The sequence below is a fragment of the Enterococcus sp. DIV1444a genome (assembly GCF_051712125.1).
GTDB classification, from domain to species: domain Bacteria; phylum Bacillota; class Bacilli; order Lactobacillales; family Enterococcaceae; genus Enterococcus; species Enterococcus faecalis.
This window is the reverse complement of the sequence record NZ_JBIOOG010000001.1, coordinates 1-57,671: the sequence shown is the minus strand read 5'-3', so window position 1 is coordinate 57,671 and position 57,671 is coordinate 1. Positions and strand designations below refer to the sequence as shown.

At 38.4% G+C, this 57,671-nt stretch carries 52 protein-coding genes and 1 other annotated feature; of the genes, 7 read left to right on the top strand and 45 right to left on the bottom strand.

The window, feature by feature from the left end; translation table 11 throughout:
• Positions 1–25: 25 nt before the first annotated feature.
• From purR to IGI87_RS00180, 17 genes are all read right to left on the bottom strand, one after another.
• On the bottom strand, positions 26–847 hold the full coding sequence (gene purR, locus IGI87_RS00260; protein ID WP_002381336.1) for a pur operon repressor: 822 nt from the start codon (positions 845–847) through the stop codon (positions 26–28).
• 143 nt (positions 848–990) lie between these two features.
• The gene (locus IGI87_RS00255) at positions 991–1,830 is read right to left on the bottom strand and encodes a metal ABC transporter permease (protein ID WP_002383493.1); all 840 of its coding nucleotides are present in this window, start codon (positions 1,828–1,830) and stop codon (positions 991–993) included.
• Positions 1,831–1,990: 160 nt separating this feature from the next.
• Positions 1,991–2,683 carry a metal ABC transporter ATP-binding protein gene (locus tag IGI87_RS00250; protein ID WP_002356064.1) on the bottom strand — a complete coding sequence of 231 codons (693 nt, stop codon included), beginning with the start codon at positions 2,681–2,683 and terminating at the stop codon, positions 1,991–1,993.
• 25 nt (positions 2,684–2,708) lie between these two features.
• Positions 2,709–3,662: a metal ABC transporter substrate-binding protein gene (locus IGI87_RS00245; protein ID WP_438735988.1), complete on the bottom strand. Its 954-nt coding sequence runs from the start codon at positions 3,660–3,662 to the stop codon at positions 2,709–2,711.
• 148 nt (positions 3,663–3,810) lie between these two features.
• A complete protein-coding gene (ispE, locus tag IGI87_RS00240) occupies positions 3,811–4,662 on the bottom strand; it encodes a 4-(cytidine 5'-diphospho)-2-C-methyl-D-erythritol kinase (RefSeq protein ID WP_104855081.1) in 852 nt (283 codons plus the stop codon).
• Positions 4,663–4,842: 180 nt separating this feature from the next.
• On the bottom strand, positions 4,843–5,145 hold the full coding sequence (locus IGI87_RS00235; protein WP_438735987.1) for a Veg family protein: 303 nt from the start codon (positions 5,143–5,145) through the stop codon (positions 4,843–4,845).
• Between the two features lie 57 nt (positions 5,146–5,202).
• On the bottom strand, positions 5,203–5,769 hold the full coding sequence (locus tag IGI87_RS00230) for a sigma-70 family RNA polymerase sigma factor (RefSeq protein WP_113795111.1): 567 nt from the start codon (positions 5,767–5,769) through the stop codon (positions 5,203–5,205).
• An 85-nt stretch (positions 5,770–5,854) separates the two neighbouring features.
• Positions 5,855–6,385 (bottom strand): NYN domain-containing protein, encoded by a 531-nt coding sequence (locus tag IGI87_RS00225; RefSeq protein WP_002356058.1) that lies wholly within the window; start codon positions 6,383–6,385, stop codon positions 5,855–5,857.
• A 14-nt stretch (positions 6,386–6,399) separates the two neighbouring features.
• Positions 6,400–7,257 (bottom strand): 23S rRNA (guanosine(2251)-2'-O)-methyltransferase RlmB, encoded by an 858-nt coding sequence (gene rlmB, locus IGI87_RS00220; protein ID WP_002378685.1) that lies wholly within the window; start codon positions 7,255–7,257, stop codon positions 6,400–6,402.
• Positions 7,247–7,645, bottom strand: a complete 399-nt coding sequence (locus IGI87_RS00215; protein WP_002356056.1) for a Mini-ribonuclease 3 — start codon at positions 7,643–7,645, stop codon at positions 7,247–7,249. The genes rlmB and IGI87_RS00215 overlap by 11 nt, the downstream gene beginning before the upstream one ends.
• Positions 7,642–9,054, bottom strand: a complete 1,413-nt coding sequence (gene cysS, locus IGI87_RS00210; protein ID WP_438735986.1) for a cysteine--tRNA ligase — start codon at positions 9,052–9,054, stop codon at positions 7,642–7,644. Before cysS ends, IGI87_RS00215 begins: the two co-directional genes overlap by 4 nt.
• A complete protein-coding gene (epsC, locus tag IGI87_RS00205; RefSeq protein ID WP_002356054.1) occupies positions 9,047–9,586 on the bottom strand; it encodes a serine O-acetyltransferase EpsC in 540 nt (179 codons plus the stop codon). Before epsC ends, cysS begins: the two co-directional genes overlap by 8 nt.
• A gap of 64 nt (positions 9,587–9,650) precedes the next feature.
• Positions 9,651–9,857: a binding site (T-box leader), on the bottom strand.
• Positions 9,857–11,314, bottom strand: coding sequence for a glutamate--tRNA ligase (gltX, locus tag IGI87_RS00200; RefSeq protein WP_113795113.1), 1,458 nt, complete (start codon positions 11,312–11,314; stop codon positions 9,857–9,859). It overlaps the preceding feature by 1 nt.
• Positions 11,315–11,366: 52 nt before the next feature.
• Positions 11,367–11,840 carry a 2-C-methyl-D-erythritol 2,4-cyclodiphosphate synthase gene (gene ispF / locus IGI87_RS00195; protein WP_002367570.1) on the bottom strand — a complete coding sequence of 158 codons (474 nt, stop codon included), beginning with the start codon at positions 11,838–11,840 and terminating at the stop codon, positions 11,367–11,369.
• An 18-nt stretch (positions 11,841–11,858) separates the two neighbouring features.
• Positions 11,859–13,004, bottom strand: coding sequence for a PIN/TRAM domain-containing protein (locus IGI87_RS00190; protein WP_002368622.1), 1,146 nt, complete (start codon positions 13,002–13,004; stop codon positions 11,859–11,861).
• A 100-nt stretch (positions 13,005–13,104) separates the two neighbouring features.
• Positions 13,105–14,475, bottom strand: coding sequence for a DNA repair protein RadA (radA, locus tag IGI87_RS00185; protein WP_104855077.1), 1,371 nt, complete (start codon positions 14,473–14,475; stop codon positions 13,105–13,107).
• Between the two features lie 78 nt (positions 14,476–14,553).
• Positions 14,554–15,039 (bottom strand): dUTP diphosphatase, encoded by a 486-nt coding sequence (locus IGI87_RS00180; protein WP_002361472.1) that lies wholly within the window; start codon positions 15,037–15,039, stop codon positions 14,554–14,556.
• 319 nt (positions 15,040–15,358) lie between these two features.
• On the opposite strand from IGI87_RS00180, the gene proB reads away from it, so the two are divergent.
• Positions 15,359–16,174, top strand: a complete 816-nt coding sequence (gene proB / locus IGI87_RS00175; protein ID WP_104855076.1) for a glutamate 5-kinase — start codon at positions 15,359–15,361, stop codon at positions 16,172–16,174.
• Positions 16,161–17,414, top strand: coding sequence for a glutamate-5-semialdehyde dehydrogenase (locus IGI87_RS00170; RefSeq protein ID WP_438737373.1), 1,254 nt, complete (start codon positions 16,161–16,163; stop codon positions 17,412–17,414). Before proB ends, IGI87_RS00170 begins: the two co-directional genes overlap by 14 nt.
• 91 nt (positions 17,415–17,505) lie before the next feature.
• Here IGI87_RS00170 and IGI87_RS00165 read toward each other — a convergent pair whose 3' ends face one another.
• Positions 17,506–18,453 (bottom strand): helix-turn-helix transcriptional regulator, encoded by a 948-nt coding sequence (locus IGI87_RS00165; protein ID WP_438735985.1) that lies wholly within the window; start codon positions 18,451–18,453, stop codon positions 17,506–17,508.
• A 64-nt stretch (positions 18,454–18,517) separates the two neighbouring features.
• Here IGI87_RS00165 and IGI87_RS00160 point away from each other — a divergent pair, with 64 nt between their 5' ends.
• Both IGI87_RS00160 and IGI87_RS00155 read left to right on the top strand, forming a co-directional pair.
• Positions 18,518–18,985: a VOC family protein gene (locus tag IGI87_RS00160; protein WP_438735983.1), complete on the top strand. Its 468-nt coding sequence runs from the start codon at positions 18,518–18,520 to the stop codon at positions 18,983–18,985.
• A 7-nt stretch (positions 18,986–18,992) separates the two neighbouring features.
• On the top strand, positions 18,993–19,502 hold the full coding sequence (locus tag IGI87_RS00155; protein WP_438735982.1) for a ClbS/DfsB family four-helix bundle protein: 510 nt from the start codon (positions 18,993–18,995) through the stop codon (positions 19,500–19,502).
• 646 nt (positions 19,503–20,148) lie between these two features.
• Here IGI87_RS00155 and IGI87_RS00150 read toward each other — a convergent pair.
• Complete coding sequence (locus tag IGI87_RS00150; protein WP_242365761.1) at positions 20,149–20,259, bottom strand: type I toxin-antitoxin system Fst family toxin; 111 nt, start codon at positions 20,257–20,259, stop codon at positions 20,149–20,151.
• 218 nt (positions 20,260–20,477) lie between these two features.
• Here IGI87_RS00150 and IGI87_RS00145 point away from each other — a divergent pair, with 218 nt between their 5' ends.
• A complete protein-coding gene (locus IGI87_RS00145; RefSeq protein WP_438735981.1) occupies positions 20,478–23,093 on the top strand; it encodes a YfhO family protein in 2,616 nt (871 codons plus the stop codon).
• Between the two features lie 35 nt (positions 23,094–23,128).
• Here IGI87_RS00145 and mprF read toward each other — a convergent pair whose 3' ends face one another.
• The 5 genes from mprF to IGI87_RS00120 all read right to left on the bottom strand — a co-directional run bounded on the left by mprF (position 23,129) and on the right by IGI87_RS00120 (position 30,109).
• Positions 23,129–25,720 (bottom strand): bifunctional lysylphosphatidylglycerol flippase/synthetase MprF, encoded by a 2,592-nt coding sequence (mprF, locus tag IGI87_RS00140; protein WP_242365763.1) that lies wholly within the window; start codon positions 25,718–25,720, stop codon positions 23,129–23,131.
• A 192-nt stretch (positions 25,721–25,912) separates the two neighbouring features.
• On the bottom strand, positions 25,913–26,293 hold the full coding sequence (locus IGI87_RS00135) for a RidA family protein (protein ID WP_438735980.1): 381 nt from the start codon (positions 26,291–26,293) through the stop codon (positions 25,913–25,915).
• Positions 26,294–26,392: 99 nt separating this feature from the next.
• Positions 26,393–27,607, bottom strand: a complete 1,215-nt coding sequence (locus IGI87_RS00130) for a MalY/PatB family protein (protein ID WP_438735979.1) — start codon at positions 27,605–27,607, stop codon at positions 26,393–26,395.
• A 14-nt stretch (positions 27,608–27,621) separates the two neighbouring features.
• On the bottom strand, positions 27,622–29,190 hold the full coding sequence (gene malX, locus IGI87_RS00125) for a maltose/glucose-specific PTS transporter subunit IIBC (RefSeq protein WP_438735977.1): 1,569 nt from the start codon (positions 29,188–29,190) through the stop codon (positions 27,622–27,624).
• A gap of 148 nt (positions 29,191–29,338) precedes the next feature.
• Positions 29,339–30,109 (bottom strand): MurR/RpiR family transcriptional regulator, encoded by a 771-nt coding sequence (locus tag IGI87_RS00120; protein ID WP_113795119.1) that lies wholly within the window; start codon positions 30,107–30,109, stop codon positions 29,339–29,341.
• A 197-nt stretch (positions 30,110–30,306) separates the two neighbouring features.
• Between IGI87_RS00120 and IGI87_RS00115 the strand changes: the two genes are divergently transcribed.
• Positions 30,307–30,510 (top strand): hypothetical protein, encoded by a 204-nt coding sequence (locus tag IGI87_RS00115; protein WP_002383512.1) that lies wholly within the window; start codon positions 30,307–30,309, stop codon positions 30,508–30,510.
• A gap of 46 nt (positions 30,511–30,556) precedes the next feature.
• Here IGI87_RS00115 and IGI87_RS00110 read toward each other — a convergent pair whose 3' ends face one another.
• From IGI87_RS00110 to IGI87_RS00080, 7 genes are all read right to left on the bottom strand, one after another.
• Entirely contained in the window at positions 30,557–31,084 is a 528-nt protein-coding gene (locus IGI87_RS00110) for an HdeD family acid-resistance protein (protein WP_104853912.1), read from the bottom strand.
• Positions 31,085–31,331: 247 nt separating this feature from the next.
• Positions 31,332–31,709: a DUF956 family protein gene (locus IGI87_RS00105; RefSeq protein ID WP_002356033.1), complete on the bottom strand. Its 378-nt coding sequence runs from the start codon at positions 31,707–31,709 to the stop codon at positions 31,332–31,334.
• Positions 31,710–31,870: 161 nt separating this feature from the next.
• A complete protein-coding gene (locus tag IGI87_RS00100) occupies positions 31,871–32,782 on the bottom strand; it encodes a PTS system mannose/fructose/sorbose family transporter subunit IID (RefSeq protein WP_113795122.1) in 912 nt (303 codons plus the stop codon).
• 22 nt (positions 32,783–32,804) lie between these two features.
• A complete protein-coding gene (locus IGI87_RS00095; protein WP_002356031.1) occupies positions 32,805–33,608 on the bottom strand; it encodes a PTS mannose/fructose/sorbose transporter subunit IIC in 804 nt (267 codons plus the stop codon).
• 34 nt (positions 33,609–33,642) lie between these two features.
• Entirely contained in the window at positions 33,643–34,635 is a 993-nt protein-coding gene (locus tag IGI87_RS00090; protein WP_104853923.1) for a mannose/fructose/sorbose PTS transporter subunit IIB, read from the bottom strand.
• A 234-nt stretch (positions 34,636–34,869) separates the two neighbouring features.
• Positions 34,870–35,382 (bottom strand): mannose/fructose/sorbose PTS transporter subunit IIB, encoded by a 513-nt coding sequence (locus IGI87_RS00085; protein WP_002385473.1) that lies wholly within the window; start codon positions 35,380–35,382, stop codon positions 34,870–34,872.
• Positions 35,383–35,584: 202 nt separating this feature from the next.
• Positions 35,585–38,470: a sigma 54-interacting transcriptional regulator gene (locus IGI87_RS00080; RefSeq protein ID WP_438735975.1), complete on the bottom strand. Its 2,886-nt coding sequence runs from the start codon at positions 38,468–38,470 to the stop codon at positions 35,585–35,587.
• A gap of 253 nt (positions 38,471–38,723) precedes the next feature.
• Between IGI87_RS00080 and IGI87_RS00075 the strand changes: the two genes are divergently transcribed.
• The gene (locus tag IGI87_RS00075) at positions 38,724–40,355 is read left to right on the top strand and encodes an ABC-F family ATP-binding cassette domain-containing protein (protein WP_002359215.1); all 1,632 of its coding nucleotides are present in this window, start codon (positions 38,724–38,726) and stop codon (positions 40,353–40,355) included.
• A gap of 39 nt (positions 40,356–40,394) precedes the next feature.
• On the opposite strand, the gene IGI87_RS00070 is transcribed toward IGI87_RS00075, so the two are convergent.
• The 14 genes from IGI87_RS00070 to dnaA all read right to left on the bottom strand — a co-directional run bounded on the left by IGI87_RS00070 (position 40,395) and on the right by dnaA (position 57,671).
• Positions 40,395–41,264 carry a DegV family protein gene (locus tag IGI87_RS00070; protein ID WP_438735974.1) on the bottom strand — a complete coding sequence of 290 codons (870 nt, stop codon included), beginning with the start codon at positions 41,262–41,264 and terminating at the stop codon, positions 40,395–40,397.
• Positions 41,265–41,388: 124 nt separating this feature from the next.
• Positions 41,389–42,681: an adenylosuccinate synthase gene (locus IGI87_RS00065; protein WP_002359213.1), complete on the bottom strand. Its 1,293-nt coding sequence runs from the start codon at positions 42,679–42,681 to the stop codon at positions 41,389–41,391.
• Positions 42,682–42,918: 237 nt separating this feature from the next.
• A complete protein-coding gene (gene dnaB, locus IGI87_RS00060; RefSeq protein ID WP_002381331.1) occupies positions 42,919–44,286 on the bottom strand; it encodes a replicative DNA helicase in 1,368 nt (455 codons plus the stop codon).
• A 274-nt stretch (positions 44,287–44,560) separates the two neighbouring features.
• Complete coding sequence (gene rplI / locus IGI87_RS00055) at positions 44,561–45,013, bottom strand: 50S ribosomal protein L9 (protein ID WP_104853907.1); 453 nt, start codon at positions 45,011–45,013, stop codon at positions 44,561–44,563.
• A 5-nt stretch (positions 45,014–45,018) separates the two neighbouring features.
• Complete coding sequence (locus IGI87_RS00050) at positions 45,019–47,043, bottom strand: DHH family phosphoesterase (protein ID WP_317095773.1); 2,025 nt, start codon at positions 47,041–47,043, stop codon at positions 45,019–45,021.
• A gap of 156 nt (positions 47,044–47,199) precedes the next feature.
• On the bottom strand, positions 47,200–47,439 hold the full coding sequence (rpsR, locus tag IGI87_RS00045; protein WP_002356021.1) for a 30S ribosomal protein S18: 240 nt from the start codon (positions 47,437–47,439) through the stop codon (positions 47,200–47,202).
• A 25-nt stretch (positions 47,440–47,464) separates the two neighbouring features.
• A complete protein-coding gene (gene ssb, locus IGI87_RS00040; protein WP_002364599.1) occupies positions 47,465–48,031 on the bottom strand; it encodes a single-stranded DNA-binding protein in 567 nt (188 codons plus the stop codon).
• 44 nt (positions 48,032–48,075) lie between these two features.
• Positions 48,076–48,378, bottom strand: a complete 303-nt coding sequence (gene rpsF / locus IGI87_RS00035; RefSeq protein ID WP_002356019.1) for a 30S ribosomal protein S6 — start codon at positions 48,376–48,378, stop codon at positions 48,076–48,078.
• Positions 48,379–48,552: 174 nt separating this feature from the next.
• Positions 48,553–51,054: a DNA gyrase subunit A gene (gene gyrA, locus IGI87_RS00030; RefSeq protein ID WP_438735973.1), complete on the bottom strand. Its 2,502-nt coding sequence runs from the start codon at positions 51,052–51,054 to the stop codon at positions 48,553–48,555.
• Positions 51,055–51,109: 55 nt separating this feature from the next.
• Positions 51,110–53,059 (bottom strand): DNA topoisomerase (ATP-hydrolyzing) subunit B, encoded by a 1,950-nt coding sequence (gyrB, locus tag IGI87_RS00025; protein ID WP_438735971.1) that lies wholly within the window; start codon positions 53,057–53,059, stop codon positions 51,110–51,112.
• Positions 53,056–54,183, bottom strand: coding sequence for a DNA replication/repair protein RecF (gene recF / locus IGI87_RS00020; RefSeq protein WP_104853904.1), 1,128 nt, complete (start codon positions 54,181–54,183; stop codon positions 53,056–53,058). The genes gyrB and recF overlap by 4 nt, the downstream gene beginning before the upstream one ends.
• A complete protein-coding gene (yaaA, locus tag IGI87_RS00015; RefSeq protein ID WP_104853903.1) occupies positions 54,170–54,415 on the bottom strand; it encodes a S4 domain-containing protein YaaA in 246 nt (81 codons plus the stop codon). The genes recF and yaaA overlap by 14 nt, the downstream gene beginning before the upstream one ends.
• Before the next feature lie 580 nt (positions 54,416–54,995).
• Positions 54,996–56,126 carry a DNA polymerase III subunit beta gene (gene dnaN / locus IGI87_RS00010; RefSeq protein ID WP_317095899.1) on the bottom strand — a complete coding sequence of 377 codons (1,131 nt, stop codon included), beginning with the start codon at positions 56,124–56,126 and terminating at the stop codon, positions 54,996–54,998.
• A 201-nt stretch (positions 56,127–56,327) separates the two neighbouring features.
• Positions 56,328–57,671, bottom strand: a complete 1,344-nt coding sequence (dnaA, locus tag IGI87_RS00005; protein ID WP_002356013.1) for a chromosomal replication initiator protein DnaA — start codon at positions 57,669–57,671, stop codon at positions 56,328–56,330.

The window sequence follows — 57,671 nt, the reverse complement described above, 5'->3', positions numbered from 1 at the left end:
GACCATTTTCACGCTCTTTTTCAAATTATTTCTCTGTGAAATAATTTCCTGGGACTACGCTAATCGTTTTTGTCTGTGTATCCACATCTTCCACGTACAATAGCGAAGTATAGTCATCGATTGCACGACGGCCATTGAATTTTGACTCAGCAAAAACGGTAATGCCAACAAGTTCTGCTTCAAATTCTTCAATCATACTCTTCATACCATTGACGGTGCCGCCGCCTTTCATGAAGTCATCCACGACTAAAACTTTGGATCCGCGTTTTAAGCTGCGTTTTGAAAGTTCCATTTTTTCGATACGTTCTGAAGACCCTGATACATAGTTCACGCTCACCGTTGAACCTTCAGTAATCTTAGAATCGCGACGAACAATCACAAACGGAACATTTAAGTAATAAGACACAGCTTGCGCAATTGGCACTCCTTTGGTCGCAACGGTCATTACCGCATCAATTTGTTTGCCTAAATATTTAGAAGCAATAATCCGGCCCACTTGTCTTAATAAATTCGGTTCCCCAAGTAAATCTGAAAGATAAACATAGCCCCCAGGTAATAAGCGATCTTGTTCTGACAAACGATCACACAAATCCATAATCAGCTGCTCCGCTTCCTCATAAGGAATTTCAGGGATAAAGCGGACACCGCCTGCAGCGCCTGGAATCGTTTCTAAAATACCTGTTCCACGTTCTTTAAATGTTTTTTTAACAATTGCTAAATCTTCACTAATGGAAGACTTGGCAGATTGGTATCGGTCAGCAAAATATGTCAAAGAAACCAATGTATGGGGATGATCTAAAAGATATTGGGTCATATCGATTAATCGTTCACTTCTCCGAATTTTCAAATTCGTCACTCCTTTTCATTCTATCGTTCCTTATTATAAGGGGTTTATCCGAAAAATTCGAGGATTTTTTTCAAATAACTGAAAATAGTTCGCCATTTCTTTTAAAAAAAAGAAATAAAGGAGAAAAACTTTCGTTTTTCTCCTTAGTTTCTTTGCATTTTTTGTTTTCGTTGGACCATAACAACCACTCGGCGATAAATATTGACTAATAAGAATAAACCAATAAAAATTAGGGTAATGCTTGCACTCGGTGGTGTTTCCAAATAATACGAGCTAGTCAACCCTGTTAGCATGCCAATCAAGCCCATAAACACACTGATGATGATCACCGTGTTGAAGCCTTTACCAATTCGCATACCAATCGCAGCTGGTAAGACCATAATTGCTGAAATTAACAAGGCCCCCGCGATCGGAATCATCACAGCAATCGCCACACCAGTAATTACATTAAAAAGCATCGACATCCAATGAATAGGTAGCCCATCGACATGAGCAGTATCTTCATCAAATGTTAAAACGTACATTGGGCGTTTAAATAACATAAACAATAAAACTAAAACTACGAATAAAATCGCCAACATAACCACTTGATCCCACGTAATCGTGACGATGGAACCAAATAAATACGATTGAATACTAGCAGCTGAATTGCCTCCTGTTAAATTCATTAAAACTAATGCCAAAGCCAAACCGCCTGACATTAAAATAGCAATCGAAATTTCTGAATAGGTGCTATAAATCATTCGTAAATATTCTAGAATGATTGCAGCCACAATTACGACAATTAGGGTCATTAAATTAGGATTCCAATTAAAAAAGAAGCCTAGTGCCACACCGGCTAATGACACATGTGAGAGGGTATCTGCCATTAAAGATTGTCGACGAATAACTAGAAAGACGCCGAGCATTGGGGCAATCACTGAGATAAACAGTGCTGCTAAAAAGGCCTTTTGCATAAATGCATAAGAAAGCATTTCTGCCATACGATTCACTCCTTACCGCTAAAATGAACACTACCATTGTAGCGACGTTTAAGCGAATTAATTTTTTAATTCCTGCTTATTTTTAAATTTTTCCAGCATTTCTTTAAGCCGTTCCTTGGCTTTCGTTATGATCGAGCCAGATAACGTTTTATTGGAAAATTTACGTATACGATTCTTCACTCATATGGAAGCAACGCCATTTCGAATCTTCTTTGCGGACAAGACGAATTTGACGATCTACATAGGTTTTGATATCTTCATGATCATGCGTAATCATCAAAATAGCTTTTCCATGTTCATGCGCACTGTGTTGCAACAATTGATAAAATTCGTTTCGCGATTGTTCATCCATACCTGTTGTTGGCTCATCTAAAATAAATAAATCTGGATCGGTCGCAAATACTCGCGCTAAACTAATCCGTTGCTTTTGCCCGCCAGAAAGCTCGCCAATTCGTTTGTGGCGCATTTCCCACATATCCACTGATTTCAAAGCTTTTTCCACGTGAAGATGATCTTTTTTCGTCAACGGTTTGAACCAACGATTTCTAGGAAAGCGACCTGAACGTACTAATTCAATGACGGTGCTAGGAAAGCCCGCATTGAAAGAAGCGACTTGTTGTGGAATGTAGCCAATGCTGATTTTTTCACCAGCACTATTTTTTTTAGCAACCGTAATTTTGCCACTTGTTGGTTTTAATAACCCTAAGGTACTTTTGATCAGCGTTGACTTGGCAGCGCCATTTTCTCCTGTTAAAATAACGAATTCCCCTGGATCAACATAATAAGAAACATCTTCTAAAACAGGTTCATCATCATAATAGAAGGTTAAATTTTCGACTTCAATATAATGCATAAGTTGGCTCCTTTCTGTTGCCAGATTAATGGATGCTTTTTTGCAAAGCAGCGAGATTTTCTTTCATGACAGACACATAGTTCTCGCCTGCTTCTTGTTCTTTTTGAGTTAAACTCTCTAAAGGATTCAATACGGCTAATTCGACGCCTGTCTCGTCTGCCAATGTTTTGGCTACTTTTGTAGAAGCCGATGCTTCAAAATAGATCACAGAAACATTGTTTGTTTTAATATATTTTTTTAATTCGGCTAAACGACTTGGCGAAGGTTCTTGGTCTGGAGAAATCCCAGCAATCGGTTCTTGGGTCAAGTCATATTGTTTCGCCAAATAGCCAAATGCAGCATGTTGCGTCACAAAGGTCCGATTTTTAGCGCCTGCAAACGCAGCTTGGTATTCCTTATCTAGCGCAGTCAATTTTTCCAAATAAGCAGCAGTATTTTTTTCAAATACGGCTTTTTTCTCAGGATATTTTTTGATAAGCGCATCCCGAATCGCTGTCACTTCTTTTTGCGCTAACACGGGATCTAACCAGACATGCGGATCCAGTTCGTGGGAATGGTTACGGCCTTCATGACCTTCTTCGCCAGATTCTTCCTCTTCTGTTCCTTGCATCAATTGAATGGATTGACTGGCTTCCACGATTGAAACTTTTTTCGTGTCCAAGTTTTCAATAACATTCGGAACCCAAGTTTCTAGCTCTTTACTATTATAAACAAAGACATCCGCATCAGTAATTTTCGCTAAGTCTTTTGCGCTTGGTTCATAATCGTGTGGTTCCGTTCCAGCTGGAATCAACAGCTCAACCTCTCCCTCATCACCAACGACTTGTTTTGCGAAGTCGTACATCGGATAAAAAGTAGTCATTACTGTGAGCTCTTTCTTCTCTTTTGGCGATTGTGTGGTTTGTCCACAACTAGCTAAAAGAAAAACACTAATTGCTAAAGTAACGCCGATTATCAAACGGCGATAGATTTTCGTCATGTTCTGTCCTCTTTTCGATTTACCTATTATAAACCGTAATATTTACGATTTGCCAGGAATAATGTACCAAATGGAACACGGGACGTCAAGGAATAAATTTAAAAAAACAACAAGACAACATTTTGGCTAGCTGTCTTGTTGTTTTTACTTATTTCAATGTCCGAACCAAATAAACTTCTTCGCAAAAGCCTTTAAGTCCATTATAAATCCGTTGTGCTCGTGTTTTCTTTTCACACAAAGCAAAGACTGTCGGTCCACTGCCACTCATCAACGCTGCATCAGCGCCGTACTTTAGCATGCGATCCTTGATTTGCTGCACGATCGGATGTCTGGCAATCGTGACACTTTCCAACGCATTGCCGACCGTCTGGGTCATCCCAGTATAATCACCATTTTCAATGGCTATTCTTAGTCCAGCAATATCTGGATGATGCAATTCATCTACCGCTAAATCATTAAAAACGGTACTGGTGGATACACTAATTCTTGGCTTAACTAACACAATCCAACATTGAGGCATGGTCGGTAATGCTTCAATTTCCTCCCCACGTCCGTTTGCAAAGGCTGTTCCACCCCTCAAACAATAAGGAACATCCATACCAATTTGGCTACCAATTTCACAGAGTTCGTCCATCGTCAACCCCAGATTCCACAGTTTGTTCAAGCCTCGTAATGCTGCGGCACAGTCACTGCTACCACCTGCTAAACCAGCTGCCACGGGGATGCGCTTTTCAATATATATTTTAATTCCTTTATGAATATTATAGGTACGCTTTAATAAATCAACTGCTTGATAGACATGATTCCGTCGATCCACGGGTAAAAAAGAGCTGTCCGTTTCAATACGAATGATGTCTTCTTCTAGATTTTCAAAAGTTAAATGATCAGCTAAATCTACACTTGCAAAAATAGATTCAACTTCATGATAGCCATCCACACGCTTATGGAGAACATCTAACCCAAGATTAATTTTCGCAGGAGCTCGTTCGATTATTTCCATCGGTTCCCTGATTCACCTTCCTTAATCTTTTGTCTACCAACATTTTAATCTTTTAGATTCTATCATATGTCCATGAAGAAGTACACCGAAGATTGCTCTTTCTCAGACGACGGATTGTTGAAATTAAAAAGAGCTTAGGAACGAAGGGCTCTTCCTTCACTCCTAAGCGGACTTTCTAAATTATACGGCTTGACCGATGAATTCGATTTCAACGGTGCGTGTTAAAACATCTGAATAGCTATAAGATACACGTTCAAATGAGTTCTCGTCTGGATCCAAGTCAACAACAAAAACAGATGGATAAGTCTCCGTTAAGATTCCTTTACGTTCTGTTTGGCGCTTTCTTCCAGTCTGAGCAACTAACATAATTTCACTGCCGATACGGCCTTCCAAATCTTTCTTAATTGACGATAACGTTGTTGGCATTGCATTCACCTCGAGAAATATTATACCACTTTTTTTAAAAAATTTCAAGTTTATCATACTAGAAGTCTGTTTGCAACTACTTTTGCTCGACAAATCGACTGTTTTGTCGAATTTTTATTCATTTTCTAATGTATATTTCATTTTTGCTTTGGCACGATCATAGGCACTTCGGACAGCTGAAAAAGTTCCCCCACGTGCTTTAGCGATTTCTTCTAACGTATAGCCTTTTAAGTATGCGTTTAAAATTTGTTGTTCCAACGAGGAAAGACGTGTCGGAAAGGCTGCCAATTTTTCTTGAATCATTAATTGACCTAATGGGTCGGTTGCCGCTGTCCCTAAATAGTCCACTAACTCTTCACCAGCGCTTTCTAAGCGTTGTTCCAGGGAAATAGATAAGGTATCTGTTCGCCGCTTATAGGCGCATTGATGGCGAATTAAGCTATGTACGTGATTTTCAAAATTTCGTTTAAAAAACTTTCCTAATGATGCTTGTTTTTCTGAATCAAATCGTTCTAACGTCCGATAGAAGACAATTCGCCCTTCTTGAAGCCAGTCCTCAGTATCATAATCTTTTAAATAGTATTTTTTCATGCACTTATAAATCACTGGCTGATATTGCCCATATAAGGCTTGAAATTGTTCTTGGTCTCCTGCTAATGCTTGTTGAATCTGTTCTAACATAAAAAGCCCTCCTTTTCGATAAACGTATCGAATGATTTAGGAGAGCATAGCATGTTAGAAATTTATGACTTAAGCGAACATTTGTTTAATCTTTTTTTTGAGACAATTCTTCTAGCTTCTCAGAAAGTTTTGATAACTGCTCCACGTTCCATGGAGAATTTCGACGAAATTGCTGGAAATGGATATCCGTTGCATGAATGGCAATCGTCTTTTCTGTTTTCTGGACAGCTTTGTAAAGTTCATTGGCCGAAGTCCGCAATGCGCCTTGTGAAAAGACCACCCATTGTTCAGCCAAGTCACTCGTTGCGACTGTTACTTGCGTTAAACGATCATTTTTTTCACCAGCTAGACGTTCAATATAACTATCTGCTGTTTCATCTTCTTTGGTGAAAACCACGGTCAAAAGGTACTTTTTGTACGTTTGCTGAATGCCTGGGACTAATTGGGCATCAAAGACCACAATGATTTCCAACCCTTCATATTTGGCATAATTGGACAGACGACTAAGAAGCAGTTCACGCGCATCCTCTAAACGCTCTTGCTTTTTCAACTGGACCAATTCTGGCCAAGCACCAATCATATTATAGCCATCAACAATTAACAATTGTTTTTTCATACAATCGCCTGCTTCTATAATGGGTTGCGGCCACGATAGACTTCATACATTAGCAAGCCTGCAGCCACACCAGCGTTTAAGCTTTGAACGTGTCCAGTCATTGGAATCGTTAATAATTCATCCACTTCTTTATGAAGACCTTGACTCATGCCACGACCTTCATTTCCGATAATTAAGGCAATTGCGCCTTGTGTATTCCAGCGACGATAATCCGTCCCAGACATATCTGTACCAAAAATCCAAAATTGATTCTCTTTTAGCGTTGCAATACTTTGCGCTAGATTCGTTACACGAGCCACTGGAATATGTTCCACGGCCCCTGTTGACGCTTTGGTTACGGTTGGTGTAATTCCCACTGCACGATGTTTCGGAATGATAATACCGTCCACGCCTGTCGCATCAGCAGTTCGCAAAATTGAGCCAAAGTTATGTGGGTCCTCTAGACTGTCTAAAATTAGGAAAAATGGTGTTGCTGTCTTTTCTTTTGTTTGTTCCAATAATTCTTCTAAAGTTAAATATTGATACGCTGTGATTGCTAAAACCATACCTTGATGCACACCGTGATCACTCATCGTATCTAATTTTGCTTTAGGCACCCATTTGACTGGCACCGCCTGTTCTTTCGCTGCTTGTTTTAATTGCTCAATTTTCTCGCCACGAGCATCTTCTTGTAAAAACAATTTATTCCCGCGTCCTTGCTGCAACGCCTCGACAGTGGCATGGAAACCAAAGACAAAGTTATCTGCTAGCTCTTCTGAGGTTCCATCAGCACCTGCTGTCGCTGGTCGTGGGTTCCGTTCTTTTGAACGCTTGTCTGAACGTTCGGGACGTTTCTTACCTTTTTTAAAAGGACGAGATTTTTCATTTTTCATTGGTTTCACCTACTTTCTTGATACACCAGTTAATTAATTCTTCTAAACGTTCTTTTTGTTGTGTTAAATGTAAATAGCCCATCAAGGATTCGAAACCGGTCGCTACCCGATAGGTTGTCACATCAGCATTTTTAGCAAAGGTGTGACTTTTAGCATTTCGACCGCGTTTGTACATCACTTCTTCTTCCTCCGTTAGCATTTCTCCCGCTAACATCGCTTGCATTAAGCTTGCTTGGGCTTTTGCTGACACGTAGTGTGTCGCCATGCGATGCAAAACATTCGGTTTCGTTTGTCCTAAGGAAACTAAATAATCACGAATGTAAATTTCATAAATCGCATCGCCAACATAGGCCAAAGCTAAACCGTTTAATTGTTTGTAATCTCTCATTCACTTCTTCTCCATCTCGTTCCTTGCGGAGTATCTTCTAAAACAATGCCTTGTTCTTTTAATAAATCGCGGATTTCATCACTTCGGGCAAAATCACGGTCTTTCCGTGCTTGGTTCCGTTCTTCAATTAAGGCATCGACTTCTGCATCCACTAATTCTTCGTTTTTAAAGAATAAACCAAAAATAGCTAACCAGCCACTGAAAAGCTTATCCATCGCCACTAGAATTGGTTCCGAAACTGCCGCTTGTTCACTATACTGATTCATCACCTTTGCTAATTCATAAACGACCGTAATCCCGTTAGCTGCATTGAAATCATCGTCCATTTCCGTAATAAAACGTTGTTCTAATTCGTTTAATTGCGCTAAATAGTGTTCATCCTCTGGCAAACTTGCAACAGCATCTGCTTGTCTAAAACGTAAATTTTCAAACGCATTTTTCAATTTTTGATAATTGGCTGCTGCCTCTTTTAGAGTGCTTTCGCTATAACGAATCGGACGACGGTACTGGGTGGTAGACATAAAGAAACGTAAAATTTGCGGATCCACTTTTTGAATCATTTCATGAACAGTTATGAAGTTACCCAAGGATTTACTCATTTTTTCATCGTCTTCACCAATTGTGACATAGCCGTTATGCATCCAGTAATTGGCAAAGGTATGGCCTGTTTTGGCTTCGCTCTGTGCAATTTCATTCTCATGATGTGGAAATTCTAAATCTTGTCCACCGCCGTGAATATCAATAGTCTCTCCCAAGTGTTTTGTCGCCATGACAGAGCATTCAATATGCCAGCCGGGACGTCCTTTCCCCCAAGGAGAATCCCAAGAAATTTCATCTTCTTTGGCACTTTTCCAAAGAGCAAAATCCAATGGGTCTTCTTTTAATTGTTGTTCAACGCCAGTTCGTTGACTTGCCCCCACTTCTAATTCATCAATCGATTGATGGCTTAATTTACCATAATTAGGGAATTTACGGGTGCGATAATACACATCACCTGCGACCTCATAAGCAAAGCCTTTTTCAATTAAAACTTCGATAAAAGCTAAGATATCAGGCATGTGGTCCATCACCCGAGGATGTAACGTTGCTGGTTGGACATTCAATGCTTGCGTATCTTCTTCAAAAGCTTTGATAAAACGCTCCGCCACTTCCGGCGCAGTAATTTTCAATTCTTTGGCTGCCTTGATAATTTTATCATCGACATCTGTAAAGTTCGAGACATAATTCACTTCATACCCACGATATTCAAAATAACGACGAATCGTATCAAAGGCGATTGCACTGCGCGCATTACCAATATGGATATAGTTATAAACGGTTGGTCCGCAAACATACATCCGAACTTTATGCGCCTCAATTGGCGTAAATACTTCTTTTTCTCTGGTCAATGTATTATAAATTTTAATCATGCCCTTTTTCCACCTTTCTTCCATTTAGACGAACGACTTTCGCAGGAACACCCACAGCTGTGGCATCTGCTGGGATGTCTGAAATAACAACAGCACCCGCACCAATTTTTGAACGTTCACCAATCACAACTGGCCCTAAAATTTGAGCTCGTGCCGAAATCATCGCTCCTTTTTTCACTGTTGGATGGCGTTTACCCGTATCACGGCCGGTCCCACCTAACGTCACTCCGTGAAACAAGACGACATCTTCTTCTATTTCCGCGGTTTCCCCAATCACAATGCCCATGCCGTGATCGATAAAAACTCCCGCCCCAATTGTGGCGCCGGGGTGTATTTCTACGCCCGTTATGAAACGCCAAAATTGTGCATGAATTTTCGCCAATAAAAACAACTGATGCCTATATAAGAAATGAGACAAGCGATGCCAAAACAGGGCGTGCAAGCCAGGATACGTTAAAAGAACTTCTAGTGTGGTCCGCGCTGCAGGATCGTTTCTTTTAACAGCTGCGACGCTACGTTTCAACCAACTCATATAGTGAACTCCTTTCTATTATACAAAAATAAAAAACGTCTTTTAAGCAACAAAAAAACGTTGCTTAAAAGACGCCCATGCGTGGTTCCACTTTTCTTCACAAGAACTAGCTCTTGCCTCGATACAGTTAACGCCTGCCGACGTCTTCGGTTACTTTTTTCACCAAAGCCACTCATAGATGCATTTCGACAAAAGATGCTCGCTGTTCTCACCACCCACAGCGTCTCTGAAATCCATCTGACTGTCTACTTCTTCTATTCTTTGTGTTTTTTACAACACTTTATTTAAATGATCTAATGCTTTTTCTTTACCTAATAATTCGATGGTTTCGCCTAATTCAGGACCATGCATTTGTCCAGAAACAGCAATTCGAATTGGCATAAACAAGTTTTTGCCTTTAACGCCGGTTTCTTTTTGGACGGCTTTAATCGCTGCTTTAATACTTGGGACATCGAAAACGTCCAAGGCTTCTAATTGTTCTTTAAACGCATGTAACACAGTTGGCACTGTTTCTCCTTGCAAGAATTCTTTCGCGGCATCATCTAAAACTGGATGTTCATTAAAGAACAAGTTTGATAGTTCCACAATTTCAGCTGCATAACTCATTTGTGGTTGATACAAGCTAACTAATTGTTTTAACCATTCAATTTTTTCAGGAGATGGATTTTCTTCAACACGACCGTCAGCGACTAAATAAGGAAGACACATATCTGTTAGTTCACCTAAGTCCATTTGTTTCATGTATTGATTGTTAATCCATTCTAATTTTTTCGCATCAAAGGCCGCTGGTGACTTGCTTAAGCGTTGTTCATCAAACAATTTAATCAAGTCTTCTTGTGAGAAGATTTCTTCTTCGCCAACAGGAGACCATCCTAGTAAAGCAATAAAGTTGAACATGGCTTCTGGTAAGTAACCTAATTCACGGTATTGTTCAATAAATTGTAAAATTGTTTCATCACGTTTGCTCAATTTTTTGCCAGTTTCTGAATTAATGATTAAAGTCATATGGCCAAAGACAGGTGGTGTCCATTCAAACGCTTCGTAAATCATTAATTGTTTTGGTGTGTTCGCAATGTGATCATCGCCACGTAAAACGTGAGAAATTTTCATTAAGTGATCATCTACTGCAACGGCAAAGTTATACGTTGGCATCCCATCGCGTTTTTGGATGACAAAATCGCCACCAATGTTATCTGACTCAAAAGTAATTTCACCTTTCACGATGTCATCAAATTTGTATTCTGTGTTACGTGGCACACGGAAACGAATCACTGGTTCTAGACCAGCCGCTTCTTTGGCTGCTTGTTCAGAAGGTGTTAAATTCGCACAAGTGCCTGCGTAGTGAGGCATTTCACCACGAGCTTGTTGTGCTTCACGTTCTGCTTCTAATTCTTCTGGCGTACAATAACACTTATACGCGCGATTACTACTTAATAATTGATCAATCAATGGTTGATAAATTTCTTTACGTTCTGATTGACGATATGGACCATATTCTCCCGGATGAGCAGGTGATTCATCCCATTCTATCCCTAACCATGCTAAGTTTTCCAACTGACTTTTCTCGCCGTCTTCGATGTTCCGTTTTTGGTCGGTATCCTCGATACGAATGATAAATTCTCCGTCATTGTGGCGGGCAAATAAGTAGTTAAATAATGCGGTTCTTGCATTCCCAATGTGCAAGTGTCCAGTTGGACTTGGTGCGTAACGCACACGAACTTTCGTCATGTTCATTCCTCTTTCCATTTTTTAAAAACAGACGGTTTAACGTCGTTTTCAGTTATTTTTCCAATAAAGCAACGGCAATTGCGCCGATTCCTTCTTTTTTACCAACAAAGCCCATCGTTTCCATGGTCGTTGCCTTAATGTTCACTTGTGTGACTGCTAAGTGGCAACTCGCGGCTAGATTCTTTTTCATCTCTGCCAAGTATGGGCTCATCTTTGGCTCTTCCGCTAAAATTGTACAATCAATATTGCCAATAGTAAAGCCCGACCGCCCAACTTTTTCATTTACTTTTTTTAATAAGTTTACAGAATTCGCATTTTTGAACTGCGGATCGGTTTCGGGAAACAGTTGTCCAATATCACCCAGACCAGCGGCACCAAGGATTGCATCAATAATTGCATGTGTTAAAACATCGGCATCTGAGTGACCTAACAGACCTTTTTCATAAGGAAGAGTAACCCCACCAATAATTAAAGGTCGTTGCGGAACTAATTGATGAACATCAAAACCTTGACCAATTCGAATCATACTAAGTCCTCGCTTTGCTTAATTTTTATCGTTTTTAGGATGGTTATCCTTGCGATCATTAATCCCGCGACCCGCATGCGCCGGTTTGGCAAAAATCATACGTCCAGCTGCGGTTTGTAAAGCACTTGTAACGACCACTTCGATTTGCTCATTCATGTAATGCTGGCCATCTTCTACCACAACCATTGTGCCATCATCTAAGTAAGCGACCCCTTGTTGACGCTCTGTTCCGGCTTTTACAACCATCACATTCATCGTTTCACCTGGAATCACCACTGGTTTCACAGCATTAGCTAAGGCATTAATGTTTAAAACAGGCACATTTTGAAATTCAGAGACTTTGTTTAAGTTGTAGTCATTGGTCACAACCACGCCATCTAATAATTTTGCTAATTTGATTAATTTACTGTCTACTTCAGAGATATCCTCGAAATCTCCGTCATACATCTCAACGGAGATACCTTCTTCTTTTTGTAAAGCATTTAAAATATCTAAGCCACGACGACCTCTCACCCGTTTTAAACTGTCTCCAGAATCAGCAATGTATTGTAATTCATATAAAACAAAGTTAGGGATGAGCAAAACACCTTCTAAAAAGCCCGTTTTAGCGATATCGTAGATTCTGCCATCAATGATGACACTGGTGTCTAAAATTTTGTATTTATGGAAGTTGTCTTCCACTTTACGTTCCAACATTTGTCCTTCGGTGTCTTCCGTATTTGCTTTCTTTTGGCGAGGTGTAAAAACTTTTTTCCACTCCTCAATCCGTGTTGTTCCCATTCGGAAACCTAAGTAACCCAGAATAATCATAACTAGAATTGGCAGTAAACTATTCACGACAGGGATTTGTAAGTTGTACATGGGAATGGAGATAATGACGCCAATTGTTAAACCAATGATGGCACCAATACTTCCAAATAATAAATAGGTTAAACTCATTTCATTTAAAGCTGCTTCGATTTTTTTGACAGCGGAAACAATATACTTTGCTAACCCTAAAGATAAAATAAAGAAAATAATTGCACCGATTAATCCGTTCGTAAAGTTATTGTTTAACCAACTGTTATTGCCTTGCTTAGCCATTTCCCAAGCCATTGGGAAAAGAGAAATTCCTAAACTTGCACCAGCAATGATCATCAGCAACGTGATGATTCGTTTTTGCATATAGCCATCCTCCTCGTTTATTTAATAAAGACGTCTAGTGTTGTGGGGCGTATAAAAATCATACGCCACCAACAAACTAAACGGATTATTTCTACTTTCATTATTTAAAAACTTTTCTTAACGTTTCACCAATTGTTGAAACGCCAATAATTTCAATACCTTCAGGCGCTTCCCAGCCACCCAGGTTATTTTTAGGGACATAGACCTTTGTAAAGCCTAGTTTTTGCGCTTCACGCACTCGTTGTTCAATACTATTCACGCGGCGGATTTCACCAGTTAAACCAATCTCACCAATGAAACATTCCGAAGATGAGGTTCCTTTTTCTTTATAGCTAGAAGCAATACTGATTGCTAACGCTAAATCAATGGCTGGTTCATTAATTTTGACTCCACCAGCAGCTTTTAGGTACGCATCTTGGTTTTGTAACAAAAGACCTGCCCGTTTTTCTAAAACCGCCATGATTAAAGAAACGCGATTAAAGTCCAACCCGGTGGTCGTTCGCTTGGCATTGCCAAACATCGTTGGGGTAACTAACGCTTGGATTTCCACCAAAATAGGGCGTGAACCTTCCATTGCTACCACAATTGAAGACCCGGTGGCTCCTTCTAAACGTTCTTCTAAAAAGACCTGAGAAGGATTCATAACTTCAACCAATCCATGTGTCTGCATTTCAAAAATACCAATCTCATTCGTTGAGCCAAACCGATTTTTGACAGCCCGTAAGATTCTAAAGGTGTGATGCTTATCTCCTTCAAAATAAAGAACCGTGTCTACCATATGTTCCAACATCCGTGGCCCTGCGATAGACCCTTCCTTCGTTACGTGTCCGACAATAAAAATGGCAATTCCATTCGTTTTTGCCAGTTTCAATAATTCGGCAGTTGTTTCTCGGACCTGACTGACACTACCAGCAACGCTGGTAACATCTGGCTGCGTCATTGTTTGAATCGAGTCAATAATGACATAATCTGGTTCTAATTTTTCAATGGCTCGTGAAATTTCGTGCATATCTGTTTCTGCGTATAAGTAAAATGTCTCGTTGACGGTGCCTAAACGCTCCGCTCGCAATTTAATTTGCTCAGCACTTTCTTCACCAGAAACATATAAAACCGTGCCACCTGTGGCTGCTAATTGTTGCGATACTTGTAAGAGCAATGTTGACTTACCAATTCCGGGATCGCCACCGATTAAAACTAATGAACCTGGAACAACGCCACCACCTAAAACACGATTCAGCTCCGCTAACTCGGTTTTTACACGAGGCTCTTTTTTAGGTACGACTTCAGATAGCCGTTGTGGTTGTGTCTTTTTACCAGTCAAACTTACTCTAGCACGACGATCAGAAGTATCTTGAATAACCTCTTCCACCATCGAATTCCATTGCCCGCAATTAGGACAGCGGCCGAGATATTTTGGAGACACATACCCACAGCTTTGACATTCAAATTGAACTTTTGCTTTTTTTGCCATGTAGAATCTCCTTATCTGTTGTTTATTTTAACATTTATTAAATGGTTTGAATAACGTTGCCTACTGAAAAAATGGTCTTTATTTTTGTCCAGACGAACCAAAACCGCCCGTTCTTTCTGCCTCGACTTGGTCATCATCTGCTAATAGAAACGGCTTAAAAATCCCTTGGCCAATTCGTTCACCTTTTTCAATGACAACATCTTCATATCCAAAGTTTAAAAATTGGAACATGATATGCCCCTCGTTATTCTCGTTATTATAATAATCACTGTCAATGACTCCAACACCATTCGCTAAAAGTAGGAACCGTTTTAGCGGGTTCGAAGAACGACTCACCAATTCTAAATATTCAGAATCAGGCATATACGCCTTAATTCCTGTTTTAACTAAAATTGGTTTGGGATTTTCTCCAGCTTGTTGTAACTTCCAAAGACTTGGTACAACAACCGTTTCGGCTGCTTGAAAATCATACCCAGCGGCACCTTTTGTTGCTCGTTGTGGGACACTCAAGCCCTCTTCTTGATACTTAGAAATAATCTCAAAACCACGTTGTTTCATATTCATTCTCCCCTACTGTCTAAACTACTCCTATTTTACCATAATCTCTGATACTCTGGTTGTTTTTAGTAAGTTTCTCATTTCTAAAAGCCCAGTTAATCTAGACTACGCAAAAAAGAGGAGAATTTTTGTTTATTTTCCTTCTTTTAGTCTATCATCTTCTCTTAAAATAAACAGACCAAATCCCAAAAAGTCCCAAGATTCCCTCAAAAAGTTCACACTTTCATTAAACTTTCTTTACTATTCATTATTTAGCACTTTCTAGTAGCCGCTGATTTTGTTATAATGAGTGTCAAATTTTACTGTAAAAAGAAACGAGGCACTTATGAGAAACAAACTCCAACAGGCCAAACGAATTGTGATCAAAGTCGGAACCAGTTCTCTGATTTATCCCAATGGCAATATTAACTTAAAAGCAATTGATCAATTAGCCTTTACTTTGAGTGATTTAAGCAACCAAGGCAAAGAGATTATTTTAGTTTCTTCTGGCGCAATTGGTGTCGGACTGAATAAATTAAATCTATCTGTGCGCCCAACGACAATTCCAGAACAACAGGCAGTCGCTGCAGTCGGCCAAGCAGAATTAATGAACATTTATAATCAGCGGTTTTCAACCTATAGCCAACAAATGGCACAAGTTTTATTAACTCGTGATGTTATTGAATACCCTGAAAGTCGCAATAATGTTACCAATACTTTTGAACAACTGCTAAAAATGAATATTATTCCTATCGTTAATGAAAATGATACTGTCGCAATTGAAGAACTAGACCACTTAACCAAGTTTGGGGATAACGATCAATTGTCAGCCATTGTCTGCCAAATTGTTCAAGCTGACTTGTTAGTTATGTTATCAGATATTGATGGTTTCTTTTCAGACAACCCTACTGTCAATAAAGAAGCCACGTTATTTTCTGAAATCAATGAAATTAATGAAGACTTGTTCCAAATAGCTGGCGGAAAAGGGAGCCGCTTTGGCACTGGTGGAATGTCTAGTAAATTAAAAGCTGCCGAACGTGTGTTAGCTAATCAACAGGCGATGATTTTAGCAAACGGAAAACAGCCAAAAATCATCTTTGAAATTTTAGAAGGAAAAGATATCGGTACGTTATTTATTAAAGGAGGGCCTGAAAGTGACTGATTTAAAACAACTGGGGCAACAAGCCAAAGAAGCCTCTTATACGCTAGGCTTGATGGATACTCGTCAAAAAAATTCATTGTTAAACAAAATGGCCGCAGCCATTGAAGCCAATGCGCCCCGCATTTTACAAGCAAACGCATTAGATTTAGAGCAAGCCGCTACCCACGGAATTTCTGAAACAATGCAAGACCGCTTACGTTTAACAGAAGAACGAATCACAGCGATGGCCGAGGGTATACGCCAAGTTGCTACTTTACCAGATCCAATTGGGGAAGTAGATAAAATGTGGCGCAATGAAGCGGGGCTGTTAATTGGGCAACAACGTGTGCCTTTAGGTGTTATTGGTATCATTTATGAATCGCGGCCAAACGTGACAACAGATGCCGCTAGCCTTTGTTTTAAATCGGGAAATGCTGTTATTCTTCGGGGCGGAAAAGAAGCGTTTCACTCCAATCAGATATTGGTGACAATTTTACAAGAAGCGCTAATACAAGAAGCCATTTCTCCCCATCTCATTCAATTTGTTGATGATACTTCTAGAGAAACAGCCCAGCAACTTATGCGCTTAAATGACTACTTGGATGTCCTCATTCCACGTGGCGGCGCCAACTTAATCAAAACTGTTTTGACGACGGCAACTGTTCCTGTTATTGAAACAGGAACAGGCAATTGTCATATTTACGTGGACAAAGACGCCCAGTTAACAATGGCAACTGAAATTATTGTCAATGCTAAATGCCAACGTCCTTCTGTCTGTAACGCCGCCGAAACGTTATTAATTCATCAAGAAGTGGCTGAAGCCTTTTTACCAACAATTGAAAAAGCCTTGAAGGAGTTTCACGTGGAACTTCGGGCAGATGAACGTGCGTTAGCAATTTTTGAAGAAGCCATTCCAGCGACTGAACAAGATTGGGAAACGGAATTTCTCGACTTTATCTTAGCAGTGAAAGTCGTTGATTCTTTAGACGAAGCCATCTATCATATTAATCGCTACAATACAAAACATTCTGAAAGTATTATTAGTGATAATTACTTTGCCACACAACAATTTTTACAACAAGTCGATGCGGCCGCTGTTTATGCGAATGCTTCTACTCGCTTCACGGACGGTTTTGAATTTGGTTTTGGCGCCGAAATCGGCATTAGTACGCAAAAACTACATGCCCGTGGACCTATGGGCTTAGCAGAGCTAACTTCGACAAAATATGTTATTTATGGAAATGGGCAAGCACGTTCTTAGAAAGAAAAACCCTTGATTTAAAAATCAAGGGTTTTTCTTTCTCCTCTCCAATGTACATTTTTACACATGGAATTGTTCACAGTTCCACAATCTATTCTTGATATTTTTTTTGAATCCTCATTATACTTTCTACATACGCTTGTTTCACTTGAACTGGCTCTAAAATTGTTACTTCTTCACCAAAGCCCATAAAATAGTTGGCTAAAAATTGTGTTTCTGTTGGATGAATCTGTCCAACTAAAAAACACTGCGTGGGCGTTTCTTCCAACTGAATATTGTCAAAGCGATGTTTATAAAAAAATTCTTTGCCTTTTTCTGTAATGATTGCTTTAAATGGAATCGTACGTGCCGTCGTTTGTTGCTGGCGATACGATTCTTTCAGTTCTTCAGTCGTAAAATCCAGTGTTTGGTTTAACTGCTGAATAGCCTCCATAAAATCACAGCGGTAAGTACGCCAAACCTTTTTAGTCACATCATAGCCTGAACAATACCAATACCCTTCTAAAATAGTTAACCGGGTTGGTAAGATTTTTTTCGTTGTTGCTTCATATCTGGTATAGTTAAACTGAATTACTTGTTGCGCCAAAATACAATGAAACAGCCGCTCTAAATTGCCTGGTGCTTCTACTTGTTCAATTCCTTCGTAATAGACAACCTTACTCATTTGACTGATTTTAAATTGGGTTGGTTCATCTAAAGAATGCAATAATTTTTGCTGAATTTGCTGATAGGAATGACCAAACGGTGACTCTGCGACTAATTTCAGTAATTGTAACGAAAAAAAGAGCGCTAACACTTCATTTTCATTAAAATAAATCGGTGGCAACAACGGTTTGTTTAAAACTCGATAGCCACCATAACGACCATTCTCCACATATAGCGGTACGCCTAAGTTTTCCAAAGCCTCAATATCCCGCAAAGCTGTGCTTTTAGAAATCCCAAAAGTTTTCATTAACTGATTTAAATTAAACTGAGGATGGGTTCTCAAGAAAAAAAGTTCCTGATTTAAACGTTCTGATTTTTTCATTTTTCCCTCCATCGGTGTCACTTTTTGACACCTTTTATTGTTATGCTTATCTTATCAATCTTAGGAGGTTCAAACAATGAAAAACACACAATTTGCCCTTTTTATGGTCTTAAATGGACGAGCAACGGAAGCCTTGACGTTTTACCAAGAAGCCTTTGCTGGTGATATTCTTTTTAAAATTACTAATCAAGAATTTAAAGAGCGCTTAAATCCTTCTTTGACCATTTCCGCTGGCGAAGAACACTGGCTTTCTCACTCAATTTTACAAATGGACACTTTTCAATTACAACTAGCTGATAATCCTTTGTTTGCAGGAATGAATACCACGCCCACAGAACAATTGACCCTCAGCTTAACCGTCGAGAGCCATCACTCTGCCAAAACAATTTTTGAAAAACTCACGCACCATCCCGAATCCTGTATTATCCAAGAACCAATTGAAAATGAATTTGCAACATTTTATGCGATTGTGAAAGATCCTTTTGGTTTAGTCACTCAAATTACTCAAGAAAAACAAGCAGATCCTACCAAGAAAGGAAGTTAGCCGAAGGATGAAAACCTATGAATCAAAAGAAGCCTTGATTGAGGCCATTCAAATAGCTTCACAAAAATATTTAGCTGAATTTGCAGAAATTCCTGAAACACTTAAAGATCACCGAATTGAAACAGTAGCTAAAACACCTTCAGAGAACTTAGCCTATCAATTAGGTTGGCTCAACTTGCTGCTTTCTTGGGAAGAACAAGAACAACGTGGTCTGACCGTTCAAACGCCAGCTGAAGGCTATAAATGGAATCAACTGGGTGCTCTCTATCAATCATTTTATCAAACCTATGGACAAATGAGTTTAGAAAGTCAGCTGATTGCGTTGCAAGATATCTTAGAAAAATTACTTCATTGGATTACCTCGCTTTCCGAAGACGAATTATTTTTACCCCAACAACGGGCTTGGGCGACTACCAAAGCACAATGGCCTCTTTGGAAATGGATTCACATTAATAGCGTTGCCCCTTTTACTAGTTTCCGAACGCAAATTCGCAAATGGAAAAAAGCTTGTCTTTAAAAAGTTATCCACATTTTTTCAAAAAAAGCTTGACAAGTATTTTTAAAACTTTCCACAGAAAATTTTGTGGATGAAATTTCTTGTTTTTTCCAAAAAACTTTTCCACAACACTTACTTATTCGCCATCAAATCCTTGCCAATTCTAGAAAAAAGAAGATGAAAACATTGTTTTAATAACGTTTTCATCTTCTTTCAACTTTAGTGGTTCCTTTACTTTTAGCAAGCAGGACTTCTGAACTTGTGTCGAATTTTTTTAGCAACACGAAAACTTATCCTTGTGGATAAACCGAGATAAAAAGCTTTTTTGTGGTTTTCAACAGAGTTATGCACAAAGTTATCCACAGGGCGTTTTCAGCAATTTTTCGGAGAATATTCGTCTTTTGATGTGGTGATTGGAAAATCGACTTCATATAACCGTTTGAGAGTCTTTTAATCCCTCGCTAGAAGCTAGTTTGAGTGTAGGACAATCGCTTCATTTCAACTTAATTTATAACCACAAAACTTAACCTACTTTAAAAACATGTTATATTGGAAATGCGAATGAAATGAATTGATACATAATAACACAAAACCCACTCTACTGCGAATAGTGTGGGTTTCTTTATTATCCGTTGCGACTACGGATAAGTGGATTAAAACAACTTGCTTAATTGCCGTCGTTCTTATTTAACCAGTAAGAAACTATGGTAATAACCACACCCACAAAAAGTAGAGCGACAATTAATGAAATGAATTGATCAAACACAATAACCCCCATTCAATAGTAAATCCTTCAGTAATTTGTTTATTCGACCCTACGCTCTTTTCTAAACATAGCTGGTGATTTAGCATTTGAATGTCAATCCCTTACAATTAATTCTTCTTCACTCCACCCTTAGGATCCTAATAAAATTTTAAAGTTTTTCTTCTATTGGTACATCAAATAAAGAGTATGATAAACTATAGGTACTTTCGAAAAATCAGGTGAGGTTATTTATGAAAAATAAAAGTAGGCAGTTTTTAAAAAACAACTGGCCTTATATGTTAGCCAGTTTCTTCATTCCATTTTTAATTATGGCAATTATCTATTTGAGTATTGGGATTTATCCAGGAAGTAGTCGCAGTATTTTAGCCAGCGATGCCTTTTCTCAATTTTCAAATTTTCACGCAAGCTTTAACAATGTTCTTCATGGAAAACAAAGTATTTTCTACACGTGGAATGCTTCTTTGGGACTAAACTACTTGTCCTTAATTTCCTATTATCTTGGTGGCTTATTTACGCCGCTCGTCGTGTTCTTTAACAATCAGAACATGCCTGATGCGCTCTATTTCCTAACGTTATTGAAAATTGGGAGTGCTGGCTTGAGTTTTTGGTTCTTGGCAAAACAAACCTTTAAGATTCCAAAATGGTCCCATGTGACTTTAAGTGTCTCTTATGCACTAATGTCCTTCATTGTGGCCCATTCAGAATTAATTATGTGGCTAGATGCCTTTATTTATCTGCCACTCGTAATTTTAGGAATTCATCGTTTAATGGACCAACGAAAGCCGACGTTATTGTTTGTCAGTTATTTCTTGCTTTTTATTACAAATTATTATTTTGGCTTTATGATTGGGTTGTTTTCCTTCCTGTACTATTTTGCACGAACGTTTACAGACTGGCAACGTTATAAATCTCGAATCGTTGCGTATTTTACTACTTCTCTTTTAGCTGGTGGAGCATCCATGATTATGGTCTTACCTGCTGTCTTAGATTTACGAACCAATGGTGAAACTCTTTCTGAAATTACAACCTTTAAAACAGAAGCGACTGCCTTTTTAGATATTATTATGAAAAATATGATTGGCGTTTACGATACAACCAAATATGGGTCCATTCCTTTTATTTACATTGGGTTGTTGCCTTTGATTTTCTGTCTCTTCTATTTCGTTACGAAAGAAGTTCCATTGACAAACAAACTACTTTTTGGCAGTTTGTTTGTCCTCTTGATTGCCAGCTTTTACATCACGCCCTTAAATTTATTCTGGCACGGCATGCATGCTCCGAATATGTTTCTTTTCCGCTATAGTTTTCTCTTTTCATTCCTAGTTATTTTGCTTGCTGGTTATGGTTGGGAAAAATTTGAAAAGGATGATCTCGGCGTCTTAAGCGGCTTGATTTTGATTCTTTTAGCAATTTTTGCTCTTGCAATGGGCACAAAAGGTGCTACTAGTTATACGTATGTGACTTTAACCTCTTTCGTATTAACGGCAACTTTTTTACTGCTATATTTTTTCGGGATTGCTTTTTATCAATTGAAAAAAGCGCCTATACAATACTTAGTGATTTTACTATTGCTGCTCGTTTCTGGTGAAGCAATCATTAATACACGGGCGATGGTCACTGGTATTTTAGATGATTGGAACTACGCATCACGTAGTTTGTATTCTGAACCTTATCCTGACTTAAAAAATCTAGTCGATCAAACAAAAAAAGAAAATGATACCTTTTACCGCTTAGAAAATTTAAATGGTGTTTCGGCCAATGACGGCATTAACTATGGCTATAGTGGCATTAGCATGTTTTCTTCCGTGCGGAACCGACATTCTTCAACATACCTAAACGCCTTAGGTTTCCGCTCGCGAGGCACGAATTTAAATATTCGTTACCAAAATAATACCTTGTTAATGGATGCTTTGATGGGCATTAAATACAATATTGCTGAAAATAATCCAATGAAATTCGGCTTTGAGCGACAAGCTGCTGCTGGTAAATATCAGCTTTATCGTAACGAAAATGCTTTGCCGTTAGGATTTTTAGCAGACAAAGAGATTTACAATGTTCGGCAACCTCTCAATGATAATTTAGGTAGTCAAACAAATTTACTAAATGCTTTAGCCAATACCAATGAACGGTATTTTACCTTTTATCAACCAACGATGACGCTTCAAAATAACGTGACAATTACGCAAAATACAGCTGGCGTAACTTTTACGGAGAAACAACATAACGTAGCCAAAGAGATTTCTTATACAGTCAATGTGCCCGCCAATACGCAAGCTTATTTGAGTTTATTCCCAACAGATTTTGCTCAATTGGAAAGTTCCACTGCGACGGTCACCGTGAACGGCTCAAGTCAGCAATCACAAATTGGTATTACGGGCCAATATTATAATTTAGGCTACTATCCAAAAGATACAACCGTTAACTTCAAAGTAAGTTTTTATGGAACCAAAGCAGTAAGTTTTGTCCAGCCGCAAGTGGTTGGCTTAAATACCAATGCATTTGAAAAAGCCATTTCCGCCGTGCAAGAAAAAGGCGTTGATTTAACCACTGGCAAACGCTCTGCTTCAGGTACCTTTACCGCCGACAAAGATCAAGTACTCGTCACTACAATTCCTTATGACAAAGGTTGGCGTGTCAAAATTGATGGCAAAAAAGTGACCCCAAAAGCCTTTAAAGATGCCTTTCTAAGTGTTCCTGTCAGCGCTGGAACCCATACTATTCAATTCTCTTATTTACCAGAAGGATTGATTCCTGGCATCGTGTTATTCGTTCTATGTACTGGTGGTTTCGTTGCCTACGTAACCTTGATTCCTGCTAGACGAAACCGTAAAAAAGAAGACAAATAAAAAATCACGCGATGGCTAAGTCATCGCGTGATTTTTTAAATTTCAGTCATTGCTTCTTCCACAAGCGAAACACTTTGATGTCTTCCTTTCGTAATCAACAAGGAAAGTTGCACAAAAGCAAAGAGCACACTGGTCCGCTTAGGATAAGCAAAATAACGAGGTTGCCAACTAGTGACATATTGTTCTTTGCGCTTGCGTGTATCTTGAAACGCATAAATTTGATAACTATACTTGTAAAAAATATTAACAAAGCGTTCTTTTAAGAAAGAGTACTTGCTCTCACCTACATTGGCCAACGGCGCCATCCCAATATCAATTAATTGATAGCCCTGCTGTTGATAGGTTTCAATAAAATGAGTGAACAAATATTCCCTAGTAAAAGCAGGTGCTTCTGAACGAATACGTAACAAATCATACGAAATACTTTTGCCTTTTTCCATTTCTTTTCCCGTAATAAAACCGATGACCGTTTGTTTCTGTCTCACCAAGCCTACGCTACTACATTTCAAGTACTCGGGATCCAACCGACCACCAATAAAGTAGCGCTCTTTTTGATTCCGTGACCAGTCCGCAGAAACTCGTTCTAACTCTTGATATAAGGCATCACTAATCGTTTCGGGATAAAATTCAAACTGAAAATCTGCTGCTTCCGCTGCTATTTTTTCAGTCACTGTTTCCGTCCAGGCTGTTTGCTTCACTGTTGACGACTCATCAAATTGAATCAAGCCTTCTTCCCCAACTTTCATAAATTCAAAGCCGCAATCGTGAAGATTCATAACATATTCTTCCGAAATACGATAAAAAACTAATTGATAGCCTAACAAATCAGCTTGATCCATAAACGCCAGTGTCGCCGCGGTCCATTTCTCTCGTTGCCCAATCGGATCCGCCAAGACAAAGCATTTGTTAAACTTCATTTGAAACCCAAAAAGTACTTGATCTTCGCCTTCTTCTTGGTAATAAAAATGGCCATAATCCTTTAAATACAAAAATTGACTGCCTTCGTTGCCACCAAATTTTTCCAAAAAGCGTGTCAACCGTGCTTTCTCAAACCCCTCACCTAAAGTAACAGTTGTTTCGGCTAGATATTGATACAAAAAGAATAAACCAATTAAGGAAATACTTAATCCAATCAATCCGTTAAACCAAACATCATCTGACGGAAACAACAAAAAGTGATTGATAACTTGATTGCCACCAGCTGGTCGTGCGGCGTAATAACCAGCAACTGCATAACCGATAAACAAGCAGCCAAACAAAATACTATCTACCGTTAAAGCGCCCCATGAATAAACAAACTTTTCACGATAAAATTCTTTACGAGCCAAAATAACCGCCAATAAAATAACGGCATAAACAGCAATTAACTGCCACGAAGTCGTTCGTGCCACCGTATTTACAATACAAAATCCTAGTAAAATAATTGTAGGCCAATAAGCTTTTTTCACTTTCATAGAAATGCCTCGAGCTAAACCTAATAACAAGAATCCTACAAATAAATTCAATGTTTGATCTAAAAAATTAAAAGAGAAGGGAAGTAACACTTGGAATAGACGACTGACATTCGACAAATTCGTCACAGTCGACAATAGAACCATCATAATTCCTGCAAAATATAACGCCGCCACCAAAATAAAATGAGCTACTTTTTGTGAAAATAACCGAGGTAAATTATCAAAAAATTGGTTGACTTTCATGCCTGCTTGTTGCAAGAACAAAATAACTCCTGTCATAAAAGGCGTCACATAATAGAACAAACGATAATACAACAACCAGACGACCGCTTGTGATCGATCAATCCCTAATTGTGATAAGCCCAAAATCATTAAGACATCAAACGTTCCCATACCGCCAGGAACCATAGTTAACATCCCAATCAACGTGGCGATAACAAACATTGGGTAGACAGAAACCATCGAAACTGGCACCTGCATCAAACGACCTATCATTAAGAAAGCAAACATCCCACCTAGCCATTGACCTAATGAAGCGCCGAATAAAAGGAGCACCGCTTTTGGAAAAAATGTTTTAAACAATGTTCGCCGTTTTAAATACGTGAAAAACCAGAGCGCTGGCGCAATCAGACTGCCCAATAACAACCAAACCCAATATTCACGAAAAACATTTTGGGTTCGAATAAAAAATAAATCAACGAACGCCACAAAAGATAAAATAGATAACCCTGAAATCAAGAACAGAGCAACTTTTGAGACCGTTGCTACAACCTTGCCCCGTGGTACATCTTTTCCGTAAAAATTAATCCGTAACGTTGCCCCAACTACTCCGCCAAAACCCGCTAAATTATTAATGGTATTAGTGACCCAAGCCGAAGTTAACCAATCCATTCGTTTCATTGGTGGCTTACCTTCTTTTTCCAATAATTTAACGACTACATAGTCATAAAGGAGCATCGGAATAACCCCTAATAGTCCTGCCAAGACCATACCAATTAAACGCCCCGTACTTTGTTGTTCCATCGTGGAAAAAATATCCGCCCAAGTCATGCCTTGAGCGATATGTGTCACTTGGTTAGCCACGAAAACTAATACAGAACCAAGAAAAATTAGTTTCAATAATAAACTGTGTTCCTTTAACCACTGCGTTAGTTGGCTAATATTTTTTTTCATCTTATAGCCTCTTTCATATCTCTTTTCTATTCATTTAACTTTCGTTTTATCGATTTTCTTCCATGGTAGCCTATTTGCTGAAAATTTTCCAGCACGGCTAGACATTTTGGCTGAATCGTATTGTTTTATTGAAAAAAAAGAGTGAGAAAAAAATCGTCTTAGATTTTTTTCTCACTCTTTTAACTGTATTTTTTACGCCACTACTTCTGCGATAATCTCAATCTCTACCAACACATCCATCGGTAATTTAGAGATTTCAATCGTTGTGCGTGCAGGATATTCCGCACTAAAATACTCAGCATAGACTTCATTGAATGCCGGGAAATCCGCCATATTTTGTAAATAGCATGTCGTTTTGACTACATGCGCGAAATCACTACCAGCTTCTGTTAAAAGCCCTTGAATATTTTTCAGCACTCGATTAGTTTGTTCTTTAATCGTTGTCCCAACCACCTTGCCTGTTTCAGGATCTAGTGGAATCTGACCAGAAGTAATCAATAAACCATTCACAATTTTTGCTTGTGAGTATGGCCCAATCGCTTGTGGTGCTTGCTTTGTTTTAATTGTTTTCATTTCTTTTCCCCCAGTAAATGACAAGTTGTTACTTTTTGTTATTTTATTTGTTTCTATTTTTCCATTGTACTGCAACCATTTTCGGAATGCTATCTTTTCTCAATTATTCCCAGGCGCTGATTCTGTGCCACCCTTTTGTAAAACAGCTTCAAAACCTCGACGCATCCTTTCAAGTCCCTCGTGTAGTTTTGCTTGCGAACAGCCAATATTTAACCGTAAAAATCGTTGTCCATTACCGCCATAAATCGAGCCGTCCATAATGGCGACTTTCCCCACAGAAACTAAAGCCTCTTGTAAGCGAGCCACATCTGGAACTGCCGCTGATACATCCAACCACATTAAGTAAGTGGCTTCCAGCTCCGTCACTTTAATTTTTGGCAAATATGTCTGTAAAAAATCTTTCACGTAATGTTGGTTCTCCGCTAAATAATCATTCAACTCGTCAACCCAAGTACCACATTTTTGATAGGCCGTCATGGTTGCTAGCATTCCCAAAATACTGGTTGATGATAAACCATCGGCGTTTTTTAATTTGAGCTGAAAAGCGTCACGCAATTCGTTATCTGGAATTAAGGCGTAAGCAAAAATCAGCCCTGGAAAATTAAAGGTTTTCGTGCCACTGGTAATAATGGCAGATTTTTTATAATTAAACTGCGTAATTGGTCGATGCACATGGCCTTTATTAACGATATCCATATGAATTTCATCAGATAGTAAAAACACATCATACTGTTGGCACAATGAAACCATTCGCTCTAATTCCCATTGCGCCCAAACACGTCCTGTTGGATTATGCGGGGAACATAAAAGTAAACAACGATTTTCTGGTTGCGCTAATCTTTTTTCTAAATCAATAAAATCAATACTGTAGCGCTTCTCTTGATAAAGCAGCTCATTCGCCACTACTTGCCGCTTATTTTCCTGAATAACTTTAAAAAATGCATCATATGCAGGGGTTTGTAAAATAACGCCCTCTCCTTCGTTAGTTAATAACTGAATCAACGCAGAAATCCCATAGATAACGGTCGGAGTATACATAATCCAGTGTCCTTCAATCTTCGTCTGGAATCTTGTCTGGTACCACGTTTGAATTGCTTCTTTTAATTGCGGATGGTTCCACCTCGTATAGCCAAATACGGGATGTTTCAAACGCTCCTGTAATGTTGCCAGAACTGCCTCTGGCACAGCAAAATCCGTATCGGAAATAGTGAAGGGAAGCAAGTCCGCTTCCCCAAATCTATCTTCTACAAAATCCCACTGTGTACAATACGTTCCTCGTCGATCAATTGCTTTATCAAACGACACACTCTTCACCTTCTGTCTTTTTTCTAACCTAAAATCATCTCTAATTGATTACGGACCGTTGTCACTTTGGTTCCGATAATCACTTGCACATTCTGCGCATCTAAATGCACGACACCTAAAGCCCCTAATTGCTTTAATTTGTCATCATCTACTTTATTAGCATCTGCTAACACTAAACGTAAACGCGTAATGCAATTATCAATAGCTTGAATATTCTCTTGCCCACCCAAAGCCGCTAAAATCCCAGGCGCATCATAGCCACCCGTTTTCTTATATTGAACTTCTTGATCGGTGTATTCAGTCTCATCTAAGATCTTGTCTCGTCCAGGTGTTTTTAAATCAAAGGTTACAATGACTGTTTTAAAGACGAAATAATAAATAACAAACCAGATAGCGCCGACAATGAGAACCCACCACCATTTTGTATAAGTTCCTTGTAACAAGCCAAAAATAATAAAGTCCAGTAGTCCCCCATCAGTGTTCCCAATCACAACACCCAATAAAGCCATTACCATGAAACCTAGACCAGTCATAATAACATGAAACAGCCATAATAATGGACTAATAAATAAGAATAAAAATTCAATTGGTTCTGTAATGCCAGTGATAGCCGTAGCAATCACACCTGAAAGGAGTAAGCCTTTAATCTTATGTCGATTCGCCGGAGCTGCAGTATGATACATCGCAAGCGCCGCCGCTGGCAAGCCAAAAATAAAGGTCGGCATTTTCCCTTGTGACAAGAAAGCTGTTGCACTTGGTGAAATCGGTAAATTATTTTGCAATTCTGCATAGAAAATATTTAACGCACCAAACACTTCTTTGCCAGCCACCACCGCTGAACCACCTGCTTCAGTAAAACGAATCATAGAAACTAAAATATGATGCAACCCAAACGGTAACAGTAGCCGTTCCCCTGAACCAAACAGAAAAGGCCCAAAAATACCAGAACGTTGGATAAGTTGGCCAATCGCCATAATCATTAGCGCGAAAAGTGGCCAAACTAACGGAATTACTAAGCCCACGAATGCCATCACGAATGAAGTAATAATTGGCACAAACCGTGCGCCAGAAAAGAAGGCAAAACTATCTGGTAGTTGCACCGTATAAAATCGATTATGCAACTTATATACAATAAGCCCAGCGATAATTCCACCGAGAACACCCATTTCAATCGTTTGAATCCCAAAAACCATTCCTTGGCCGGCTTCTCGTAACTGTTCAGGATCCACGAGGCGATTCGTCTGCACTAAATAGAAATTAATCGCTAAATTCATCACCGTATAGCCTACGAAACCTGAGAACGCAGCAATACCTTTTTCTTTCCGAACTAATCCCAACGGAATAGCCATTGCAAACATGACAGGTAAATAAGCAAACGCAAAACCACCAATTGTCGACATAAATTGGAAAATAATTTTTACTGCGGGCTTTCCTAAAAACGGGATTGTTTCAATCATAGATTCACTGGAAAAAGAACTTCCTAATCCCAATAAAATCCCCATAAAAGCTAATAAAGCCACTGGTAACATAAACGTTTTGCCTAATCCTTGAAAAAACTCCCAGAAAGTCGCTTTCTTTTTCTTTGCTGCCATTTCTTAACTCCTCCATTCATTCTTTACAAAACTAAAAATGATTGCGTTTACATTCATTGCCCTCATTATAACTAGCCCAAAACAAAGAAAAAAGAGGCTACACTCTTTCTGTATCCCCTTACATCATTTAGCATGGTGTTGCATAAAATTACCGCGGCTGCTTTGCCTCTGCATACATTAATAAAACCGTATCGAACAAACAAATGACAGCAATTCTTGAACTTAAATCCACGCGCTGATGATAACGTGTCGTCCCTTTGGCAAATAACGTCGTCGTCGACAATTTTTCCAAGGTGCTTCCTTTAGTCGAAATCAAACTAATCATCGGCACTTGCTGTTCCTGCGCTACACGTGCATACGCTAAAATCCCCTTAGTTTCTCCTGTATAACTGATAAAAATGGCTAAATCCTGTCCATCCAGATTCTTAACTGCTGCCGCTTGTTCATCCCAATCAGATCGTGCATAGGCTTTTTTTCCTAAAAATGTTAGCTTTCGTGCAAAATCAGTACAAATAGGAAAACTGCCACCAACACCGAACACTTCAATCGTATTCGCACGCTCAATCATTTTAAGCATTTCCGCGACTTTGGCTTCATCCATTTGTTGAAAACTATCTTGCACATTGGCAATCAACTGTTGCGTAATAGCTTGAAAACTACGACTATCGCTTTCTGTGCTCTCGCTCTGCACCGATTGGACGATCGCGTATTTTAATTCTTGGAAGCCTCGATAACCTAAGTGTTTTGCTGTTCGAGAAATAGTGGCTGTTGAGACAAACAACGCCTGCGCCACCTCATAAATGGTTTGTGAACTAATTTCCGTCATATGCGTCAAAATATAATCCAATACTTGATTTTCAATTTTACTTAAATGATTTCGTTTCTTTTCTAACAAAGCGATTAATCCCTCAGTCGACATCCAATCCCTCACTTTAAATCCTTTTTTATAATTATACACCAGAATATTCTGATTATTTCAATAAGAAAGTCCAAAATAACCAACAGCGGCTCCATCATTCGCCAGAGAAAAAAATCAGCCTTCCGATGGAGGTGTTTGTTGCGCTTTCTTGCTATACTCTGTATATAGAAAACAGGAAAAATTTGGAGGTAGTACGTATGAATAATCAACGACCAATGTTTATAAATATTCTTTTAGTGGTCCTTTTATTTTTAGTTGTCGGTTCACTCTTTAGTGCCGTTGTCGGTATCGTGGGAAGCTTATTGTGGCTAGCAGTAAAAATTTTAGTTCCCGTAGCGATTATCGTGTGGCTTGTTCGAACAATTTCGGGAAATAATGGCAACTGCCACCGTCGTTATTAAAAAAAAACAGGTTTTCCTTTTCGGAAAACCTGTTTTTTTACTTCTTTTATCTAAAAGCATATACAATATTGCTAATACCAAACATCATAAAGTAGAAGCCAACTAAGAAGCTTAGAGTTAATGCTGAAGACAATGGATTAAATAATAACATTACACCTAAGATAATCCCTAAAACGTCAACAATTAATGTGAACCAAAAGTAACCTGTGCTTACTCGTTTAGCAAAATCTAAAGTAAATAAGCCGAAAATTGAGTCGAATAAAAACCAAATTGCAAAGACAAATGGTAACACAGCGACACCAATATTTAAGTTAAACAATAAGTAAACACCAATTAGGATATCAATAATCCCTAAGATGATTGGTGCATAAGCTTTGTAGCCTAGCAATTCTTTCATACGATTACGTACAAAAATTTCGAAAACTCCTTTAATAATAGCAAAAATCGCAAAAACCATCACAATGGCAATTAAATTACCGGCAGGATTTTGAAAAGAAATTAATGCAGTCAGAACAAATAGAATTCCTAATACTAATGAACCCCAATCTATTCCATGATGTTGTCGTTGTTCCATGACACTCACTCCTCTATAAAATAATTTATTACACTTATTATGTTACTACTATTTTACAAGGTGTCAAATATTTTCATCGTGCTTTCTGAAAACCATTTAAATGATAACTCCATTAAAAACAACGTATCACTTGATTGTCTCTTTTTTGATGCACAATTGTGCCTTTTTTGTATAAATAAGTCCCTCGTTTTTCCACAAAAAAACCGCTACTTTTTCATCTAGTTTATAAAAAAGTAACAGTTATAAATTATTTTTTCTTTTTTCCGATTGAGAGGATCCCTCTTTTTATGACATCAAAGAAACTCAAAGATTGGACCATATGATCTGGGTCAACATATTCACGAATAGCTCGTAACACTCGCTTCGGCTCTTTTGAAGCAAACGTATACGTCCCATTTTTCTTGGTTTGAATCGCATAACGAGGAATCCATTTTCCTTTGAACATTACTGAAGCCAACACGTAATCGACTTCTTCCCACGGAATTTGGATAAACTTACGTGGATCTTTAGCATGGTAAAATTCAAACCCGCGGTCACCTATCATAATTTGTCCATAATCTGTTAATCCTGTAAATGCCGTCGCATCTATAACTAAATCAACTTTTGTGTTTAATGATTGTACCATGTTATCTGCTCCATTTCATTCGACTAATTCCTCTTTATTATACGTTTCTTTCCTGATCGAAACAAACAAAATTACATCTTTGTTTAAAAAAGCGGAAGAAAAGTTTCTCGACTTCTCTTCCGCTTTTTTTGATTAGAAGTAATGAACTTACTTCGTCATTATTATAATAAGCCGATTAAGTGGCCGACAACGCCGACTACGAATAAACCAAGAATGATAATGATTGGGCTAACTTTTTTCTTCAATAACCACATACATAAGAATGTAAGTAGTAATGGTGCTAGACCTGGAATCAATTGATCTAAGTTATCTTGTAAAGTAGTAACTTTCGTTGGTGAAAGCGCCAAGCCTTGGTTCACTTGTTCAAAGGCTTTATGCATTCCTTCACCGCCAGCAGGAAGTTTATCCCACTCGATATAAGCACCTTTGTCTAACTTAACTTGTGAGACAATTGGTAAGAACTTAATCGATACCCAACGTTGAACCAATGCGGCCAGTACGAACATCCCTAAAATAGAAGCACCTTTTGTAATATCTTGTAGTAAACCACCTGAAAGGTCATCAGTAATTTTAGAACCTGCTTTGTAACCAAACTCTTGTGTATACCACATGAATGACCAACGAATTAAGTTCCAAGCAACGAAGAATAAGATTGGGCCTAAGATGTTACCACCCATTGCTAAGGAAGCACCTAAAGCTCCTAACATTGGACGAACAGTAAACCAGAAAACTGGGTCACCGACACCGGCTAAAGGACCCATCATCCCAACTTTAACCCCTTGAATCGCTACGTCATCAACTGGTGCGCCATTGGCACGTTCTTCTTCCAAAGCTAATGTTACACCAAGAATTGGTGAGGCAATGTATGGGTGTGTATTAAAGAACTCTAAGTGACGTTTTAACGCCGCTGAACGTTCTTCTTTCGTTTTATATAATTTTTTGATTGCTGGAATCATTGAGAATGCCCAGCCGCCGTTTTGCATACGTTCATAGTTCCAAGAACCTTGGATAAATGTTGAACGCCAAGCTACAGCTAAACGATCTTTTTTAGTTAATTGAATTTTTTCTGCCATTTTCTTTGCTCCTCCTTCAGAATTAGTAGTCGTTTAAAATATCGCCTAATGGGTCGCCAGAGTTGCCTCCGCCATTTGAGTTAGAAGAACCGCCCATTTTAGATAAGTTCAAGTAAATAAGAGCTAAAGCGACACCTAAAGCACCTAATGCGATTAATGTTAATTGAGAAATCGCTGCGACTACGAAACCGATAATGAAGAATGGCCATACTTCTTTTGTTGCCATCATGTTGATTACTAATGCATAACCTACGGCAACGACCATACCACCACCGATAGCCATACCATCAGTTAACCAAGCTGGCATTGATTCTAAGAAATTACGAACAGTGTCAGCAGGAATGAATAGTAAAGCACCTGCTGGAATTGCAATCCGAATCCCTTGTAAACATACAGCGAAAATGTGTAACATTTCAACTTGTTTAATGTTGCCTTTTTCAGCAGCCGCGTCCATCATGTGAACGATTGGAACCGCAACTGTCCGAACGATCATTGTTAAGAATAAACCTGCAACCGCTAAAGGAACTGCGATGGCAATCGCTGAAGGAACACCTTTAACACCTTGGCCACCTAAAACTAAAATAATTGCTGAAGCAACAGATGCTAAAGCGGCATCCGGTGCAACGGCAGCCCCAATGTTCGCCCAACCTAACGCGATCATTTGTAAAGTACCACCTAAAACAATTCCGGCTTCTAAATTACCAGTAACTAATCCGATTAATGTACATGCTACTAACGGTTGGTGGAATTGGAACTCATCCAAAATCCCTTCCATACCAGCTAGAAAGGCAACGAGTAAAACTAAAATAATTGATATAACAGACATGATAAGCCTCCTATTTTGATTTGTATTTGGCGAGTTACGCGTTTGCTAACTCATTTTTTGCTTTTTTCAAAATTTCGTCCATATTCGCTTTTGAATCATTTGGCACTTTACGCACATCAAATTTGATGCCTTTGGCTTTTAATTCATCAAACGTATCAACGTCTTCTTGACCCATTGATAATACTTTGCTTACAACGACTTTCCCAACAGAGTGAGCCATTGAACCAACGTTTACTTCTGGAATTTCTACGCCGCCTTCAACCACTTTTAAGACGTCTTCAGGATTTTCAAATAATAATAATGCTTTTGTATTGCCAAAACGTGGATCTTTCGCTACTTCAATCATTTTACTGATTGGAACAACATTGGCTTTTACTCCTGGAGGAGCTGCCTGTTCGATTAATTTCTTACGTAAGTCGTCTTTTGCAACGGCATCAGAAACAACAATAATTCTGTTTGGTTGTGTTGCTTTTGTCCAAGCTGTTGCTACTTGACCATGTAATAAACGTGAATCAATACGTGCTAGCACAAATTTAATTTTGCCATCGCCAACAACTGTACCTGGTGGTAATGAACCTTTTGGCTGCGCATCTTCTGTCGCAGCAGCTTTTGGTGCTTCTGCTGGTTGTAACTCTTCTGGTTTAACTTTGACACCATCTTTTGCTGTTTCAAGAATGTGTGTCGCAATTTCTTGTGCTGATTCCATAGAGAAACGAGAAGCATATGCTTCAATAACCATTGGTAAGTTCATACCTGCAACGATTGCCCATTTGTCTTTATGATCTTCTAACAATGAGTTCGCTTGGTTAAATGGTGTTCCTCCCCATAGGTCAACTAAAAATAGTACTTCGTCTTGATTGTCAAACGATGCAATGGCTTCTTGCATTTTTGCTTTTACATCATCGGGACCTTCGCTAGGCATTAACGTAACTGCTTTTACATTTTCTTGTTCGCCAAAGATCATTGCACCAGATTGCAAGATCCCTTCAGCAAATTCACCGTGACTTGCTAGGATAATTCCTACCATTTTTATACCTCCTGTATAATTGATGTTTTTTTTCATGGTTGTACTGCTAAACGCTTTCACTTTTTGAAAAAAATCAGATAAATCAGATTCTGACAAAAATAAATGAAAAAATTTCAATAGTTCTTGATTTTTTTCAACATCAGCACTTGCCTTTATCAATACAGTTCATGAAGCAATGATGTTGGTCCTAGGCCACCACATCCTTTCAATGTCTTTCGTCTGTAAAAATTAACGTCAGCTGGCGTTATTTTCTTTGCTACGCTCTTTTTTCAGTAAATCCATCAAATTCACTTGGCTGTCTGCTGCGACTTTTCGAATTTCCAATTCAATACCTTGTTCATTTAAAAACAGAAATGCTTTTAAATCGTTGGCATCCACTGCGACTGCATTCGTAATCATTCGCTTGCCTGTACTGAAACTCATTCCGCCAATATTCACAGAAGTTAGTTGTACACCGCCTTCGACCACTCGTTTCACGTCCAAAGGATTAGTGAATAACAACATGGCTCGAAACGAATCAAAACGAGGATCAGGGTAAACATCAATCATTTTTTGAACAGTGATAACATTTACTTTGACACCAGGTGGAGCAGCTTGAACCAACAAGGCTTTTCTCAAATTGTCATGAGCAACGGAATCACTAACCACTAAAATACGATTAATGTTCGTCAATTTTGCCCAAACAGTTGCTACTTGGCCATGAATTAATCGATCATCAATTCGAGCTAAACGAATATCCATTACCATTGGGAATGCTCCTTTAAATTCATTTTTAAAGGTTAGGACCTTTGTCTTCTTACTTAAAAATGTTAAGTAAAAAGGGACACCTTATTATAAGCAAGTTTCGTGCCAACTTTAGTGTATCGTTCCAAAACCTAGAAAATTATAGGTTTTTTTAATAATTTTAAAAAAACAATACACTAATAAATAGTGTATTGTTTTTTCTGTATTAATCTAGTGTATCAATTTCGGTGATTTTATCTTCGATACACTGGGCATTTTTGACTAACTGTGCGATAAAATAAACTTCTTCTGCAGGAACAACCACATTAAGAGCTTCTTCCATAGTTTCAATTGAGGCCACAATCACTGGATAAATTGGCTCTTGAACCAATCGACCAAGTTCCTTTTCTGAAACCGTTAGTGTATCATTCCGTAAAATACGCTCCAACATGCCCGATGTGTGCATAATCAAATTGATGTAAAATGTGTACTCTTCTGGCATTGCTAATTGGGTTTGGATATTTTTAGCGAATGACCACAACAGATCAATGATTTTTTTTCCATTAATAAAAGTGAAACTTTGCTCCATATATTTGAGACAAATTTCTTTTGCTGCCGCTTCGTCCAACGGCTTATTCATCACTTCTTCTTTCCGCTCTGCTAGTAATTGCTGAATAATTTTTTCTGCTTCACCTGAAAAGAAATTTTCCATGGAAATATAAGGAACACCAATTTTGGGATTGGTAATCCCAGTTGTCGCAATAATTTCATAGTCTTCTTGAATTTTAGGCAAGACTTCTTTCATATTTACAATGGACAAAGGAATCACTTCTAAATGCCAGTCTATTTGTGGCAAGACAGCTTCCTCAATAAGCTCTTTCATTCGGCGCGCAGTTCCTTCTCCAGAAGCACAGATAGCAATAATTGCTCTTGTTTTCCAATTTTCAATGATTTGTTTCGTTTCACTTTGGCGAATATCGGCATAGCCATGAAAGTTTTTTAAGGACTCGTGAAGTGTTTCCAATTGTGTATCAATTAATGCGGTTTTGCGGGCCGCTTCAAGAACAATTGGCGTGGTCACCATGTCGACTGTCCGCACATCAATGCCTGTCTGGCGTACAATTTCTTCTGAAAACGTACTTAATGAACCCATGTCCACCAATAATAGTACGCCATTTTCTTCATTCACTTCGCCAACTGCTTCAACGATTTTACGCAAAGCTTCTTTCGGTGGCATATCTAAGGGCATATCCACAGCCTTCAAATTATCAACATTTAACAATTGAGAAACCACTTGTACCATACTGCTAGCGGTGCTATTTCCGTGCGCAGCCACGACAATGCCAATCCGGCCAGCCTCAGGATTTTCTCTTAAAGAAATGAGCAAAACAGCTAAATAGTAACTTTCAGATTCAGGAATCTCCATCTGATAACTACTTTCAATAATATTTTTAATTTCTTTCGCTGTTTCAAACTCTGTTGGATAATCTAAAACCATATTTCGAATACTTTCATTTAAAGGATGTTTAGGATCTTTGCCTAATTGGATGCGTTTCAAGAAAGAACTAATGTGTAAACTCATTGCATAAATAAAGTTGGGTTGAAACGAATACGATAACCGCTCCGCTGCAAAATTATAAATTTTCTTAGTGACATCAATAATTCGTTGGTCAACAATTTCAGCCAATTTATTTTCTGTATCAAAGGTGAACCCATAATCCTTGTAGAAAGATTTTAAATGAACATTGATATCCGTTGTAATAAAATTATTAATCAGTTCTTGGTCCAAGCCGTCTGCTTTTAAGAGCGCCGCTTTATCTCCAATAATCTCATATAGATTGTAAGGCAATTCATAGGCATCTGACTGAATAGCTACTAAAGATTCATTTGGTGATACCACTAATTGCGGTTCCAGATATTTCGATAACTCCGACAATACTTCTCGATTGCTGGCAAGTTGCATAATGCCTTCTTTAATATTGTCCGTCAATTCGTCCATCGTAATCATTAATTCCTCTTGTTCCATCTGGTTAAGGAATCCTCGCGCAGTCACAAGTTGCACATTCGATTTTAGCTGACCGACATTTCCATAAGAAACACTTCCAATTAACGCTTTGACCACATCTTCTGACAAAGAGATTCGCCGTTGAATCCGCGCTGCTTCCATTGAAACCATTACTTTTAGGAGGTCAATTTTTTCTTTGGCAGGACGGTCACTGAAGTTGGGTAATTGAATGATAATCGGAATGCGTCGCACAAAAGTATTCAATAAAGAAGAAGTGGGATTCTCCGTCGTAGCACAAATAATCCGAACATCCGCATGATGTGATTTCACTGTTTCACCTAAACGCGCGTACACGCCGTGATCCATAAAATAAAATATCATTTCTTGTCCTTCTGGTGGTAACCGATGTACTTCATCTAAAAACAGAATGCTGCCATCTGCTTCATCAATAATCCCTTCTTTCGCTTTCGTAGCGCCTGTGAAGGCCCCTTCTACATACCCAAATAAATGCGACATCAAAAGTTCTGGATTATGCGCATAGTCTGCACAGTTAAACACCACAAACTCTTTTTCTTTGGCCACAATTTGGTTCAGCTTCGCAAATTGAAACATGGCGTGAGCAAAATAAGTTTTCCCAGAACCTGTTGGTCCAGTAATTAAACAATTCAAGCCTTTTGGCGGATATAAAATCGCGGCTTTGGCTTGTTCAACCGGCGTTTTCATACTTCCAGCTGAACCGATAATTTTTTTGAAAATATCTTCAACTTCTGGGGTTTTACTTGTCGTGACTACTGGTTCAACCAATGGTTCGATAAAAGTTTTTGGGGAGTGGTCCATTGATTTTTCCCGATAACTTTTAACTGGCTTGGTTAATGGTCGATGCTGAAACGCCACCTGCGCGACATATTTTACTGGACGACCAGATAATTTTTTCAAGCGCCCTTCACGAACGAGTTGATTCAAATCTTTACTAGCATTGGTTCGCTGAATGTTTAAACGTTCTGAAATTTCTTGTGTCGTGACTCCCGCATCACTTGTTAAGGTCATTGGCGTTAAATTCTTCGTTTGCTCTTTAACATATTGATAGATTTTTTCAATCCGCTTCATTTTTGATGGCTCCTTTAATCGATACACTAATTAATTTACATGATACAGTGTATCATTAAAAAAATACACTAAAAACCCTTTCATGAAAAATATTACTGTTTCACATGAAACATTTTAAAAAAAGCGCCTTTTTTCTATAAAAAACCCTCCTTTTTATTCGTTTCTGTAAAAAGATTGAAACTCCTTGAAAAAAGGTTCTGTAGCCGATATAATGCAGAGAGGTTCAAGAATATATTAAAAGCGAGGAAAACAATTGATTACTGTTAATGATGTAAGTTTACAATTTCCAGATCGTAAACTTTTTGAAGAAGTGAATATTAAATTTACTCCTGGCAACTGTTACGGCTTAATCGGCGCAAACGGTGCAGGAAAATCAACGTTTCTTAAAATTTTATCAGGTGAGATTCAACCGACAACCGGCGTGGTTTCAATGGGTCCTAATGAGCGACTAGCAACGCTGAAACAAAATCATTTTGACTACGAAGACTACACTGTTTTAGAAACTGTAATTATGGGACATAAACGTCTTTACGAAGTAATGAAAGAAAAAGATGCTATCTATATGAAAGAAGATTTTTCAGATGAAGATGGGATTCGTGCCGCAGAACTAGAAGGTGAATTTGCTGAACTTGACGGTTGGGAAGCAGAACCTGAAGCAGCTGTTTTACTCCAAGGGCTAAACATTCCAGAAGAATTACATGATCAAAAAATGAGCGAATTAACAGCTGGTCAAAAAGTCAAAGTGTTACTGGCTCAATCTCTTTTTGGTAAACCAGATGTCTTACTATTAGACGAGCCGACAAATGGTTTAGACACCCGCTCAATCAATTGGTTAGAAGAATTTTTGATTAACTTTGAAAATACCGTTATCGTGGTTTCCCATGACCGTCATTTCCTAAATAAAGTCTGCACCCACATGGCAGATTTAGACTTTAGTAAAATCAAACTTTACGTTGGTAACTATGATTTCTGGTTGGAATCAAGTCAATTAGCAACAAAATTACAAGCACAATCTAATGCTAAAAAAGAAGAACAAATCAAAGAATTACAAGACTTTATCGCTCGTTTTAGCGCCAATGCCTCAAAATCAAAACAAGCAACGTCTCGTAAAAAAATGTTAGATAAAATTACCTTAGATGACATTCAACCTTCCTCTCGTCGTTATCCATTCGTTGGTTTTACACCAGAACGTGAAATCGGCAATGACTTATTACAAGTTGAAAATGTCTCTGTAACGATTGATGGCAAAAAAATCTTAGATAATATCTCGTTCAACTTAACAAAAGATGATAAAGTGGCATTCATCGCTGACTCAGATATTACAACGACTACGTTATTCAAAGTGATTATGGGCGAAATTACTCCCGATACAGGTTCTGTTCGTTGGGGTGTTACAACCAGCCAAGCTTATTTACCAAAAGACAACAGCAAAGACTTTGAAGAGCCATTAACCATTTTAGATTGGTTACGTCAATTTGCTGGTAAAGAAGAAGATGACAATACGTTCTTACGTAGTTTCTTAGGTCGGATGTTATTCTCTGGTGAAGAGGTACTAAAACCAGTCAATGTTCTTTCTGGAGGCGAAAAAGTGCGTGTCATGCTTTCAAAATTAATGCTTTCCAAAGCCAATGTCTTAGTTTTAGATGATCCAACGAACCACTTAGACTTAGAATCAATCACTGCGTTAAATGATGGTTTGATGGCTTTCACTGGTTCAATTCTTTTTGCTTCACATGACCACCAATTTATTCAAACATTAGCGAACCGAATTATTGCTGTTTCTGATAAAGGGGTCATTGACCGTGCAGAAACAACCTATGATGAATTCTTGGAAAACCCAGAAATTCAAAAACAAATGGACGTTTTATTCAGTTCAGATTATTAAAAAAATAGAGAAGTCATTAAAAAATGACTTCTCTATTTTTTATTTTCTTTTTTCACCAAAAGAAAACACAGCAATACAACCTATTCCAGTATGACTAGTAATGGTGGGTCCTAGAGGATAAATCAGTATCTCATTAACTTCTATTTCTTTTTCAATTAATTCTTTGACTTTTTCCGCGTCATCTTTCGTTCCCGCATATGCAATCAACAGTGTTTGTTTCATTGGCTCTACAATGCCTTGAATCGTTTCTTGCGCAATCTTTTGCAAGGACTTGTTTCGTCCACGAGTTTTACCAACGGATGCTAGTTTGCCTGCCGCATCCACGCGAATAATTGGTTTAATGTTCATTAAACCACCAAGTGCAGCCACTGTTTTAGAAATCCGTCCGCCACGTTCTAAATGCTTTAAATCATCTACTGTGACCCACGAATGAAGTTTCATTTTTTGCTCTTCAATATAGGCGACAACTTCTCCTAATGAATGGCCATCTGTTTGTAATCGAATGGCTTCTCGGACTAACATCCCTTGACCTAAGCTAGCTGCTTTTGTGTCAATAATATGAATTTCTACATTATCGTACTCTTCTTTTAACATCTCCACTGATTGCAACGCACTTTGATAAGAGCCACTTAGCCCAGATGAAAAAGCTAGATATACCACCGGTAGCCCTTGCTCCACAAAAGGACGGAAAAATTCATTGTAGCGTCCCACATTAACTTGGGACGTAGTGGGCATACTTCCATTTTTAATAGCCGTTAAGAAGTTCTGATAATCAAACGTTTCACCTAAATCATCGCGATATTCTTTCCCGTCAATTTGAATATTCATGCTAATAAAAGGTACTTGGTTTTCTTTTAAGTATGTATACGGCAAGTCACAACAAGAATCTGTCACTAATTGATAATTCACGGACAATTGCCCCCTTCATGTTTTCTTTTATTTTACCATAGTTTTTCATTTTTATATAAAATTAAAAAAGAACGTAAAGGCTGAATTGGCATAAGCCATCCTTTACGTTCCCTTAAAAATCTGCTTAAATTTGTGCCCAAACGCTTTCTAAAACGTTCGTTTGGTTACGGTCTGGACCTACAGAGAATGTTGAAATGCGCACACCAACTAATTCTGAAATCCGATGCACATAGTTACGAGCATTAGCTGGTAAATCGGCTAAAGTTTTGCAACCAGTGATATCTTCAGACCAACCTGGTAATTCTTCATAAACTGGTTTACAGCGGCTTAATTCTTTCAAGCTTGCTGGATAATGGTAAATTAATTCACCATCAAGTTCATAGGCTGTACAAATTTTCACCGTTTCTAAACCACTTAACACGTCAATCGAGTTTAATGACAAGTTTGTAATCCCTGATACACGTTTTGAATGACGCATAACTACTGAATCAAACCAACCGACACGACGCGGACGTCCTGTTGTTGTTCCGTATTCTTTACCGACACGACGAATGGTTTCTCCTGTTTCATCAAATAATTCTGTTGGGAATGGGCCGTCACCGACACGTGAAGTGTACGCTTTGCAGACACCAACCACTTTATTAATTTTTGATGGACCAACGCCACTACCGATAGTTACGCCACCAGCTACTGGATTAGAGGAAGTAACAAATGGATAGGTTCCTTGATCGATATCCAACATGACACCTTGTGCCCCTTCAAATAAAACTCGTTTTCCAGCATCTAATGCATCGTTTAAAATAACCGAAGTATCTGTAACATATTGTTTAATTTGTTGTCCGTATTCATAGTATTCTTCAAAAATATCATCAAATTCAATGGCTTCGCTATCAAACATTTTCACGAATTGACGATTTTTTTCTTCTAAGTTAATTTGCAAACGTTCCGCAAAAATTTCTTTATCCAATAAATCAGCGATACGGATTCCCACCCGTGCTGCTTTATCCATGTAGGCTGGGCCAATTCCTTTAATCGTTGTCCCAATTTTATTTTCACCTTTCGCATCTTCTTGCAATTGATCTAATTTAATATGATACGGCAAGATGACATGGGCCCGATCTGAAATACGTAAATTATCAGTGGCAACATTATTTTCTTTTAAATAAGCTAATTCTTTTACTAAAGATTTTGGATTCACAACTACGCCATTACCAATTACACTAATTTTTTCTTTATAGAAAATCCCTGAAGGAATTAAATGTAATTTATACGTTACGCCGTCGAATTTAATGGTATGTCCGGCGTTATCTCCGCCTTGGTAACGAGCGATCACTTCTGCGTTTTCACTTAGAAAGTCTGTAATTTTTCCTTTACCTTCGTCGCCCCATTGCGTTCCAACAACTACTACTGATGACATTCGAACACCTCGTTCATAATTTTTTTGTCCTGAATCATTGTACCAATAAAACCAGTCCCTTTCAAGGGTAAAAATCGAATATTGTTTCACAATCAAAAGCGTTTCTGTCGAAAATACGAACATTTTTAGTTGCGTTTTTGTAAAACAATAAAATATACGAATATTGTTCGTGTTTTACTCTCTGGTTTTAATCCCTTAGTCATTAAAAAAACGAACTCAAAAAATGAGTTCGTTTTTTTAAAATTCTGTCCTCGGCGAAAGCGAAGAAAATTTATTATATTCTTTAATGAAAAGTAATTCGACCGTTCCACGCGCACCACTACGGTTTTTCTCAATGATAACTTCTACAACATTGTCAACTTCTGGTGGCTCATGATCGCCGTCCTCTCCCTCACCACGATCATAGTAATCATCACGATAAAGAAAGGCAACGATATCGGCATCTTGCTCAATGGATCCTGATTCACGAATATCACTTAACACAGGACGTTTATCTTGACGTTGTTCCACGCCACGAGAAAGCTGGGACAAAGCGATAACCGGGACTTTTAATTCTTTCGCTAATTTTTTTAATTGACGTGAAATATCAGAAACCTCCTGTTGGCGGTTCTCTTTTCCAGTTCCTTCAATCAGTTGTAGGTAGTCGATCAAAATTAGCCCTAGGTTGCCTTTTTCTTGTGCTAATTTACGACATTTCGCACGAATTTCGGTAATTTTAATCCCTGGTGTGTCATCAATATAGATATTCGCACGGGACAAACTACCCATCGCAATAATTAAGTTTTGCCATTCTTCTTCAGATAATTGCCCTGTTCTTAAATGGCTGGCCTCAATGGATCCTTCTGCACAAAGCATCCGGTTCACTAATGATTCTGCCCCCATTTCTAAACTAAAAATAGCGACAGCTTTATCTGTTTTGGTGCCGACATTTTGGGCAATATTTAAAGCAAAAGCGGTTTTCCCTACCGCTGGACGGGCCGCTAAAATAATTAGCTCTTCCGCTTGCAAGCCGGCAGTCATTTTATCCAACGCTTGATAGCCTGTAGGTAAACCAGTAATCTCTTCATCATTTTGGTATAATTGGTCAATATTGGCAATAGTTGTATTTAGAACATCTGAAATTGATAAAAAGCCACTACGATTCCGCTTTTCGGAGACTTCTAAAATGCTTCGTTCTGCATCATCCAAAATAGATTCAACATCTTCACCTTGCTCAAAGCCTTTAGTTACAATCTCTGTAGCGGTTTGGATTAAGTTGCGCAGCAACGATTTTTGTTCAACAATTTTTGCATAATAAATGACATTGGCAGCTGTCGGTACAGCTAAAGCTAAATCTGACAGATAACTTAGTCCACCAACATCTTCTAACAAATTCTCTTGTTCTAGGCGATCTTTGATTGTTACCACATCAATCGCTTCATTTCGGTCGCTTAAGGTCATCATCGTTTGGAAAATCAACTGATGACTACGACGATAGAAATCTTTAGGTTCCACATATTCCATCGCTTCTATTAGCACATCTGCATCTAAGAAAATAGAACCTAAAACGGCTTGTTCCGCTTCAATATTTTGTGGCGGTACCCTATCTTGCAATAATTCATTCATTTTGTTCTCTCCCACGATGTCTTACTTTCTGGTTCATTTAGTCTATCCATTTTAACACAATTTCATTAAAAAAAGTACATTTTTTCTCTACTGATTTCTCTATCTTTAGTTCACTTTTTAAATTTTTAAAAATATATAAATAATTAAAATATAATTCTTTGATTAATTTAAAATGTTATATATTTTATTTTCGAACAACCGTAAAATAAATTTAATAATTAATTTAATATAAAAAAAGAAGCCGGAGGAATCGGCTTCTTTTTTATCGATTATATTATTCCGCTACGACATGAACCTTAATTTTCGCTGTAACTTCATGATGTAGTTTAACCGGCACGTTAGTGTAACCTAGAGAACGGATTGGGTTAGCTAATTCAATTTTGCGTTTATCCAATTTTACATTGTATTGTTTGTTTAAGGCTTCTGCAATTTGTTTTGAAGGAATTGAGCCAAATAAACGGCTGTCTTCCCCAGCTTTTGCCTTGATTTCTACAACAGTCTTTTCATCTTCTAAAAAGGCTTGCATTTCTTTTGCTTGTGCTAATATTTCTGCTTCATGTTTTTCTTGAGCTTTCTTTTGACCCGCTAACGCACTCATGCTTCCTTTGTTGGCTTCTTTTGCATAACCGTTTTTAATTAAAAAATTTTGGGCGTAACCAGTTGGCACTTCTTTTACGTCCCCTTTTTTTCCTTTTCCTTTAACATCTTGTAAAAAAATAACTTTCATTTCCTTCACTCCTGTTCATACATTTCATTAATATTTTGACGAATTACATCAAGTAGTTGCTCTTTTACTTCTGCTACTGTTACGTTTGATAATTGTACTGCCGCATTAGTAAAGTGACCGCCACCACCTAAATTTTCCATAATAATTTGAACATTAATTGAACCATTACTCCGAGCACTAATGCCAATCTGTTGATCCGTCCGCTTGGTAATGACAAATGCTGCATTAATCCCAGCCATAGAAAGTAATGTGTCCGCTGTTTTGGCAGCTGTCACACTATCATATTCTTTGTCTTCACTCCCTGCAACAACGACGGTATCTTTTGTGACATATTCGCTTTTAGAGATTAAATTGTTCATTTCAAGATAGCTTGTAAGATCAGAACTTAATAGATATTGTACTAAAGATGAGTCTGCTCCACAAGTTCGTAAATAACTAGCCACATCAAATGTTCGCGCCGTTGTTCGTGTATTGAAACTTTTCGTATCAACCACAATACCCGCCAACATCATGGTTGCTTCAAAGGCCTGCAGTTTGTTTGCGCTATTACTTTGGTATTCGATCAATTCTGTGACTAATTCTGAAGCAGAAGAGGCAGAGGATTCAATATAAGAAAGCAAGGGTTTTGCTGGAAATTCGTCTCCTCGTCGATGGTGATCGATGATTACTACTTTATCAAAACGCTCATAGAGCTCTTTTGAGATCGATAGAGACGGTTTATGGTAATCTACCATAACTAATAAGCTACTTTCTTTCTTGCGCTTCATGGCCTCTTTAGGACTAATAATGCACTCTTCTAATTCTGGGTACTCTTTAATCGCCTCTAGCACTCTTTTGACATCGGGAATGATTTCATTTTCATCTAAAACAATCCATGCTTTTCGATTATTAAACGAAGCTAAACGAGCAACCCCAAATGCTGAACCTAACGCATCCATATCTGGATAACGATGACCCATAATGTAGATGTCAGCGGATTCCGCAATAATTCCTTTAATTGCCATGCTCATTGCGCGAGAACGCACTTGAGAACGTTTAGTCGTTACTGCCGTTTTTCCACCAAAAAATAACGGCTTCGCTTCATCTTTGGCTTCTTTTACAACCACTTGATCGCCGCCACGAACTAAAGCTGTATCTAGGTTCGTTTGAGCCGTGGTCCCGGTTTGATCTAATGTTGCCCCCCCATAAGCAATCCCCATACTTAACGTAATGGCTACTTCATGGTTAGCTGATTCCTTACGGATAGTATCCAAAATAGAAAATTTTTCGTCCATCATTTTTTGAATATCTTCCCATTGAGCAATGAAAAAATAACGTTCTGCGTTGATCCGCTTATAAAAAACTTTGTATTGGTCCATCCAATCAGAAACCATCGTCGTAATGAAACTATTCAAATAAGAAATTTCTTTCTCGTCCATTGTATCGGTGACATCATCATAATTATCGACAGACACAATGCCAATAGCCGTTTGCATTTCGACTTTTTCTTGATACAAATTACTTTCTTTAGTGATATCTTCAAAAGTAATTGTATGTTGTTCTTTATTGACGCTAAAGCGATAGGTATTTTCGTCAATCGTAAAGATATCTTGGTTTCGTTCTGCTAATTCTAAATAAGACGTAACTTGGCTAGCGGTTAACGTTAGCTGATTGTCTTTATTAAAAATAGAAGCAGCATAAGGATTAAGCCATTCTACCGCACGTGTTTCCCCGTTATACGTAATAATCCCCACAGGTACTTCATTTACAACATAATCCAACGATTGTTCAGCAATGGAACTTGCTTCTTGAATCTTTTCTACATTCGTAATTTCTACATCTCTAATCAACAGCCGAATAACCACTAAAAGAAAGATATCTAATGCGATAATCACCGCTAATAGCAGCCATTTATTTGTTAGTAAGAAATAGAGGAGAAATTCTACTATGAGAAGCCCCACAACAATTAAGAAACCGTTTTTTTGAATTCTCTTCTTTTGCATTTTTTTGCCTCCAATCTTTCTGCAGACCTTTGAGGCGACTTGTTCCAACGAGCATATTGCTCTGGTGATTCACTAGTTATTTCATCCTTTATTTTATCACAAAACACTTCATTCTGCGAACCTTGTTATGTTTCACGTGAAACACTAGTCAAGATAAAAAAGAACCAAAGAGCAAGCTCTTTGGTTCTGGAAATTGTCATAAAATTATTGTTCGTCACTAACGAATGGTAATAATCCCATGATACGTGCGCGTTTAATAGCAATCGTTAATTTACGTTGGTTTTTAGCGCCAGTACCTGTAACACGACGTGGTAAAATTTTGCCACGTTCTGAAATGAATCGTTTTAACAATTCAGTATCTTTATAATCGATGTATTCGATGTGGTTTGCTGCGATGTAGTCGACTTTACGACGTTTACGTCCGCCTCTTCTTTGTTGTGCCATTCTTGTTCCCTCCTATCAAATTCGTTTAGAATGGTAAATCATCATCTGAAATGTCGATAGATGAACCTGAGCCACCAAATGGATCAGAATCTTTATCGAAATCAGGCATACCGTTATTGTTTTGCGACTGAGAAGATGATGGATTGAAACTATTGTTGTTGTTATTAAATCCAGAACCGGCATTGTTATTACCAAAGCTACGATTTTGTGATTGATAACCATTTTCGTTGTTATTAAAGCTACCGCCGCCAGTTCCTCTTTGCTCTGAAGCAGAACGAGATTCTAACAATTGGAAGTTTTCACAAACCACTTCAGTTACGTAGACACGTTGACCTTGTTGGTTCTCGTAATTACGAGTTTGAATTCTTCCGACAACACCTAATAATGTACCTTTACGGGCATAATTAGCCATTGTTTCTGCGGGTTTACGCCAAATCACACAGTTGATAAAGTCTGCTTCACGGTCACCATTTTGATTCGTAAAGTTACGGTTTACAGCAAGTGTAAAGGTCGCAACAGCTGAACCACTAGCGGTGTAACGTAAGTCAGGATCTTTTGTCAATCTTCCGACTAATACAACGTTATTAATCATTCAAAACATCTCCTTTCGTCAATAAATGTTTCATGTGAAACAAATTATGCTTCTACCTTCACGATCATATGACGGATAATATCGTCATTGATTTTTGCTAAACGATCAAACTCGTTGATTGCGCCAGCTGTTGATGGAGAAGTAACGTTAACGATATGATAGATGCCTTCACGGAATCCGTTCATTTCATATGCTAAGCGGCGTTTTTCCCAATCTTTAGATTCGATAACTTCTGCTCCGTTATCTTTTAAGATTGTGTCGAAACGTTCTACTAAAGCAGTTTTTGCTTCTTCATCAATGTTCGGACGAATAATGTACATGATTTCGTACTTCGTATCTTGACTCATTGATTTTCACCTCCCTATGGACTTCAAGGCTCTTAGTTGGCTAAGAGCAAGGAGAACATACCTAAAAAGGTAGTTCACAATCTCTAATTATATGCTAATTGATGGACAAAAGCAAGAAATAGTTTTGAAAAGCCCCAATAAAAAAGTTTCGCCAACTGGCGAAACTTTTTTATGTTATTCTTCTGTTTCTGATGTTGTTTCGTTTTCTGTTGTTTCTACAACTTCAACGATTTCTTCTTCCACTTCTTCTGGTTCTACAACAGCCATTGTTACCACTTTGGCACCATCTTCCATTCTCATTAAACGAACCCCTAATGTTGCGCGTCCTGTTTGAGAAACAGAATCAACGTTAAAGCGGATAATGACACCTTTGTTCGTGATTAATAAGATATCTTCATCACCGTTGACCGTGGTTAAACCAGCTAATGGACCATTTTTCTCAGTGATATTTGCCGTCTTAATCCCTTTACCGCCACGTCCTTTAACCGGATATTCAGAAGCTTTTGTACGCTTACCGTAACCATTTTCAGTAATGACTAGGACTTCTTTGTTTTCATCCAGAATCGCTGCGCCGACCACATAATCATTTTCGCGGAGACGGATTCCACGAACACCTGATGCTGTCCGGCCCATATCACGTACAGTAGTTTCATCAAATGTGACAGAATATCCTGCATGTGTTCCGATAATCATCTTCTGATTGCCATTAGTCGTTACCACGTTAACTAACTCATCATCTTCTTTTAAGCTAATGGCGATTAATCCATTACTGCGGATATTAGAAAAGGCTGTTACGGCTGTCCGTTTGACGGTTCCTTTTAAGGTTGTGAAGAACAAGTATTTACCTGCTTCCGCTTTGCCCTCAACAGAAATAATCGCTTGAATTTTTTCTGCAGAATCAATTCCCAGTAAGTTAATCACTGGAATCCCTTTCGCTGTTCTACCGTATTCAGGGATTTCGTAACCTTTTGCTCGGTAAACTTTCCCAGTGTTCGTAAAGAATAATAACGTGTCGTGTGTTGAACAAGAAACTAGGTTTTTCACGAAATCATCATCATGAACGCCCATGCCTTGGACACCACGTCCACCGCGGCGTTGCGCCCGGAATTCGGAGTTTGCCATCCGCTTAATGTAGCCGTTATTGGTTAACGTAATCACGACTTCTTCTTCTTCGATTAGATCTTCATCTTCAAGACTTAGGACTTCACCTACTAATAATTCTGTGCGTCGTGCATCACCAAATTTTGTGCGAACGTCATTCAACTCTGTTTTAATGATTTCAATGACGCGTTCTGGGCGGGCTAAAATGTCCTCTAAGTCCGCAATGAATTTCAATAGCTCTTGATATTCATTCTCAATTTTGTCGCGTTCTAAGCCTGTTAAACGGCGTAAACGCATATCTAAAATCGCTTGCGCTTGACGATCTGAAAATTCAAAGCGTTCAATTAACGTTGCTTTTGCTTCGTCATCTGATTGTGACCCACGGATAATGGCAATGATTTCATCGATATGATCTAAGGCAATTCGTAGACCTTCTAAAATATGCGCCCGTGCTTCTGCTTTGTTTTTGTCAAAAATCGTCCGGCGAGTAATGACTTCTTTTTGGTGCTCGATGTAATTTTCTAAAATACGTTTCAAACTTAAAATTTTCGGTACGCCTTTTTCGATGGCTAACATGTTAAAACCAAAAGATGTTTGTAAGGCAGTCATTTTGTATAAGTTGTTTAACACAACAGAGGCACTCACATCTCGACGAACATCGATGACGATCCGCATGCCTTCACGAGAAGATTCATCCCGCAAATCAGTAATTCCTTCAATTCGTTTATCTCTGTGTAATTCAGAAATTCGTTCGATTAATTTGGCTTTATTCACCATATAAGGCAATTCAGTTACTAAAATACGTTCTTTTCCATTCGGCATTTCAGTCAATTCAACTTTTGCACGAACAGTAATCGAACCTTTCCCTGTTTCATATGCTCGGCGAATCCCTGATTTCCCCATCACTAAACCGCCTGTTGGAAAGTCTGGTCCAGGTAACACTTCCATCAATTCATTCGTCGTTACATCAGGATTGTCCATCAATAAACTTGTTGCATCAATCACTTCACTTAAATTGTGTGGCGGGATATTTGTTGCCATCCCCACCGCAATCCCCGTTGTTCCGTTAACTAGTAAGTTTGGAAAACGAGCAGGTAAAACTACTGGTTCTTGTTCTGAATCATCATAGTTTCCTTGGAAATCGACTGTATTTTTGTTAATATCTCGTAGCATTTCTAAAGCAATTTTACTCATACGTGCTTCGGTATAACGCATAGCGGCAGCGCCGTCACCATCGACAGAACCAAAGTTTCCGTGGCCGTCTACTAACATCGCCCGATAACTAAAAGGTTGTGCCATCCGCACCATGGATTCGTAAATTGCACTGTCCCCATGGGGATGATATTTACCCATAACATCCCCAACAATCCGGGCTGATTTTTTATGTGGTTTATCGGGAGTTACCCCTAATTCGTTCATTCCATATAAGATTCGGCGATGAACAGGTTTTAAACCGTCACGAACGTCAGGTAACGCGCGGGCTACGATAACACTCATTGCGTAGTCAATGAAAGATTCTTTCATTTCGCTGGTCAGATTGACGTCTTGAATGTTTTCTTTAATTTCTTCACTCATGAATTTTTTCCCCTCTAAATATATGTTCTAGCGTCTCTTACAACGTTGCGACACATTAAATATCCAAGTTTTTCACGTAATGGGCATTTTCTTCGATAAACGCACGCCGTGGTTCCACACGATCGCCCATTAGCATTTCAAAAATTTGGTCGGCTTCAATGGCATCATCGACACTCACTCGCGCCATTAATCGTTTTTCTGGGTCCATTGTTGTTTCCCAAAGTTGGTGATCATCCATTTCACCCAAACCTTTGTAACGTTGAACACTAGGTTTTGGTGAAGCAGGTAATTCTTCTAACACTTTTGCTAGTTCTTCTTCAGCATGTTTGCCCGGTTGAACATAGGTGATGTTTTTCCCTTGTTTCACACCATATAGTGGTGGTTGGGCAATATACACATAACCAGCTTCAACAATTGGACGCATGAAGCGATAGAATAAGGTTAATAACAATGTTCGAATATGCGCACCATCGACATCGGCATCGGTCATAATCACTAGTTTATGATAACGTGCTTTAGAAACATCGAAATCTTCGCCGAAGCCTGTTCCCATCGCTGTAAATAATGACCGAATTTCTTCATTGGCCAAAATTTTATCCATGCTGGCTTTCTCAACATTCAAGATTTTCCCACGAATTGGTAAAATGGCTTGAAATTCACGGCTACGTCCTTGTTTTGCTGAACCGCCGGCCGAGTCTCCTTCGACGATAAATAATTCGCATTTTTCCGGATCTTTACTTGAGCAATCAGCCAGCTTCCCTGGCAAGTTGCTAATTTCTAAAGCGCCTTTACGACGGGTTACTTCACGGGCCCGTTTTGCTGCTAAACGAGCTTTAGAGGCCAACATCCCTTTTTCGACAATTTGTTTGCCGACTGTTGGGTTTTCCATCAAGAATTTTGTAAAGTATTCTGAGAATAGACGATCCGTAACGGTCCGTACTTCTGAGTTTCCTAGTTTCGTTTTGGTTTGTCCTTCAAACTGAGGATCTGGGTGTTTGATGGAAACCACTGCGGTTAAGCCTTCACGAACATCTTCCCCAGTTAATTTTTCATCGTTTTCTTTCATCAATTTTTGTTTACGTGCATAATCATTAATCACACGTGTTAAAGAAGTTTTAAAACCAGATTCATGCGTTCCGCCTTCATAGGTATGAATATTGTTGGCAAAACTTAAGATATTTGAGTGATAGCCGTCTGTATACTGCATTGACACTTCCACTGTAATATCTTGTTGCTCTCCTTCAATGAAGATTGGCTCTGGAAAAATAACGTCTTTGTTGGCATTTAAATGCTCAACATAACTCTTAATCCCGCCTTCATAGTGATACTCTTTTTTTTCTTCTTGTCCTTCACGTCGGTCTTCAATTGAAATGTGTAAGCCTCGATTTAAAAAGGCTAATTCACGCACCCGTGTTGCTAATTTATCAAAATCATAAACGGTTGTTTCTGTAAAAATTTCAGGATCTGGAATAAAGTGAACAGTGGTGCCATGACGATCCGTTTCTTCGATAACTTTTAGGTCATCAACAACCGCACCACGACGATATTCTTGGTAATACACTTTGCCATCTTTATAAACACGAACATCTAAACTGGTCGATAAAGCATTAACAACAGAGGAACCAACACCGTGCAAGCCCCCTGATACTTTATAGCCGCCACCGCCAAATTTCCCGCCGGCATGTAGCACTGTAAAAACTGTTTCAACAGCTGGGCGGCCTGTTTTGGCTTGAATCCCGACTGGAATTCCACGACCATCATCGATAACAGTAATACTATCGTCTGGTTCGATAATTACTTGAATTGATTTAGCAAATCCTGCTAAGGCTTCGTCAATAGAGTTGTCAACGATTTCCCATACTAAGTGGTGTAACCCTTCGCCACTAGTAGAACCTATGTACATACCAGGACGTTTCCGGACAGCTTCTAAGCCCTCCAAAACTTGAATCTGACTAGCGTCATATTCTTGCGCACGTTCTCTCATGTTTTTTTCTTCTTCTGTCATGTCGCTGAATTCCTTTCTATCTTGCCTTGTTGAACATAAAAAATATCTGGTTCAACTGTTAGCTTGTCTTTTATGTGATCTAAACTAGTTGTCGTTAAGAACGTTTGAACTTTACCTTCAATCGTTTCTAATAAGTGAATTTGACGTTCATTATCTAATTCACTCATGACATCATCTAGTAATAACACAGGATATTCTCCTGTTTCTGAATGCATCAAATCAATCTCTGCCAATTTAATACTTAAAGCTGTCGTTCGCTGTTGACCTTGTGAGCCATACGTTTGAACATTTTGACCATTGACAATAAATAGCAAATCGTCACGATGAGGGCCTAAAAAAGTATTCGCTTTAAACAATTCACGTTTACGATTGTTCATTAATTGTTGGAGCAATTGATTTTGAAGTGCTTCTAAGGAAAGATCCGTGTTGTCAATTGGGATGCTTGATGCGTAGTCAATGGTGAGCGTTTCGCGTCCATGACTAATTTTTTGATGGAGTAAGTTTGCCCAGTGCTCTAATTTTTTAAGAAAACCTAACCGAGCGTATAGAACTTTCCCGCCAAATTCAGCTAGCTGCTCTGTCAAAATATCTAGATAAACAGCATCTGTCTGTTTCTTTTCAGCTAGTTGTTTTAGGTATTGGTTCCGTTGTTTTAAAACAGACTGATATTGGACAAGATCATAAAGATAAATAGGACTCACTTGTCCGAGTTCCATGTCAATAAATTTCCGGCGGACTTGGGGTGAGCCTTTCACCAAAGATAAATCTTCTGGAGCAAATAAAATAACATTCAGTTGCCCAATGTACGCACTGAGCCTTTTTTGCTCAATGTGGTTAACCTTGGTTTTACGTCCTTTGTTGGAAATTAAAATTTCCAATGGTACGGTGCCTGTCTTTTTTTCAACCACACCGCTAATTTTAGCTGCTGCTTGTTCCCAGCCAATTAATTCTTTTTCATTGCTGGTTCGATGACTTCGTGTCATTGCTAGAACATAAATGCTTTCTAACAAGTTGGTTTTTCCTTGGGCGTTTTCGCCTAAAAAAAGATTTAACGTTTTTGGAAAATCTAAGCTGACTGTTTCATAATTACGATAATGCTGAAGTGTCAGCTCATTCAGCCGCATCGTCGGACTCGTTTCCGTTTTTCACCATAAAAAAAGTACCTTCTTCAGGTAGCTCAATCATCATGCCCGCATAAAGTTTCCGTCCGCGACGATTTTCCAACTCGCCATCAACAAACACGCTATTGTCTGCCAAATACCATTTGGCTTGGCCGCCACTACCAATGACGTTGATTTCTTTAAGAAACTGACCAAGCGTTATATACTCAGTTGCTAAAACAAACGTTTTTTTCAATGTGCATCCCTCTTTTTTCTAATACGTTCTCATATATATTATACCCTTTTTCATAAGAGAAAACAAATTTATCTGTCTAATTTTCATTCTAAGCAATTTTAATTCTAAATGACCGAAAATATTATTAGGATAAAAAAACTCTTAAAAAGCATTTTAAAACGGAAATTGATATTTTCTTGAGAAAAAAGGGGCCTGATTTTGCAAAAATGACGAGTATCATTTAACTAAAAAAACAATTAGGGGTAACTCAAAGACAAAAGAAGAGGGCGCGTAATGAAGAAAAGTAGCTTGTAGAGGTCTGAGCGTCGTTTTAAGCAATGCTAACTTCTTCCGCTAGGAAATATTCATAAAAAAATGAACAGCCCTTAAACGAAAAATTAGAGGGCTTTTTTCTTTATCCACGAAAAAAAAGGCAGAATTTATTCCTCTTACTATAGTTCAAGCATTCACAATCTTATTAGCGTAAAAGCTATTTCGTTTTTAAAAAGCTTATCTAACAGCATTTATCGGCTTTTAATAGACGACAAAAAAGAACCTTCAGAAATCGTGGTGATTTTCCGAAGGTCTGTTTTAAGTATGATTAATTTGTACGAACAGGTGTAATTAGTTGAATGAAATCTAGTTCTGTTTCGGTTGGCTCCAATGTAAACGGACGAATTGGAGAAAGGAATTTCACGGTAATATTCATATCGCCAAACGCGCGCAACGCATCTTTCATATAATCTGGGTTGAAAGAAATATCCAACGCTTCACCAGAAACATTTTCATAGTTTAAAGCTTCTTCGACTTTTCCAATTTCTGGTGAATTTCCATATAAAACAACAGAATCTGGTGAAATTGAAAGGCGAACAATATTGTTACGTCCTTCATGAGAAAGTAAAGAGGCACGTTCGATTGCTGAAAGCAATTCTGGTACGTAAAATTCAATTTGCGTGTTATGGCTGGTTGGAATTAAACGATTGGTATCAGGATAATTTCCTTCTAACAAACGAGAATAGAAGTACATTGTCTCTGTTTTAAATAGCACTTGGTTTTCCATGATGCTGATTTCAACCATTTCTTCTTCATTGGTTAATGAACGAGAAAGTTCAGTTAAACTTTTTCCTGGAATTACAATGTTAAAATCTTCTACTGCTTGTTCTGTCGGGATCACACGTTGACTTAAACGATGTGAATCTGTCGCAACAGCAAGTAATTTTTGATTTTCTAAAATAAAGTGGACCCCAGTTAAAATTGGACGACTTTCGTGCATCGATACAGCAAAACCTGTTTCACTAATAATTTTTGTCAATAAATGAACAGGTAATTTCATTTGGTTTTGAGTATCAATTACTGGTAAGTGCGGATAATTGTCAGCATCTAATCCATTGACCGTAAAATCAGCTTTTCCTGAAGTAATTGCAACTTGATTGTTATCTAGAACTTCCATTGTGAACATATCTTCTGGTAATTTACGAATAATTTCGCCAAAGAAACGAGATTGTAAAACGATGCTACCTGTGCGTTCAATGGTCATTTGAGCTTTTTCATCGTCTTTACTTAAAAAACTTTCAATTGAAATATCCGCGTTACTCCCAGTAAGTGATAAGCCATCTTCTGTTAACACAATTTTAACACCCGTTAAGATTGGAATCGTTGTTTTAGAAGAAATTGCTCGTTGAACAGTTTGTAATTCTTGTAAAAAGACACTTCGTTTGACCGTTAATTTCATAATGTAAACTCCTTTTTAAGTATTTTCAATACGTTCTAATTTTGTACGCCACTGTTTTGTATATTATATATAAATAAATAATAAAAGTAATAGGGCATGTTGATTCTGTGGAAAAGTCAAAAAAGCATTGGTTTTACTAAGTTATCCACTTGTGTATAAGTTGTGGATAACTTTGTTCTTTTTTGTTTAGTTTTCCACATCCTAAGAGTTCAATAAATTTTTAATTTCACTGACTTCTTTTTGAATCGCTGGATCTTTTTCCAATAATTGCTGAATTTTTTCGTGCGCATGAATCACCGTTGTATGATCTTTACCGCCAAATTCGGCACCAATTTTTGGCAAGGAATTGTCGGTCATTTCTCTAGCAAGATACATTGAGATTTGACGAGGAACCACAATTGTTTTCACCCGTTTTTTCCCTTTTAAATCTTTAAGAGGCACATGGTAATATTTGGATACTTCTTCTTGAATTTGTAGGATGGATAATTGATTTTTACTACCAACTGATTTTAGAGATTTCAAGGCGTCCGCCGCTAAACTAGTGGTAATATCTTCTCCATTAATGGTTGCAAAGGCTTGAACGCGGACCAAAGCCCCCTCTAATTCACGGATGTTGGAATCGATTTGACCAGCGATATAACTTAGTGTATCATCTGGAATTTCTAAACGCTCGGCATCTGCTTTTTTGCGCAAAATTGCAATCCGTGTTTCTAAATCAGGTGGGGTGATATCGACAGACAAACCCCAAGCAAAGCGAGAAACTAATCGTTCAGGTAATTTTGGAATATCATTCGGTGGGCGATCACTTGTTAAAACAATTTGTTTGTTTTCATTGTAAAGATCGTTGAAGGTATGGAAAAATTCTTCCAATGTCGCTTCTTTTTCCGCCAAAAATTGAATATCATCGACTAATAATAAGTCAACATTGCGATATTCCTTCCGAAATTGTTCTGACGTTTTTGTTTGAATAGAGTTGATAAATTCATTCGTAAACGTTTCGCTACTAACATATTTGACTTTGGCATCTGGTTGATTCACTAACATTTGATGACCAATGGCATGCATCAAATGGGTTTTCCCTAACCCTACACCACCATAGAAGAAGAGGGGATTGTAAATCGAACCAGGATCCTCGGCAACAACAAGCGCTGCAGCGTGAGCCATCTGATTTCCTTTACCAATAACGAAGGTGTCAAAAGTGTACTTAGGATTAAGCATCGCTTTTTTACTTTGTTCACTAAAAACAACTTCTTCTTCGGCAGGTTCTTCGAGTTCTTGTGCCAGTGCTGCGTCTTTTTCATCGGCAACAACAAAATGGGGCATCACTTCTGCACCGGTTAATTTAAATCCAGTTTCGACAATTTTTGCCGAAAGATTTTTTTCCCAGTAATCACGATGAACCGCAGAAGGGACTTCTAGCCACAATTGATTGTTGTCTAATTTCAAAGGGCGTGTGGTTTTAATCCAAGCATCAAAACTTGGCGCCGACAAAATCGCTTGATAGGCTTCTTCAAGGCTATGCCAAAAACTTTCCACGTCGGGCAT

Coding starts and splice junctions, on each gene's coding strand:
- ispE (WP_104855081.1), bottom strand. CDS start 4,662: ATGGAAATAATCGAACGAGCTCCTGCGAAAATTAATCTTGGGTTAGAT.
- ssb (WP_002364599.1), bottom strand. CDS start 48,031: ATGATTAATAACGTTGTATTAGTCGGAAGATTGACAAAAGATCCTGAC.
- cysS (WP_438735986.1), bottom strand. CDS start 9,054: ATGATTAAAATTTATAATACATTGACCAGAGAAAAAGAAGTATTTACG.
- rpsF (WP_002356019.1), bottom strand. CDS start 48,378: ATGAGTCAAGATACGAAGTACGAAATCATGTACATTATTCGTCCGAAC.
- IGI87_RS00115 (WP_002383512.1), top strand. CDS start 30,307: ATGAATAATCAACGACCAATGTTTATAAATATTCTTTTAGTGGTCCTT.
- IGI87_RS00230 (WP_113795111.1), bottom strand. CDS start 5,769: ATGTTAGAACAGATTCAACAAGCATTAGCAGGAGACCAAGAACAATTT.
- dnaB (WP_002381331.1), bottom strand. CDS start 44,286: ATGAATGAATTATTGCAAGATAGGGTACCGCCACAAAATATTGAAGCG.
- IGI87_RS00080 (WP_438735975.1), bottom strand. CDS start 38,470: ATGAAGCGGATTGAAAAAATCTATCAATATGTTAAAGAGCAAACGAAG.
- ispF (WP_002367570.1), bottom strand. CDS start 11,840: ATGATTCGAATTGGTCAAGGTTTTGATGTTCATCAATTAGTTCCGCAA.
- IGI87_RS00235 (WP_438735987.1), bottom strand. CDS start 5,145: ATGATAAACTTGAAATTTTTTAAAAAAAGTGGTATAATATTTCTCGAG.
- IGI87_RS00105 (WP_002356033.1), bottom strand. CDS start 31,709: ATGGTACAATCATTAAACACAAAAGTTGATTTAGTTATAGATGCGACG.
- IGI87_RS00065 (WP_002359213.1), bottom strand. CDS start 42,681: ATGTCATCAGTAGTAGTTGTTGGAACGCAATGGGGCGACGAAGGTAAA.
- IGI87_RS00155 (WP_438735982.1), top strand. CDS start 18,993: ATGAAAACCTATGAATCAAAAGAAGCCTTGATTGAGGCCATTCAAATA.
- dnaA (WP_002356013.1), bottom strand. CDS start 57,671: ATGCCCGACGTGGAAAGTTTTTGGCATAGCCTTGAAGAAGCCTATCAA.
- IGI87_RS00110 (WP_104853912.1), bottom strand. CDS start 31,084: ATGGAACAACGACAACATCATGGAATAGATTGGGGTTCATTAGTATTA.
- IGI87_RS00255 (WP_002383493.1), bottom strand. CDS start 1,830: ATGGCAGAAATGCTTTCTTATGCATTTATGCAAAAGGCCTTTTTAGCA.
- recF (WP_104853904.1), bottom strand. CDS start 54,183: ATGCGGCTGAATGAGCTGACACTTCAGCATTATCGTAATTATGAAACA.
- gltX (WP_113795113.1), bottom strand. CDS start 11,314: ATGACGAAAGTTCGTGTGCGTTACGCACCAAGTCCAACTGGACACTTG.
- IGI87_RS00250 (WP_002356064.1), bottom strand. CDS start 2,683: ATGCATTATATTGAAGTCGAAAATTTAACCTTCTATTATGATGATGAA.
- mprF (WP_242365763.1), bottom strand. CDS start 25,720: ATGAAAAAAAATATTAGCCAACTAACGCAGTGGTTAAAGGAACACAGT.
- dnaN (WP_317095899.1), bottom strand. CDS start 56,126: ATGAAATTAACGGTCAAACGAAGTGTCTTTTTACAAGAATTACAAACT.
- IGI87_RS00095 (WP_002356031.1), bottom strand. CDS start 33,608: ATGTCTGTTATATCAATTATTTTAGTTTTACTCGTTGCCTTTCTAGCT.
- rlmB (WP_002378685.1), bottom strand. CDS start 7,257: ATGAAAAATGAAAAATCTCGTCCTTTTAAAAAAGGTAAGAAACGTCCC.
- IGI87_RS00090 (WP_104853923.1), bottom strand. CDS start 34,635: ATGGTAGGAATTATCCTAGCAAGTCACGGTGAATTTGCTGAAGGGATC.
- rplI (WP_104853907.1), bottom strand. CDS start 45,013: ATGAAAGTTATTTTTTTACAAGATGTTAAAGGAAAAGGAAAAAAAGGG.
- malX (WP_438735977.1), bottom strand. CDS start 29,190: ATGGCAGCAAAGAAAAAGAAAGCGACTTTCTGGGAGTTTTTTCAAGGA.
- IGI87_RS00245 (WP_438735988.1), bottom strand. CDS start 3,662: ATGACGAAAATCTATCGCCGTTTGATAATCGGCGTTACTTTAGCAATT.
- IGI87_RS00180 (WP_002361472.1), bottom strand. CDS start 15,039: ATGAATATGAAACAACGTGGTTTTGAGATTATTTCTAAGTATCAAGAA.
- IGI87_RS00085 (WP_002385473.1), bottom strand. CDS start 35,382: ATGGTAATGGATATTCGTTTAGCTCGAATTGATGATCGATTAATTCAT.
- IGI87_RS00215 (WP_002356056.1), bottom strand. CDS start 7,645: ATGAGAGATTACAAACAATTAAACGGTTTAGCTTTGGCCTATGTTGGC.
- IGI87_RS00165 (WP_438735985.1), bottom strand. CDS start 18,453: ATGGAGGGAAAAATGAAAAAATCAGAACGTTTAAATCAGGAACTTTTT.
- IGI87_RS00160 (WP_438735983.1), top strand. CDS start 18,518: ATGAAAAACACACAATTTGCCCTTTTTATGGTCTTAAATGGACGAGCA.
- IGI87_RS00190 (WP_002368622.1), bottom strand. CDS start 13,004: ATGCAAAAACGAATCATCACGTTGCTGATGATCATTGCTGGTGCAAGT.
- radA (WP_104855077.1), bottom strand. CDS start 14,475: ATGGCAAAAAAAGCAAAAGTTCAATTTGAATGTCAAAGCTGTGGGTAT.
- IGI87_RS00145 (WP_438735981.1), top strand. CDS start 20,478: ATGAAAAATAAAAGTAGGCAGTTTTTAAAAAACAACTGGCCTTATATG.
- gyrA (WP_438735973.1), bottom strand. CDS start 51,054: ATGAGTGAAGAAATTAAAGAAAACATTCAAGACGTCAATCTGACCAGC.
- gyrB (WP_438735971.1), bottom strand. CDS start 53,059: ATGACAGAAGAAGAAAAAAACATGAGAGAACGTGCGCAAGAATATGAC.
- IGI87_RS00135 (WP_438735980.1), bottom strand. CDS start 26,293: ATGAAAACAATTAAAACAAAGCAAGCACCACAAGCGATTGGGCCATAC.
- IGI87_RS00150 (WP_242365761.1), bottom strand. CDS start 20,259: ATGGGGGTTATTGTGTTTGATCAATTCATTTCATTAATTGTCGCTCTA.
- epsC (WP_002356054.1), bottom strand. CDS start 9,586: ATGAGTTGGTTGAAACGTAGCGTCGCAGCTGTTAAAAGAAACGATCCT.
- rpsR (WP_002356021.1), bottom strand. CDS start 47,439: ATGGCACAACAAAGAAGAGGCGGACGTAAACGTCGTAAAGTCGACTAC.
- IGI87_RS00120 (WP_113795119.1), bottom strand. CDS start 30,109: ATGTCGACTGAGGGATTAATCGCTTTGTTAGAAAAGAAACGAAATCAT.
- proB (WP_104855076.1), top strand. CDS start 15,359: ATGAGAAACAAACTCCAACAGGCCAAACGAATTGTGATCAAAGTCGGA.
- IGI87_RS00225 (WP_002356058.1), bottom strand. CDS start 6,385: ATGAAAAAACAATTGTTAATTGTTGATGGCTATAATATGATTGGTGCT.
- IGI87_RS00100 (WP_113795122.1), bottom strand. CDS start 32,782: ATGGCAGAAAAAATTCAATTAACTAAAAAAGATCGTTTAGCTGTAGCT.